General features: G+C 54.0%; 51 protein-coding genes and 1 tRNA gene (1 of these 52 only partly in view). 19 read left to right on the top strand and 33 right to left on the bottom strand.

All coding sequences use genetic code 11. The features are described from left to right. From ftsE to ACTU44_RS04375, 4 genes are all read left to right on the top strand, one after another. On the top strand, nucleotides 1–126 hold the end of the coding sequence (gene ftsE, locus ACTU44_RS04390; protein WP_114096784.1) for a cell division ATP-binding protein FtsE. It extends 552 nt beyond the left edge of the window; 126 of the gene's 678 nt are visible here — the last part of the coding sequence; its start codon lies beyond the left edge, outside the window; its stop codon occupies nucleotides 124–126. Nucleotides 127–174: 48 nt separating this feature from the next. Next, nucleotides 175–1,077 carry a cell division protein FtsX gene (locus ACTU44_RS04385; RefSeq protein ID WP_114096783.1) on the top strand — a complete coding sequence of 301 codons (903 nt, stop codon included), beginning with the start codon at nucleotides 175–177 and terminating at the stop codon, nucleotides 1,075–1,077. A gap of 118 nt (nucleotides 1,078–1,195) precedes the next feature. Further along, nucleotides 1,196–1,915: a YdcF family protein gene (locus ACTU44_RS04380; RefSeq protein ID WP_114096782.1), complete on the top strand. Its 720-nt coding sequence runs from the start codon at nucleotides 1,196–1,198 to the stop codon at nucleotides 1,913–1,915. Between the two features lie 101 nt (nucleotides 1,916–2,016). Further along, on the top strand, nucleotides 2,017–2,835 hold the full coding sequence (locus tag ACTU44_RS04375) for a lysophospholipid acyltransferase family protein (protein ID WP_114096781.1): 819 nt from the start codon (nucleotides 2,017–2,019) through the stop codon (nucleotides 2,833–2,835). Nucleotides 2,836–2,928: 93 nt separating this feature from the next. On the opposite strand, the gene ACTU44_RS04370 is transcribed toward ACTU44_RS04375, so the two are convergent. The 6 genes from ACTU44_RS04370 to ACTU44_RS04345 form a co-directional block, all read right to left on the bottom strand. Continuing rightward, complete coding sequence (locus tag ACTU44_RS04370) at nucleotides 2,929–3,882, bottom strand: DMT family transporter (protein ID WP_336080075.1); 954 nt, start codon at nucleotides 3,880–3,882, stop codon at nucleotides 2,929–2,931. Then, nucleotides 3,882–4,442: a gamma-glutamylcyclotransferase gene (locus tag ACTU44_RS04365; RefSeq protein ID WP_336080074.1), complete on the bottom strand. Its 561-nt coding sequence runs from the start codon at nucleotides 4,440–4,442 to the stop codon at nucleotides 3,882–3,884. Before ACTU44_RS04365 ends, ACTU44_RS04370 begins: the two co-directional genes overlap by 1 nt. A gap of 47 nt (nucleotides 4,443–4,489) precedes the next feature. Next, nucleotides 4,490–5,371 (bottom strand): DMT family transporter, encoded by an 882-nt coding sequence (locus tag ACTU44_RS04360; RefSeq protein ID WP_114096778.1) that lies wholly within the window; start codon nucleotides 5,369–5,371, stop codon nucleotides 4,490–4,492. Between the two features lie 86 nt (nucleotides 5,372–5,457). After that, nucleotides 5,458–6,423 carry a prephenate/arogenate dehydrogenase family protein gene (locus ACTU44_RS04355; RefSeq protein ID WP_114096777.1) on the bottom strand — a complete coding sequence of 322 codons (966 nt, stop codon included), beginning with the start codon at nucleotides 6,421–6,423 and terminating at the stop codon, nucleotides 5,458–5,460. Between the two features lies 1 nt (nucleotide 6,424). Next, the gene (gene hisC, locus ACTU44_RS04350) at nucleotides 6,425–7,522 is read right to left on the bottom strand and encodes a histidinol-phosphate transaminase (protein ID WP_114096776.1); all 1,098 of its coding nucleotides are present in this window, start codon (nucleotides 7,520–7,522) and stop codon (nucleotides 6,425–6,427) included. Between the two features lie 53 nt (nucleotides 7,523–7,575). After that, complete coding sequence (locus ACTU44_RS04345) at nucleotides 7,576–8,469, bottom strand: chorismate mutase (protein ID WP_114096775.1); 894 nt, start codon at nucleotides 8,467–8,469, stop codon at nucleotides 7,576–7,578. A gap of 185 nt (nucleotides 8,470–8,654) precedes the next feature. On the opposite strand from ACTU44_RS04345, the gene metX reads away from it, so the two are divergent. The 4 genes from metX (at nucleotide 8,655) to ACTU44_RS04325 (ending at nucleotide 11,734) form a co-directional block, all read left to right on the top strand. Continuing rightward, nucleotides 8,655–9,815: a homoserine O-acetyltransferase MetX gene (metX, locus tag ACTU44_RS04340; protein WP_114096774.1), complete on the top strand. Its 1,161-nt coding sequence runs from the start codon at nucleotides 8,655–8,657 to the stop codon at nucleotides 9,813–9,815. Nucleotides 9,816–9,817: 2 nt separating this feature from the next. Beyond that, nucleotides 9,818–10,465: a methionine biosynthesis protein MetW gene (gene metW / locus ACTU44_RS04335; protein ID WP_114096773.1), complete on the top strand. Its 648-nt coding sequence runs from the start codon at nucleotides 9,818–9,820 to the stop codon at nucleotides 10,463–10,465. 121 nt (nucleotides 10,466–10,586) lie between these two features. Continuing rightward, nucleotides 10,587–11,429, top strand: coding sequence for a hypothetical protein (locus tag ACTU44_RS04330; protein ID WP_462096768.1), 843 nt, complete (start codon nucleotides 10,587–10,589; stop codon nucleotides 11,427–11,429). Between the two features lie 17 nt (nucleotides 11,430–11,446). Then, nucleotides 11,447–11,734, top strand: a complete 288-nt coding sequence (locus ACTU44_RS04325; RefSeq protein ID WP_462096767.1) for a hypothetical protein — start codon at nucleotides 11,447–11,449, stop codon at nucleotides 11,732–11,734. 27 nt (nucleotides 11,735–11,761) lie between these two features. Here the strand turns inward: ACTU44_RS04325 and moaE are convergent, their stop codons facing one another. The 7 genes from moaE to ACTU44_RS04290 form a co-directional block, all read right to left on the bottom strand. Next, nucleotides 11,762–12,217 carry a molybdopterin synthase catalytic subunit MoaE gene (moaE, locus tag ACTU44_RS04320; protein ID WP_336080070.1) on the bottom strand — a complete coding sequence of 152 codons (456 nt, stop codon included), beginning with the start codon at nucleotides 12,215–12,217 and terminating at the stop codon, nucleotides 11,762–11,764. 24 nt (nucleotides 12,218–12,241) lie between these two features. Beyond that, nucleotides 12,242–12,793, bottom strand: a complete 552-nt coding sequence (pgsA, locus tag ACTU44_RS04315) for a CDP-diacylglycerol--glycerol-3-phosphate 3-phosphatidyltransferase (protein ID WP_114096771.1) — start codon at nucleotides 12,791–12,793, stop codon at nucleotides 12,242–12,244. A gap of 152 nt (nucleotides 12,794–12,945) precedes the next feature. Then, a complete protein-coding gene (locus ACTU44_RS04310; RefSeq protein WP_336080069.1) occupies nucleotides 12,946–14,196 on the bottom strand; it encodes a uracil-xanthine permease family protein in 1,251 nt (416 codons plus the stop codon). A gap of 155 nt (nucleotides 14,197–14,351) precedes the next feature. Beyond that, the gene (gene uvrC / locus ACTU44_RS04305) at nucleotides 14,352–16,289 is read right to left on the bottom strand and encodes an excinuclease ABC subunit UvrC (protein ID WP_443082632.1); all 1,938 of its coding nucleotides are present in this window, start codon (nucleotides 16,287–16,289) and stop codon (nucleotides 14,352–14,354) included. A 439-nt stretch (nucleotides 16,290–16,728) separates the two neighbouring features. Further along, nucleotides 16,729–17,169, bottom strand: coding sequence for a dihydroneopterin aldolase (folB, locus tag ACTU44_RS04300; RefSeq protein WP_114096768.1), 441 nt, complete (start codon nucleotides 17,167–17,169; stop codon nucleotides 16,729–16,731). Nucleotides 17,170–17,257: 88 nt separating this feature from the next. Then, nucleotides 17,258–18,028 (bottom strand): SDR family oxidoreductase, encoded by a 771-nt coding sequence (locus ACTU44_RS04295; protein ID WP_462096766.1) that lies wholly within the window; start codon nucleotides 18,026–18,028, stop codon nucleotides 17,258–17,260. Nucleotides 18,029–18,077: 49 nt separating this feature from the next. After that, nucleotides 18,078–19,040, bottom strand: coding sequence for a calcium/sodium antiporter (locus ACTU44_RS04290; protein ID WP_114096767.1), 963 nt, complete (start codon nucleotides 19,038–19,040; stop codon nucleotides 18,078–18,080). Nucleotides 19,041–19,338: 298 nt separating this feature from the next. Here ACTU44_RS04290 and ACTU44_RS04285 point away from each other — a divergent pair, with 298 nt between their 5' ends. Beyond that, the gene (locus ACTU44_RS04285) at nucleotides 19,339–21,288 is read left to right on the top strand and encodes a cation:proton antiporter domain-containing protein (RefSeq protein WP_462096765.1); all 1,950 of its coding nucleotides are present in this window, start codon (nucleotides 19,339–19,341) and stop codon (nucleotides 21,286–21,288) included. An 81-nt stretch (nucleotides 21,289–21,369) separates the two neighbouring features. Here the strand turns inward: ACTU44_RS04285 and phoB are convergent, their stop codons facing one another. The 6 genes from phoB to ACTU44_RS04255 all read right to left on the bottom strand — a co-directional run bounded on the left by phoB (nucleotide 21,370) and on the right by ACTU44_RS04255 (nucleotide 27,526). Next, entirely contained in the window at nucleotides 21,370–22,068 is a 699-nt protein-coding gene (phoB, locus tag ACTU44_RS04280; protein ID WP_101245355.1) for a phosphate regulon transcriptional regulator PhoB, read from the bottom strand. A gap of 17 nt (nucleotides 22,069–22,085) precedes the next feature. Then, nucleotides 22,086–22,808: a phosphate signaling complex protein PhoU gene (gene phoU / locus ACTU44_RS04275; protein ID WP_114096766.1), complete on the bottom strand. Its 723-nt coding sequence runs from the start codon at nucleotides 22,806–22,808 to the stop codon at nucleotides 22,086–22,088. Nucleotides 22,809–22,833: 25 nt separating this feature from the next. After that, the gene (gene pstB, locus ACTU44_RS04270) at nucleotides 22,834–23,637 is read right to left on the bottom strand and encodes a phosphate ABC transporter ATP-binding protein PstB (RefSeq protein ID WP_114096765.1); all 804 of its coding nucleotides are present in this window, start codon (nucleotides 23,635–23,637) and stop codon (nucleotides 22,834–22,836) included. Between the two features lies 1 nt (nucleotide 23,638). Beyond that, nucleotides 23,639–24,928, bottom strand: a complete 1,290-nt coding sequence (pstA, locus tag ACTU44_RS04265) for a phosphate ABC transporter permease PstA (protein WP_336080066.1) — start codon at nucleotides 24,926–24,928, stop codon at nucleotides 23,639–23,641. Between the two features lie 52 nt (nucleotides 24,929–24,980). Beyond that, nucleotides 24,981–26,360: a phosphate ABC transporter permease subunit PstC gene (pstC, locus tag ACTU44_RS04260; RefSeq protein ID WP_114096763.1), complete on the bottom strand. Its 1,380-nt coding sequence runs from the start codon at nucleotides 26,358–26,360 to the stop codon at nucleotides 24,981–24,983. 134 nt (nucleotides 26,361–26,494) lie between these two features. Further along, nucleotides 26,495–27,526: a PstS family phosphate ABC transporter substrate-binding protein gene (locus ACTU44_RS04255; protein WP_114096762.1), complete on the bottom strand. Its 1,032-nt coding sequence runs from the start codon at nucleotides 27,524–27,526 to the stop codon at nucleotides 26,495–26,497. A 416-nt stretch (nucleotides 27,527–27,942) separates the two neighbouring features. On the opposite strand from ACTU44_RS04255, the gene ACTU44_RS04250 reads away from it, so the two are divergent. Then, on the top strand, nucleotides 27,943–28,242 hold the full coding sequence (locus ACTU44_RS04250; protein ID WP_114096761.1) for a hypothetical protein: 300 nt from the start codon (nucleotides 27,943–27,945) through the stop codon (nucleotides 28,240–28,242). A 93-nt stretch (nucleotides 28,243–28,335) separates the two neighbouring features. Here the strand turns inward: ACTU44_RS04250 and glcF are convergent, their stop codons facing one another. The 4 genes from glcF to pyc form a co-directional block, all read right to left on the bottom strand. Then, nucleotides 28,336–29,661, bottom strand: coding sequence for a glycolate oxidase subunit GlcF (gene glcF, locus ACTU44_RS04245; protein WP_462096764.1), 1,326 nt, complete (start codon nucleotides 29,659–29,661; stop codon nucleotides 28,336–28,338). Continuing rightward, on the bottom strand, nucleotides 29,661–30,902 hold the full coding sequence (gene glcE, locus ACTU44_RS04240) for a glycolate oxidase subunit GlcE (RefSeq protein ID WP_462096763.1): 1,242 nt from the start codon (nucleotides 30,900–30,902) through the stop codon (nucleotides 29,661–29,663). Before glcE ends, glcF begins: the two co-directional genes overlap by 1 nt. 88 nt (nucleotides 30,903–30,990) lie before the next feature. After that, complete coding sequence (locus ACTU44_RS04235) at nucleotides 30,991–32,475, bottom strand: FAD-linked oxidase C-terminal domain-containing protein (protein WP_114096758.1); 1,485 nt, start codon at nucleotides 32,473–32,475, stop codon at nucleotides 30,991–30,993. 16 nt (nucleotides 32,476–32,491) lie between these two features. After that, nucleotides 32,492–35,959 carry a pyruvate carboxylase gene (gene pyc / locus ACTU44_RS04230; RefSeq protein ID WP_336080063.1) on the bottom strand — a complete coding sequence of 1,156 codons (3,468 nt, stop codon included), beginning with the start codon at nucleotides 35,957–35,959 and terminating at the stop codon, nucleotides 32,492–32,494. A gap of 433 nt (nucleotides 35,960–36,392) precedes the next feature. On the opposite strand from pyc, the gene ACTU44_RS04225 reads away from it, so the two are divergent. The 3 genes from ACTU44_RS04225 to ACTU44_RS04215 all read left to right on the top strand — a co-directional run bounded on the left by ACTU44_RS04225 (nucleotide 36,393) and on the right by ACTU44_RS04215 (nucleotide 39,393). Beyond that, a complete protein-coding gene (locus tag ACTU44_RS04225; protein WP_114096755.1) occupies nucleotides 36,393–37,796 on the top strand; it encodes a cache domain-containing protein in 1,404 nt (467 codons plus the stop codon). Nucleotides 37,797–37,842: 46 nt separating this feature from the next. Then, nucleotides 37,843–38,514: a response regulator transcription factor gene (locus tag ACTU44_RS04220; protein WP_462096762.1), complete on the top strand. Its 672-nt coding sequence runs from the start codon at nucleotides 37,843–37,845 to the stop codon at nucleotides 38,512–38,514. Between the two features lie 150 nt (nucleotides 38,515–38,664). After that, nucleotides 38,665–39,393 (top strand): Crp/Fnr family transcriptional regulator, encoded by a 729-nt coding sequence (locus ACTU44_RS04215; RefSeq protein WP_462096761.1) that lies wholly within the window; start codon nucleotides 38,665–38,667, stop codon nucleotides 39,391–39,393. A 12-nt stretch (nucleotides 39,394–39,405) separates the two neighbouring features. Here the strand turns inward: ACTU44_RS04215 and ACTU44_RS04210 are convergent, their stop codons facing one another. The 4 genes from ACTU44_RS04210 to ACTU44_RS04195 form a co-directional block, all read right to left on the bottom strand. Continuing rightward, nucleotides 39,406–40,053, bottom strand: coding sequence for a hypothetical protein (locus ACTU44_RS04210; RefSeq protein ID WP_462096760.1), 648 nt, complete (start codon nucleotides 40,051–40,053; stop codon nucleotides 39,406–39,408). Nucleotides 40,054–40,189: 136 nt separating this feature from the next. Beyond that, nucleotides 40,190–40,549 (bottom strand): TraR/DksA family transcriptional regulator, encoded by a 360-nt coding sequence (locus tag ACTU44_RS04205; RefSeq protein WP_336080061.1) that lies wholly within the window; start codon nucleotides 40,547–40,549, stop codon nucleotides 40,190–40,192. A 103-nt stretch (nucleotides 40,550–40,652) separates the two neighbouring features. After that, entirely contained in the window at nucleotides 40,653–41,867 is a 1,215-nt protein-coding gene (locus tag ACTU44_RS04200; protein WP_462096759.1) for a hypothetical protein, read from the bottom strand. A gap of 144 nt (nucleotides 41,868–42,011) precedes the next feature. Then, nucleotides 42,012–42,263 (bottom strand): hypothetical protein, encoded by a 252-nt coding sequence (locus ACTU44_RS04195; protein WP_258548598.1) that lies wholly within the window; start codon nucleotides 42,261–42,263, stop codon nucleotides 42,012–42,014. Nucleotides 42,264–42,798: 535 nt separating this feature from the next. Here ACTU44_RS04195 and ACTU44_RS04190 point away from each other — a divergent pair. From ACTU44_RS04190 to ACTU44_RS04175, 4 genes are all read left to right on the top strand, one after another. Next, nucleotides 42,799–44,703, top strand: coding sequence for an ABC transporter substrate-binding protein (locus ACTU44_RS04190; RefSeq protein WP_114096750.1), 1,905 nt, complete (start codon nucleotides 42,799–42,801; stop codon nucleotides 44,701–44,703). Between the two features lie 45 nt (nucleotides 44,704–44,748). Next, nucleotides 44,749–47,106: an ATP-binding protein gene (locus ACTU44_RS04185; RefSeq protein WP_462096758.1), complete on the top strand. Its 2,358-nt coding sequence runs from the start codon at nucleotides 44,749–44,751 to the stop codon at nucleotides 47,104–47,106. Nucleotides 47,107–47,412: 306 nt separating this feature from the next. Next, nucleotides 47,413–47,637: a hypothetical protein gene (locus ACTU44_RS04180; protein WP_336080058.1), complete on the top strand. Its 225-nt coding sequence runs from the start codon at nucleotides 47,413–47,415 to the stop codon at nucleotides 47,635–47,637. A 146-nt stretch (nucleotides 47,638–47,783) separates the two neighbouring features. Then, nucleotides 47,784–48,011, top strand: coding sequence for a hypothetical protein (locus ACTU44_RS04175; RefSeq protein WP_114096747.1), 228 nt, complete (start codon nucleotides 47,784–47,786; stop codon nucleotides 48,009–48,011). 190 nt (nucleotides 48,012–48,201) lie between these two features. On the opposite strand, the gene gltB is transcribed toward ACTU44_RS04175, so the two are convergent. Together gltB and ACTU44_RS04165 are read right to left on the bottom strand one after the other, a co-directional pair. Beyond that, nucleotides 48,202–52,767 carry a glutamate synthase large subunit gene (gene gltB, locus ACTU44_RS04170; protein ID WP_336080057.1) on the bottom strand — a complete coding sequence of 1,522 codons (4,566 nt, stop codon included), beginning with the start codon at nucleotides 52,765–52,767 and terminating at the stop codon, nucleotides 48,202–48,204. 29 nt (nucleotides 52,768–52,796) lie between these two features. Continuing rightward, the gene (locus ACTU44_RS04165; protein ID WP_114096745.1) at nucleotides 52,797–54,227 is read right to left on the bottom strand and encodes an NAD(P)-dependent oxidoreductase; all 1,431 of its coding nucleotides are present in this window, start codon (nucleotides 54,225–54,227) and stop codon (nucleotides 52,797–52,799) included. A gap of 265 nt (nucleotides 54,228–54,492) precedes the next feature. Between ACTU44_RS04165 and ACTU44_RS04160 the strand changes: the two genes are divergently transcribed. Beyond that, complete coding sequence (locus tag ACTU44_RS04160) at nucleotides 54,493–55,323, top strand: undecaprenyl-diphosphate phosphatase (RefSeq protein ID WP_114096744.1); 831 nt, start codon at nucleotides 54,493–54,495, stop codon at nucleotides 55,321–55,323. A 41-nt stretch (nucleotides 55,324–55,364) separates the two neighbouring features. Here the strand turns inward: ACTU44_RS04160 and ACTU44_RS04155 are convergent, their stop codons facing one another. From ACTU44_RS04155 to ACTU44_RS04145, 3 genes are all read right to left on the bottom strand, one after another. Then, a complete protein-coding gene (locus tag ACTU44_RS04155; RefSeq protein ID WP_462096757.1) occupies nucleotides 55,365–55,640 on the bottom strand; it encodes a DUF3572 domain-containing protein in 276 nt (91 codons plus the stop codon). 18 nt (nucleotides 55,641–55,658) lie between these two features. Next, nucleotides 55,659–56,045: a hypothetical protein gene (locus ACTU44_RS04150; protein ID WP_258548597.1), complete on the bottom strand. Its 387-nt coding sequence runs from the start codon at nucleotides 56,043–56,045 to the stop codon at nucleotides 55,659–55,661. Between the two features lie 78 nt (nucleotides 56,046–56,123). Beyond that, nucleotides 56,124–56,300 carry a hypothetical protein gene (locus ACTU44_RS04145; protein WP_462096756.1) on the bottom strand — a complete coding sequence of 59 codons (177 nt, stop codon included), beginning with the start codon at nucleotides 56,298–56,300 and terminating at the stop codon, nucleotides 56,124–56,126. A gap of 84 nt (nucleotides 56,301–56,384) precedes the next feature. On the opposite strand from ACTU44_RS04145, the gene ACTU44_RS04140 reads away from it, so the two are divergent. Further along, entirely contained in the window at nucleotides 56,385–57,122 is a 738-nt protein-coding gene (locus tag ACTU44_RS04140; RefSeq protein WP_462096755.1) for a substrate-binding periplasmic protein, read from the top strand. A gap of 275 nt (nucleotides 57,123–57,397) precedes the next feature. Here the strand turns inward: ACTU44_RS04140 and ACTU44_RS04135 are convergent. Next, a tRNA-Leu gene (locus ACTU44_RS04135) sits at nucleotides 57,398–57,485 on the bottom strand. Nucleotides 57,486–57,671: the final 186 nt, after the last annotated feature.

Below are 57,671 nucleotides of genomic sequence, written 5' to 3'. Positions count from 1 at the left end.
GAACTCAACAAACTGGGCACCACCGTCCTGATCGCCACCCATAACCGCCAACTGGTCAGACGTTTCGGTCATACGCAATGGTTGCTCGAAGGCGGTACACTGCATGACGTAACGCATAGCGGCTGACCACCATCACGACAAGATCAACCAGATCAACAGGACCAAACCACGATCATGGCATTTCGCGCACCCCCATCGCATCTTCCACTTGAAAGCGACTCTTCCTCGCGCTTTTTGCCGAGCATCGTCGCTTTGATGGTTGCGCTGCTGACCTTTTCGATTGTGGGCCTGGCAGCCCTGCATGACAGTGTCGGTCAATGGTCCGGCCAGATCGAAGGCAGCCTGTCCATTCAGGTTCCCCCGACCGAACTTGCAAACCGGACACCGGAAGAACGCGAAGAAGCGCTTCAGAAAACTGTTGATGCCATCATCGACGATGTCTCCAACCTTCCCGGCATTGCCCGGATCGAGGAGCTGAGCCCCGACACCATGGCGGCCCTCCTTGAACCATGGCTTGGCCCCGATGAAGTGGTTAGCGAACTTCCCATTCCGCGTATTATCGAAATCACTCCGGAAACCGGTTTCAACTACGATGCGCTTGAAATGCGTTTGGGGGAAATCGCCCCCGAAGCTGTGCTTGATGATCACCGCATATGGATCGAAAGAATTGCCGACGTCGCCTTTTCGGTCGAACTGGCCCTGTCGCTTCTGATCGTGGTGCTGTTTGGCGCGACCATGCTTTCGGTTGTATTTGCGACCCGTTCGGGCCTTTCGATCCATCATCGCATCATCGAATTGCTGCATCTGATCGGGGCCCAGGATAGCTATATCGCCAAACAGTTCGGTCGCCACAATCAGCGACTGGCATTTTTCGGTGCGCTGATCGGCTTGTTGATAGCGCTTCCTGTTTCTGCATTGATTGCCTGGCTTGGATTGCGTGCAGGCTGGCCAATCCCGTCACTTGTCCTGAGCCCGATCTTTATCGCCCTGATCGTGGCCATTCCGTTTATTGTTGCGATGATCGCCGGGATCACCGCAACCCGCACCGTTTTGCGTGTTTTACACCGGATGTTGTAACGGATCACAAGGCTCCGTATAGTCCGGTGACTGACCTGCTTCTTGTTTGAGATCATGGCCTTGGCCATCTCAGGAGATCCGAATACATGCCCGCGCATCGCTACCGAGGCACCCATTGATGAGCAAGCCCCCGCTTAGTGTGCAGCACCGTCGCCGTTTTCGACGGTTTCGCTTTTTGCTTTCGACGCTGATCTTGTGCGGGCTTGTCTGGGCCGCAGGATTTGTCTGGTATGTCAATTCGATCCCGGTTTCTGTTGAAAATCCAAATCAGCGTACCGACGCAATTGTCGTTCTGACCGGTGGCAGTGAACGCCTTTCCGAAGGACGCCGGTTACTGACCCATGGCCTGGCAGAAAAACTGTTCATTTCCGGGGTCTATCGCGGGGTCGAGGTAGACGAGCTTTTATCCGTCGGCAAATCCGATCCGCGCCTGATTGCCTGCTGTGTGGTTTTGGGGCATGTCGCCGAAAACACGCGGGGAAATGCGATTGAAACCGCTGTGTGGGTCTATGAGGAAGGCTTTAAAAGCCTTCGGATCGTTACCGCCAACTATCACATGCCACGATCACTTCTGGAATTCAGAAGCCTGATGCCGGACGTGGATATCATCCCCCATCCGGTCTTCCCCGATAACGTCAAAATTGAAAACTGGTGGCGTTTCCCGGGCAGCACAGCGTTGATCGCCAGTGAATTCAACAAATACATGTTTGCAAGCCTCAGGAACTCGTTACTGCATTGGCTGCCTGATGGTGACCGGCCGTCTTTGCGCAACCTTGAAGGTGATCCCCCCGGACCGCAGGAATACTCTGCTTCGAATGCTTCGGGCAAAAACGGTTGAACAATCGGCATTTTCCAATTGCAATATAGCTGTTACAAAACAGCACATATCAAGATCATGTGAGTGGGTTTAAGCCCAAGGCGTATGAAGGACTTTTCTGAATGAGAACCCTCCGCGCGTTATTGTTTAACGTGTTGTTTTTCGGCGGCACCGCGATTTTATGCCTCAGCCTGATTCCGCTGATGCTGTTTGGGCGCAAAGCCAACCAGTTTGTCGGCCATGCATGGTGCCGACTGGTGCAGTTCATGCTGCGCTATTCCGTTGGCATGCGCAAACGCATCACCGGGCTTGAAAATCTGCCGGAAGGGCCCTGTATCCTGGTCGCCAAGCATCAATCGGCTTGGGAAACCCTGACGTTCCATACTGTGGTGACGGACCCGGCCTATATTCTGAAAAAAGAACTGACCCGGATTCCGGTTTTCGGCCAGTTTCTGACCCTTTCAGGTCAGATTGCCGTTGATCGCTCGGCAGGTGGTTCAGCCCTTAAGGACATGATCAAGGGGGCTGAGAAGGCACTTAAAGAAAACCGTCAGGTCGTGATTTTCCCGGAAGGCACGCGAACCCCACCCGGTTCAAGTCGCCCTTATCATCCGGGCATCTATGCCCTTTATAAAGCCTTCCCCGAGACCAAGGTCATTCCGGTCGCACTGAATTCCGGCATGTTCTGGGGGCGACACAGCTTTATGAAATATGGCGGTCTGGTCACGATGGAATTCATGAAACCGATTGAGCCCGATCTTGATCGCAAGACCTTCATGAAGGAAATCAAAACCCGCATCGACACCCGCACGCGCGAGCTTGAAACCGAGGCACAGCGGGAATTCAATCTGCCAATGCTGACATCCGACGATATCGCCGCCGAGGAAGCAGAACAGCAAGCAGCCATTCAGAAAGAAGCTGATCCGGACAAGGTTTCCTGACAGCTGTTCTGTTTAGAAAGCGGATATCAAAATTCAAAAAGGCCGGTGATGCATTGAGCATCCCGGCCTTTTTATTACTCAGATGACAGGCTCCTAAGTGCGCTTTTTGCGCGTCGCCTGCCAGATACCGAAGGCAATCAGAACAATCCCGCCCAGATGATACATATGCAATTCTTCACCAAGGAAGATGATTGCAAGCACGCTGGCAAAGACCGGCATCAAATACAGGAACACGCCGGCATTGGCCGGGCCAACAACGGAAACGCCCTTGTTCCAGAACAGATAGCCAAGGAATGCAGGACCGGCACCGATATAGAAGATCTTGAGCATATCAGGCCATGCCGGATCAAGATGGGTAAAGAACGGTTCACCATCAACCACAAGCGACCAGACATAAAGCGGGGTCAGGAAACACAAACCGATCAGTGCAGAGATGAAAACAAGGCTGAGCGGATGCACCCCCTTGGGTGCGCGTTTGAGCAACATCGAATAGGCCGCCCATACCATGGCCGAAATCATTGCAAAGACATCGCCCGAGACAAAGTCCATCCGCGCAAAAACCGACAGATCGCCCTTGGCAATAATGGTTGCTGTCCCGGCCCCGGCGACAAGCACACCGACCCACTGCCCCAATTTGGGTTTGTCTGCACTCAGCACGGATGCAAATAGCAACACCCATACCGGTGTTGTCGCGTTCAGAAGACCGGTATTAACCGCCGTCGTATTATAGGCCGCCAGATAAATCACGACCGAAAACAGGAATACGCCCGTAAAGCCGATCAGGAACATAGACATCTTGTGCTGTGCCATCAGTCTGAGGTCACGGCCAAGATATTTGTAGCACACCGGAAACAGCATGACCGCCGCCACCACCCAGCGCCAGAATGAAAGTGCCTCGAACGGGACTGTTGCGTTCACGCCACGCGCAACAACATGGTTTGACCCCCACATCATTGCGCATGCAATCAGCATCAGATAGGCGACTGTCATCGGCGTCTGGTCACCGGCAGAGCCGGTTGTTACCGTCGTTGCATTACCCTGTGCCATCAGATACCTGCACCCATATTGATTTCGCCATATTCGCGGCGAACAAGATCCATCAGGTCATGCAGGGGTGGATCAACAATCCCCATTTCATCAAGATGCTGCACGGTATTTTCCAGATATTCAAGGTTGGGGCCAACTCTTCCATGTGCCGCCACAATGATCTCGACCGCTGTACGCACCGGAAGGTTCCCGGCATATTGCTGATGGGTCGGATCGGCTACATAGGTATGAGCAATCACTGTGCGACCGTCTTGGAGTTCGACTTCGACATCGGCCGGAATATAGGTGTTGGTGACAAGCTCGCGCTCATCAAGATAGGCCTTCACCGCATTCCAGTTGTCCGGCGCAATACAAAATGCATTGCCAACACATTCCCCACCGGAATTCAGCCCAAGAACAAGCCCCGGATTTTCCGGTGTGCCACGATAATGGTGGGAATAAATACAGAATGACCGGTGATAACCGCGCAGAAGCGCGCGCGAGCGTTCCGTGAAGTCAAATCCCGGTCGCCATAACAATGATCCGTATCCAAACACCCATTTTTCGGTGGCGTCGCTCACCTTTTCCTCCGGTCGCGTTTCTTTGTGGTTTCTCGGGCTACGTGAAACTAGCGCTTCATGATCACCAATGCCACCCCAAGTGCCGCAATTCCAAACCCGGTAAAGCCAAGCATGCCAAGATGCTCGTCAAACAGAACCCAGGCAAAGAAAGCAGCGGTTGGCGGCACCAGATAAAACATGCTGGCAACCCGGGTTGCTTCGCCCTGCTTGATCAGAACCATCAGCAACATGATCGCACCAATCGACAGAACAAGCACAAGCCATGCCATCGCCAGAATGAAATTCATGCTCCATTCAACGGTCAGATCATCCTTGAACAGGGCAACAACACCAACGAACGAGGCGGCAGCCATATACTGGATGACAGTGCCACTCATCAAATCCATGCCGGTGCAGAAACGCTTCTGATAAAGCGTCCCCGCCGTCATCCCGAACAGGGCCAGAACGGCAAGACCGATGCCCAGTGGCGTAATGCCGATCCCGTCGCCGATCTTGGGCAACAGAACAAGTGCAACACCGATCAGACCAAGAACAAGACCGCCCCACTGGCGCGCTGAAACCCGTTCGCCCAGAAGACTGCCGACAACCGATGCGGTTACAACCGGCTGCAGCCCGACAATCAGGGCCGCAAGGCCGGATGGTAAACCGGTATCAATTGCCCAGAACACACCACCAAGATAAATGCCGTGCACCAGCATGCCCGCGGTTGCAATGTGGGATGCCTCGCGCAGCGATTTTGGCCATTTGGCCTTCATCAGCATGACAACCGGCACCATCAGCACAATGACAATGGCAAATCGGACGAAAAGGAAAACAAACGGGTCAGCGTAAGGAAGGCCGAATTTCGCACCGACGAATCCCGTGCTCCAGAGAAACACAAAGACAAACGGCATGATCCGGCCGAACGCCGGATGATTGGTGGCAGACATGACTATCCCCTTTAACCGGCAGGCGGTGCTATTTGGGGCGCATCACCAACCGAATGACAGTCTGCGGGCCGCGGACCGTCGGTATCTTATTCTGTGGTCTTTTTCTTGCCCTTCTCATCGCTTTGGCGGCTTTCGCCCTCGGCAGAGAAGTTGGTGAAATACTGACCGGCATCAACGATCCCGCGGCGAATTTCGCGCGTCCGGGTAAACAGATCAAACAGCTTCTCGCCTTCGCCCCAGCGAATGGCGCGTTGCAACGCCATCAGGTCTTCCTGAAAACGGCCAAGCACTTCAAGAACGGCTTCACGGTTGTTCAGAAACACGTCACGCCACATGGTCGGATCGGATGCCGCAATACGGGTGAAGTCACGGAAACCGGTTGCCGAAAACTTGATGACTTCCTGACGCAGGGCATCTTCAAGATCGGTCGCAGTCCCGACAATGGTATAGGCAATCAGGTGCGGCAAATGTGACGTAATGCCAAGAATGCGGTCATGATGGTCTGCATCCATGCATTCGACATACATGCCACATGCTTCCCAAAGGGCTTTGACCTTTTCTTTGGCAGCGTCACTTTCTCCCGGGATCGGGGTCAGGATGCACCAGCGTTCTTCGAACAGCTCCGGAAAACCCGAGTCCGGACCGGAATGCTCGGTCCCTGCAAGGGGATGTCCCGGAACGAAATGGACACCCTCGTCAAGATGCGGAGCGATGTCACGAATGACTGATTGCTTGACGGATCCGACATCAGAAACAATCGCGCCCTTTTTCAATGCACCGGTAAGCTGTGCGCCAATGGTCTCGTTTGCACCAACCGGCGCACAGATCATCACCAGATCCGCATCACCAACCGCGTCCTTGATGTCGCAATAGGCCTCGTCGGCAATGCCAAGTTCAAGAACCCGGTCGCGGGTCGCCTCAGAGCGGACCGCACAGGTAATCTTGTTGGCAAGGCCGTCACGCTTGATGCGACGGGCCATGGACGAACCGATAAGGCCCATGCCGATAAAAGCGACAGTTTCAAACAACGGTTGGGATGCAGTTTTGGTCATTTTACTGGTTCACAAAGTCTTTGATGGTCTGAAGGCAGATTTCCATTTCTTCCTTCGTGCCAATGGAGACACGAAGCATCTGCGACAAACCATAGGCACCGATTTTGCGCGGGATCACGCCACGGGCCATCATGAAATCATTTGCGGCATCGGCATCCTTGCCTTCAACCGTCGGGAATTCGATCATCACGAAGTTGCCGTAGCTCGGATGGGCCTTAAGACCGCTGATCGCATTGATTTCATCACGGAACCACGCAAGCGTTTCCGCGTTGTGACGGACGCACTCATTAACGAAATCATCGTCCTCAAGCGCCGCGACACCGGCTTCCTGGGTCGGAAGCGGTACGTTGAACGGGTTGCGCAAACGCTGAAGGACATCGGCGATTGCCGGCGGTGCATAGCACCAGCCAAGGCGAATGCCACCAAGACCATAAATCTTGGAGAATGTCCGGGTCATGACGGTGTTATTGCCAGCTTTTACAAGCTCTTCACCCGCGCTGTAATCTTCCTGACCGGTCATGAATTCGGCATAGGCCGCATCAACCACCAGAACGATGTCTTCGCGAAGACCGTCACGCAGACGCTTCATCTCGGCATCGGTGATATAGGTTCCGGTCGGGTTGTTCGGGTTGGCAACAAACACGATCTTGGTCTTGTCGGTTACCGCTGCCAGCAAGGCATCAACATCGGTGGTCATGTTGGTTTCCGGTGCCGTTACCGGCGTTGCGCCAACACCCATGGCGGCAATCGGATACATCAGGAAACCGTGCTGCGAATACAATACTTCATCACCCGGACCGGCATAGGCACGGATCAGAAGGGTCAGCAATTCATCAGAACCCGCACCACAGACGAGCTGGTCAAACTCAAGACCGTATTTCTCTGCCAGCTTATGACGCAGCAGATCACAGCCACCATCCGGATAGCGATGCAGACGGCTTGCCGTGTTGCGCAGGGCTTCCATTGCTTTGGGGCTTGGGCCAAGGGCACCTTCGTTAGACGACAGCTTGATCACGCGCTGATCACTGTCAGCACTGGATTTGCCGCCCTTGTAAGGCGCAATATCAAGAATACCGGGGCGTGGGGTGGGCGCAGACATAACGTTTATTCTCCCAGAGGAAGCAGCAGCCATGATCGGCCTGCCAAAAATTGTTAACTCAGTGCGTCTTCTGATATCGGCACCGCATAGGCGCCAACCACATGCAGACTTTCGGGTGCAAGTCCCCGTTCATCCAGTGTGGTCTGAAACGCATCAGCGCGATTACAAAAGAATCCCGGCACATCAACAAGAACAAAACGCCGATCTGCAATCGTATCGTCAGAAAAGCCAAGGATTGTCGCCCCGTCGATGCCATCCGCAATTTTTTTGCGCACTGTATCCATCGAGATTTCCTTGGACAGGCTGACCACGAACAGAGTCCGGTCATCACCGCTGTCCTCAAGATCGATTGCCGCCAGAACAAAGCCCTCGGTCTGTTCGCCACGCCCGACAGGACGTCCGCCAAAGGGCAGTTTCGAAACAACCTTGACGGCGGTTTCGTCCGTCAGAAGCGTCCACCATGGCATCGGCTCGCCAAATTCGGGCTTCGGGAACACACCGACAGCTGCCCGTCCGTCTTCAAGCGCACCAAATGCTTCGCGCGGGGTGTCATATTCAATGATCTCGTTCAGGCAACCGAAATTCAGACGTGCAAGTTCCCAGCAATCCTGTCCATCTGCATTGCGACACAGGGCCACCGTATAAGGCGCTTCAAGACGCGTACCCGCAGCAATCATTTCACGCCATATCTGTATCAGTGCCGTTTTGGGAAACGCACCATCGTGACGATCAACCAGCGTACGCATGATCCGGGCTTCACGGGCCGGACGATAAGGCACTTTGACTTTGCCACCGGCAGCAATCACCCGATCCTTATAGGCCCCGACAGCCTGGACAACTTTGGTGCGCCGAATGATCAGGGATTGCAGGGCCTGATCGATCTCGTCGATCTCGCCACGCAACCCGTCAAGGTCAAGATTTGCCAAATTTTCGTCGTTACACGCCATGATTCACTCTTTTGTAAAACGGCGCACAGTATTAGGACAGGGCCGCAGAAATGCAAAGAAAAGATTGACTAAACCGGGCCCGCTTCATAGCTAGAACAGGCGAATTTTCCGCAAACCGGGCAACAAATGCAAAAACACCAACCCGATTATGCGAAAAATCATGATTTAAAGGGAAACCAACGTCCATGAGCACCGCCGCCAACAAAGACAAGCGCCCGCCGCTTCCCGGCCACCACATGGTTCTGGGCGAGACGGACAAGCTGCGCCTTGATAGCGGCATTGAATTTGGTCCCTTTACACTGGCCTATCAAACCTATGGCGCATTGAATGCCGACAAATCGAACGCGATTCTGGTCTGCCATGCCCTGACGGGTGACCAGTATGTTGCCGATGACGTCCACCCGATCACGGGCAAGGAAGGCTGGTGGCGCGAGATTGTCGGCCCCGGCAAGATCATCGACACAGACAAGTATTTCGTCATCTGCAGCAACGTCATTGGCGGTTGCCTTGGCAGTACCGGCCCCAAGGACATCAATCCGGAAACCGGCAAACCCTGGGGGCTTGATTTCCCGGTGATTACGATTGCCGATATGGTGCGTGCCCAGACCATGCTGATTGATGCGCTTGGCATCGACACGCTGTTTGCTGTGATTGGCGGGTCGATGGGCGGCATGCAGGTTCTGGAATGGTGCAAAAGCTATCCGGAGCGCGTTTTTGCCGCAGCGCCGATTGCCACATCGTTCCGCCATTCGGCACAGAATATCGCCTTCCACGAAGTCGGGCGTCAGGCTGTCATGGCCGATCCGGACTGGTGCGGGGGCAATTACCTGCTGGAAGGCAAGAAACCGGCGCGTGGTTTGGCAGTTGCGCGCATGACAGCACATATCACCTATCTGTCCCAACCTGCCCTGCATCGCAAATTTGGTCGCAAGCTTCAAAATCGCGGTGCGATAACCTATAGCTTTGATCATGATTTTCAGGTCGAAAGCTATTTGCGTCATCAGGGCAAAAGCTTTGTCGACCGGTTTGATGCCAACAGCTATCTCTATATCACGCGTGCGATGGACTATTTCGACCTGTCAATTGAACATGACGGACGATTGGCTGATGCTTTTACCGGCTGCAAGACGCGCTTTTGTATCATCTCGTTCTCAAGCGACTGGTGCTTTACCACCGCCGAAAGCAGAACCCTTGCCCATGCATTGAATGCGGCATCCTGTAATGTCAGTTGTGTCGAAATTGAAAGCGACAAGGGTCATGACGCCTTCCTGCTTGATGAACCCGATTTCCACATGGTTCTTGCCGGCTTCATCGAAGGTGCCGCCGAAAGCCGGGGGCTGAAATAATCATGAACCACACCGTATCAAACGCCAACGCTGCCACAACGCATAACGATCGCATTCGCGTTGACCTGCAATTGATTGCCGACATGGTTGAACCGGGAACCCGCGTTCTTGATATCGGGTGCAGCGATGGTGAACTGCTTGGCTATCTGACCCGGACAAAGAATGTCGATGGTCGCGGGTTGGAAATTTCAAACGAGGGCGTGCGCAATTGCGTTGCCCAGGGACTTCCCGTGATGCAGGGCGATGCCGACCGTGATCTTGGCGATTATCCGGACGGGGCATTTGACTATGCTATCCTCAGCCAGACATTGCAGGCGACCCATCGCCCCAAAGAAGTCCTGTCCGAACTTCTGCGCATCGGCAACAAGGCAATTGTGTCTTTCCCGAATTTCGGCCACTGGCGGGCACGGTTTGATCTGATGTTCCGTGGAAGAATGCCGCAGAACCCGAACCTTCCGATCATGTGGTATGAAACACCCAACATCCATTTTTGCACCGTGCGCGACTTTGTCGCCCTGTGTGCGGAAATGAATCTGAAGATCGAAAGATCGATGGTTCTCAATGAGAGCGGATCACGCGTTTCAATGGACAGCCATTCGGGCTTTGCCAATTTCTTTGGCAATCAGGCCCTGTTCATGCTGAGCAAGTGATGCTTGCCCGGTAGCCACGCCAATCAACGCCGTGACGCAGGTTGCGGCGTTTTCTTTTGCCATCACAATCGCCGCCCATCCCCGTCTGATGATGATCACGCTTCATCAATGGGGACAGAAGATGTTTTGCACATTCAAACGCGTCATTCGGAACGGTGCCCTTATCACCGTGATCGGCCTGCTTGCCGCCTGCAGCCAAAAGGCCGAAACACTGAAACTTTCGGTCACTCAATTTGGAACTGCGACCGAAGCCGCCTTTGAGGAATATGATGCGGCCTATAGCACGCAGTTTGCAGCCTTCCCGAAATCCGAAAACGCACAGCGCAGCGAATTCGTGAGCAATATGGCGGCCTTCACCGGGCAAGTCACGCCAGCCAATATCGATACGCTGCTTGACCCTGATGCAGTGAAAATCTCCCCGACCATTCAGGATGAATGGAACGCAACGCTTCGCCAACTGCGATCCCAGTATCAGCAATTCGTCGCCATTTTCGATAATATCGAGGCCGGTTCAGCGCTTGGTGCATCGGCCGTTACCCAATCAGGTCCCATACTGGAAAAGCTGCGCGCGCAACTGGCAACCATCACCGGCGATTTCGCCCGTAATCCGCCGAAATTCCTGACACGACGCAGTACCCTGATTGCCGAACTTAATACAATCCGCAAGGACGACGTGAACGAGCCCGAGGCACAAAACCTGTATTACCAGATTTGGTGGCAGAAATGGCGCGACCTGATCGCAGCCGAGAAAATCATGCAAACAGAAACCCTGCGCGAGTTTCTGACCGCCACCAAACTTGGCAACAGTTTGCAAGTCCAGATCGACAATTACGCAAAGCTTGACGTCGCAGCCCTTCTTGGTGCTGTCGAACAGGGCATCACCCTTGCCGATCATATTCACAAGTTAAGCCCGCAAGAACTGATCGCCGAGGGCACGGGTCTTGTCGAAACCGCAACACAGTGAAACCGGGGGAACAACAAATGACAGATAATATCAGCACACTGATCACCACAGCCGAGCAGGCCTGTCAGCAGGCACTGATCACCTATCAATCAGCAAGCATAGATCAGAAGGTCGCGACCAAGCCAAAGCTTGATCAGGCAGCCGAACTGATCGTGACGCTGCAAGCCAAGCAGTTGCAGGGTGCAATTGTCGTGAGTGATCAGGATGTCGCAGACATGCAGGAGCTTCGCGAGAAGGTCAATGATGCCGCAACGCTTCAAACGGCACTCTCGTCATTGGTGTCGCTGCTGTTGAAATTTGTCTAGGCATTCAGCGCAAACAGGTACGAAAGATCAGTTCCACCGATCCGCATCGGCATCGTCAGATGCCTTGGCCTCAACCCATTTATCATCGCCGTCCGGCGTTTCTTCACGCTTCCAGAACGGCGCACGGGTTTTCAGAAAATCCATGATGAAGTCACAGGCTTCAAACGCCGCCCGACGATGCGCCGATAAAACAATCACCAGCACAATGCGTTCACCGGGCATCATTTTTCCGAACCGGTGGACAATGCGAATACCATCAAGCGGCCAGCGACGGGCGGCCTCGTCGGCGATCTTTTCAAGTTCGCGCTCGGTCATGCCCGGATAGTGATCCAGCGTCAGGCTTGATACCTGATCCCCGCCATGAATATCGCGCACCAGACCAACAAAGCTGACAGCAGCCCCGATATCGGTCCGGCCATCCGTCAGCGCAGAAAGTTCCGCGCCCGGATCGAAATCATGTTGTTGAACAGACACGCGTGACATGGCCATGGCCCTGATTTGCGAAGATTAATCGAGATGCTTGAGCCCGGTACGCAGATAGATATAGCCGGTCTGAACCGTCACAATCCCGGCGATCCACAGCAGCACATCACCAATCATGATCGACGGGATCATGTCAGGCGATGCATCCCCGACCAGAAGGAAACCGATCGCCAGAATCTGGGCGGTTGTTTTCCATTTCGCAAGCACCGTGACCGGAAGCGGCACTTTGAGTTCGGCCAGATGTTCGCGCAAACCCGAGACCATGATCTCGCGGCACATGATCACAACAGCTGGCAAAACAGCCAGACCGGCAATCCGTTCGAACGACACCATCATCATCAGGGCTGCGGCAACCAGAAGCTTGTCGGCAATCGGATCAAGAAAACGACCGAGAGGCGAAACCACATTCATGCTGCGCGCAAGATAACCGTCAAAGAAGTCCGTCACACCGGCAAAGGCAAACAGCACAAAGCCGATCCAGTTCCCGACCGGGCCGTCGATGTAAAAAGATGCCACCAATGCCGGGATCACAATGATGCGCGACAAAGTCAGCAGATTGGGAATCTGGGTTTTCATGGACGGGCCTGTTTGCGGGTATATGGTCGACAATTTCCACTAAGGGGTCTGTTTCAACCCCAAAGCCGCGCAATTATTAAAGCCTTGGGTCCGGAACGACAAGGGCCGTGTTCAATTGCCATAAAACTGAGACACGGCCCCTGGTCGATCACCTAGTCGGTGATCGCATCTTTGTTTTCACGTCCGATGCTCAGGACCTGATACAGAATGATCGCCGCCAATGTTGCCGTTCCAATCCCGCCAATGGCAAACCCGCCAAAGGTCACCGTAAAGTCGCCACCACCGAAAATCAGGGTAATGCCAACCGTAAAGAGATTGCGCGGATCAGAAAAATCAACCTGGTTATCGACCCAGAGACGCACCATTGCCGCAGCAATCAATCCGAAGACCGCAACACCGAGCCCCCCCAGGACCGGTCCCGGAATAGTGTGCAAAAGGGCCCCGAATTTGGGTGAGAAACCAAGCAGAATGGCGATTGCCGCGGCAATGACAAAAATCAGGGTCGAGAAAACACGCGTGACAGCCATAACCCCCATATTTTCAACATAGGTGGTCACACCTGTTCCACCGCCCGACCCGGCCAGCATGGTTGCCAGACCATCGCCAACAAAACCGCGACCGATATAACGATCCATATTCTGTTTGGTCATGCCCCCGATTGCCTTGATATGACCAAGGTTTTCCGCAACCAGAATGAAGGCCACCGGCGCAATCATGACCATGGCCGAACTTTCAAAACGCGGCGCAACAAAATCTGGCATGCCAAACCACGGGGCCTGTGACAGTTCGCTGAAATCGACTGCTGGCATCAGTCCGAGGCCATTCCCCAGAACCAGAACAAGCCCGTATCCGGCCAAAATACCGACCAGAATCGAAATGCGGCGCAAGGCAATCGGTGCATAGACCGAAACAAGCGCCACGGACAACAGGGTCAGAAGTGCGACCAGCATATGCATATTGTCGCCCGTGATGCCTTTAATCCCGACCGGTGCAAGGTTAAGGCCGATGGCCGCCCCGACTGCCCCTGTGACCGCAGGTGGCATCAGTCTTTCAACCCAGCCTGTTCCGGTTGCCATGACGATCAGGCCGATGACAACATAAAGCGCACCGGCTGCAATGATCCCGCCCAAAGCCCCGCCAATATCAGGGTTGGGCCCGGTTCCGGCATAGCCGGTCGCAGCAATTACCACTGCGATAAAAGCAAAGGACGAACCCAGATAACTCGGCACACGACCCGCAGTGCAGATAAAGAAAATCAGGGTTCCGATACCGGAAAACAGGATCGCCAGATTTGGATCAAACCCCATCAGAAGCGGACCGAGAATTGTCGCACCCGACATGGCAACAAGGTGCTGCAAGCCCATCGGGAACATCGCCCCCCACGGCAGGCGTTCATCAGGCATGACTGTAGAAGACCGGGTCAAAGACCAGGAAGGAAAGTATCGCATCTGTTTCCTTAATCTGAGATCGTTAATCGCACGAAGCGTGCTGTCGATGTGGCAATATGCACGCGGTATTACCCGGCTGCTGCCAAAAAGCAATATCTCCGCAGCAGGTTTTATTTATTTTCGTGGAAATGATCGTAAATCTTTCGCGCCAAAGCCGCACTGATGCCTTCGACCGCTTCCAGATCCGAAAGCCCGGCATCGGCAACACCGCGCGCTGATCCGAAATGATGCAACAGTGCCTTCTTGCGCGCACCCCCGACGCCCGGCACAGAATCCAGAACGCTTTTGCCAATCTGCTTGGCGCGCTTGGCGCGATGGGTGCCAATCGCCCAGCGATGCGCCTCGTCGCGCAGGCGCTGAATGAAATAAAGCACCGGGTCTTTCATATCGAGACGTACGGGGGCCTTGCCCGGAATATGCAGGACTTCCTTGCCGGCATTGCGATCAACGCCCTTGGCAACACCGACCAGCATGACATCTTCGATGCCAAGGTCTTCAAGCACCTCGCGTGCGACACCAAGCTGCCCAATCCCCCCGTCAATCAGGCACAAGTCCGGCCAGGTGCCGTTTTCGCGATCCGGGTCCTCTTTCTGGGCACGGGCAAAGCGTCGGGTCAGAACTTCGCGCATCATGGCAAAGTCATCGCCCGGTGCGATATCGCCCTTGATGTTGAATTTGCGATAGGCGTTTTTCATAAACCCTTCGGGTCCGGCGACAATCATGCCCCCGACCATATTGGTGCCCTGGGTGTGGGAGTTATCGTAAACCTCGATCCGCTCGGGCGTGCTTTCAAGATCAAGCTTGTCAGCAAGATCTTCAAGCAGCTTGCGCTGGGTCGCACTTTCGGCCATGCGACGACCCAAGGCGTCCTTGGCATTGGTCATGGCGTGTTCGACCAGTTTGCGCTTGCCGCCCCGCTTGGGCACAAGAAGCTCGATCTTGCGGTTGTTATTAATGCCCAGCGCATTTTCGACCAGTTCCTGCCCTTCGATTTCGTGGGACAGGAAAATCTGTTTCGGGGCCGGTTTGTCGGCATAGAACTGCCCGACAAAGGCCGACAGGATTTCCGGGATTTCGGCGGACTGTTCATGACGCGGAAAATAGGACCGGTTGCCATAGTTCGATCCCGAGCGGAAGAAGAAGACCTGCACACAGCTTTGCCCGCCTTCCTGATGCAAGGCGATGACATCTGCCTCTTCAACCCCTTCGAGATTGATGTCCTGATGGGACCGGATCTGGCTAAGCGCGCGGATACGGTCGCGATACATCGCTGCCTGCTCGAACTCCATACGTTCGGAGGCCGCCATCATGTCGGCTTCAAGCTGCTTGAGAATTTTCTGACTGCGACCGGTCAGAAAATCGCGGCAGATATCAACAAGGCCGTCATATTCCGGCTTCGAGATACGATCAACGCACGGGGCCGCGCAGCGTTTGATTTGATACAGCAAACAGGGGCGCGAGCGGTTTGAAAAAACCGCGTCCGTACAGGACCGCAAAAGAAACGCGCGCTGCAGATGGTTGATCGTATTGTTTACCGCCCAGGCCGACGCAAAGGGACCAAAACAGCTGCCATCCTTGGCACGTGCGCCACGATGTTTAACGATGCGCGGGTAATCGTGATCCTCGGTGATCAGGATATAGGGAAAGCTTTTGTCATCGCGCAAAAGGATGTTGTAGCGCGGCTTGAGCTTTTTGATCAGGTTGGATTCAAGAAGAAGGGCTTCGGCCTCGGTATGGGTGGTGATGATTTCCATCCGGACCGTCTGGGCGACCATGCGCGCAATCCGGATAGGCAATTGCATGATCCGGGTATAGGCCACCACCCGTTTCTTGAGGTTCTTGGCCTTGCCGACATAAAGGACGCGATCCTTGTCATCAAGCATCCGGTATACGCCCGGGGCACCCGGCATGGTTTTAAGCGCATATTTGATTGCATCAACGCCGCGCGCCGCCCCGCCCTGGATTTTGTCGCCATCAAGGGACAAACCGATTTCCCGTTTCGGGGTCTCGTCCCCGGTCGGGTTTTCGGAGGGAACTGGTGGCTTCATAAAGGCACTCCGCAATCACACAAATACATCCAAAGTTGTGACGGTCGTCACAATCAGGCCGGGCCTTGGAACATACCCCAAAAGATTAACATCGCAACAGCGCGACAGGGAATCGCCCCGGAAAAAAGATGTCCACCAAGACTGTGGATAACTATGTGGGTAATAGGGGGGCTACTTCCTGCACCCCTTGAGAGTCTTAACGTTCTATGAAGTGCCCAAATATTGAGCAAAACAACTAAGTTATTGATTTATTTCACTAAAATTACTGTCAACCTGAAATCATTCGGTAATAGAGTCGTAAAAATCGAATATTTTCCTTTGAATCCCGCTCCCCAGATGCTTGTGCATAAGGACAGATGCGATTCGCCCCAAGGGAATCACAGAGTCCCTTGTCCTTACCGTCTGAAAAAGTAAATTTTTTGCTGGAAATCGGCGTTAATTAGCGCGCGATATTGTGCCGTTCGATTTCGACCCCGACAGCCGCGACGTCTTCAAAAACATCGAGCTTTTCAACCCGAACGATCACCTTGCGCACCCGTGGATCAGCAAGACACATATCCGCAAGTTTTTCCCCAAGAGTTTCCACAAGGTTCACATGGCCATCCTGACAAATACGTCGGGTGCCAACCACCAGATCCTCGTAACTCAGTACGGTTGTAATATCGTCATTCTGAACGCCGTCGCCTTCAAGCACGGCCAGATCAAGATTGATCCGCACGCGTTGCGGGGCTTCCTTTTCGTGATCATAAACCCCGATCGAGGTATGGATCACCATATCGCGGACAAAGACACGGCGCAGGTTGCCTGCCCGGTCTGCATGGGGCAGATCGGCAAATGGCAATGTCGTAATCTTGGCATCCTGTTTCAGGCCTGCGGTCATATTCCGGTCTTCCTTGTGCTGCTTTCGGGCATGGAAACTGTGTCCACTCCCTGCCCGTCCGGCCGATATCGGGCATCCACACCAGATATCATTCTATTGGCTTGTCATCTTTGCCACTGGGCGCCCAATCAAGATGCTGCCCGCCGTCAAGGGCTAACATTTGCCCGGTGATGGCGGGCGCGGCAAGGAAAAATCGAACCGCATCGCAAATCTCTTGCGGGTTTGTCCCGACTTGAAGGGGGGTTTTCGCGCATTGCTGATCGAAAACTTCCTGTGTTTGCCGACGACTAGGCAATGCCGGACCCGGTCCGATGCCATTAACACGAATTTTTGGCGCAAGTGCCAGTGCAAGCGTCTGGGTCAAGGTCCAAAGCCCGGCCTTGGACAGTGTATAGGTCATGAAATGCGGGTTCAGGTTCCAGACCCGTTGATCAAGAATATTGATGATCGCGCCCTGTGCATCGTCGGGAAGACGCCTGGCAAATTCCTGCGACAGCACAAATGGCGCACGCAGGTTGGCCTCCATATGAAGGTCCCAGCTTTCACGGGTCGCACTGTGCACGTCATCATATTCAAAGGTTGATGCATTATTGATCAGGACACCAACCGAACCGAGTGACGCCTGTGCTTCACGGACAACGCGATGGGTATCTTCCTCGCGGCCAAGATCAGCAGAGATGACACAGGCACGTTGACCAAGGGCACGAATTTCATCGGCAAGGGTTTCGGCATCCTTGCGCGAGTGGTGACAATGCAGCGCCACATCATACCCGTCTTTGGCAAGATCAAGCGTCAGCGCACGCCCGATCCGTTTTGCCGCCCCCGTAATCAAAACCGTTTTGGGCATCTGTGCGCTCATGGCTGTGCTGATCCCTTTATCGTCCCGTCATATTGTTCAAACTGGTGACCTATGCCGCGACAAGCTGGAAGACATAGACCAGATAGGCAATCACAAATGCAACGCCGGTGATGCGCGAAATCTTGCGAAACGCATATGCAATCCCGATCAAACCAACCGTCACCGCCAGCATGATCCAGATATCGGAATTCAAGATTTGCTCGGGAACCGGGATTGGCGCAATCAGAGACACGCCGCCAATAATCACCAGAAGGTTCAAAAGGTTGGACCCCAGCACGTTACCAAGCGCCACATCCGAATGCCCGCGGAATGCCGCCACAACCGATGCCGCAAATTCGGGCAGAGACGTTCCGAATGCAACAAGCGTCAGGCCGATCACGGCTTCGGAAACGCCGAACTGACGCGCGACGGACACACCACCGTCGACAAGCCATTCCGCCCCGAACATCAGGGCAACAATACCGACAACCGTCGCAATGATCGGTTTGAGCCAACCAGTTGGAACCTCTCCGACTTCGTCAACTTCTTCTTCGTGCAGCTGGCTGGCATCGCTTGGCATGTTCTTGTCATGCTTGTAGGTGAAGTACCAGATCGCCACCAGAACGCAGAGCATCAAAGCCCCCGCCCAGCGATCAATGGCGCCAAACATGCAAAGACCAATAAACAGAACAGTCCCAAGCAGCATCGCCCCGCCATCGCGGACCACGGTTACCCGGCTTGCCGCCACGGGCTTGAGAACTGCCACCGCACCAAGAATGAGCAATATATTGGCAATATTGGACCCGACCACGTTGCCCATCGCAATGTCGGCCGTTCCCTTAAGCGACGCATTCAGTGACACGACAAATTCCGGTGCGGACGTTCCGGCTGCAACGATTGTCAGCCCCACAATCACTTTTGACACGCCCAGCAACAGGGCAAGACCAACCGCACCACGAACGATAAACTCACCGCCAACGGTCAGAAGGACAAGACCCGCAATGATCTGAATGTAGGGAATGAACTGTTCCAAGATACGTTTGCTCTTATTGACTGTCGTTTACATTGGCCCGGATCAGGCCCGCGGAACATGGCATTTGACATCACGAATAGCAAGTGATCTGGCCATGACAATTGTCACACAATTTACTCGCCCGGCCCGGCGCGCCCTAGAGAAAACCAGTCACTGCTGCCTTGAAGCAGATCAATCCGGTACGGGTTAATTGCCATTGAACCGGCAAATTTCCACAGGACTGTGTGTGCTATTTCAGTTATCCTGTTAATCTCGTTATTTTCAAATATTTATCTGCTTTGCCGGATTGATTCTGACCATGCATCACAGCGTCCTGTTCGAGCTGTTTCTGATCCTGACTGCGGCTGTGGTTGCCGTGCCTATTGCGCACCGCCTGCGCGCCAATTCGATCATCGGATTTCTGATTGGCGGCTTTTGTATCGGGCCGTTCGGTTTGGGTCTGATTACCGAACGCGAAGACATTTCGACCGTTGCCGAACTTGGTGTCGTGTTCCTGCTCTTCATGATCGGGCTTGAACTCTCACGCGAACGGTTGCGGGTCATTGGTGGCAGGTTTGCTGCCCTTGGCCTTTTTCAGATTCTGGTATCGATGGCAGCCATCATGGCTGTGCTGGCCCTGATTGATTTGCCGCTGGCTGCATCGCTTGTGATTGCAGGTGCGCTGGCTTTGTCCTCAACGGCAATCATCCTCAAACAGCTTTCTGATGACCGGCAATTAAATACGCGTTTTGGACGCGCAGCCCTGGCAATCCTTCTGGTACAGGATGTTGCGGTTGGTCCGTTCCTGATCATGGTTCAGGCGGCCGGTGATGCCGGAACAGAAACCAGCCCCTGGATCAGTATCCTTTCAGGCTTTGGCTCTGTCGCCTTGCTGCTGGTTGTCGGGCGGTATCTGTTGCCACGCCTCTTTCGCTATATCGCGTCTCTCAAGAACCCGGAACTGTTTGCGATTGGGACCCTGTTTGTCGTTCTCGCCGCCAGTACCCTGACCGAGCTTTCCGGGCTTTCAATGGCACTTGGTGCCTTTATCGCGGGCGTGATGCTCGCCGAAACGGAATTCCGTCATCAGATCGAAGCCGACATCGCGCCGTTTCGCGGTGTGTTCCTGTCGCTGTTTTTCATGTCGGTCGGCATGTCGGTCAATGCCAATGTCGTCTATGAGCAGTTTGGCAGCGTCATTTTGTGGCTGATCGGGCTGCTGATCATCAAGACGGCCGTTCTGTTTGTCCTGTCCCTTGCCATTCGGTTTGAACGCGGATCCGCACTTCGTGTTGCCATGAGCCTGGCGGCTGGTGGCGAGTTTGCCTTTGTGATGTTCTCTCTTGCAGCGCAAAACGGTGCGATCCCGCGTGATTTGGCGGCCATATTGATCCCGGTGGTCGCGATTTCCATGGCGCTTACCCCGACTTTGATTAACCTCGGGCACCGGATTGAAGAAAAGCTTCATCCCAAGGAAGACGACCAGCTTGGTCCGATTTCGGATGAAACAGACGGAATTCATCAACATGTTCTGGTGATTGGCAGCGGCCGTGTTGGTCGCGTTCTGGCGCGCCTTCTTAAAACCCGGAACATTCCCTTTATCGTTCTTGATAGCGACGCCCAACAGGTCTCACGGGGTCGTGCCGAGGGACTACCTGTCTTCTTTGCCGATGGATCACGCCCGGAAACATTCAGGGCAGCCCACACCGACGAGGCCCGCATAGCCGTTGTTGCCATGGGTAATCCGCATGCGACTGAAAAGACCGTTGCGCTTTTGCGGCAACATTATCCGCATCTGAAAATCTTTGCCCGTGCCCAGGACATCACCCATATCGGCCCCCTGTCACGTAGCGGTGCGGATGCGGCCATCCCGGAAGTACTTGAAACCGGCCTTCGGCTTTCGGATCACGTCTTGTCGGCCTGTGATGTACCACAGGAAGATATCGACGCCGAAATCGCCAAGTTCCGCCGTGCCGACATGCTGTTGATGAACGAACTGGCCCCACGGACCCAGCGGAAAAAGGTTCCTGAGGCCCCCGCGGCAGCAGAACCGGCATCAGTTGCGGAAACCAGCCCCAAAGCAGATGCCAGGTCGGAAAACAAACCCGAAACGGCATCACAGCCCCCGGCAAAGAAAACGGGAACGCGCAGGGTTGCCGCCAAGAAGACCCCGACGCGTAAAACACCGGTAAAGTCCGCAACGGCCAAGAAAACAACCTCGACAAGTTCAGGTCGGGTACGCAAGACAAAGCCCGAAAACGATCATTAAAGGCAAAACCCCCGCTGCCATTGGCAACGGGGGTTTTGTTTTTTCTGAAACCGGATAGATGATCTTTGCTGAGATCAGAGATCAGGCTGCGGTTTCTGAATCCAGCGCATAACCGGCGGCACGAACCGTACGAATGATATCGCGGGTGCCTTTGACATCATTGAGCGCCTTGCGCAGACGACGGATATGAACGTCAACCGTGCGGGTTTCAACATAAATATTCGGTCCCCAAACAGCATTCAAAAGCTGCTCGCGGGAGAACACACGCCCCGGATGCTCAAGGAAATAGCGCAGAAGACGGAACTCGGTCGGGCCAAGATGGATGGCCTTGCCGTTGCGGCTGACACGGTGTGCTGCGAGATCCATTTCGATATCGGAATAGACCAACTGCCCTTGTGGTTGCGCCGGACCGGACCGACGCAGCAGCGCACGAATACGGGCAAGCAACTCGCCAATTGCGAACGGCTTGGTGACATAGTCGTCAGCACCGGTATCAAGACCACGGATACGATCGCCTTCTTCGCCACGTGCGGTCACCATGATGACCGGCAAATCGCGGCTTTCGGGCTTGCGACGGATCTGGCGGCAGACTTCAATCCCCGACATCACCGGCAACATCCAGTCCAGAAGGACAAGATCGACATGCGTTTCCGCAAGGATTTTCAACGCTTCGTCACCGTCACCGGCTTCGACTACCTGCATCCCCTCACGTTCGAGGTTGTAGCGCAACATGGTTACGATTGCAGCTTCGTCCTCGACGATAAGAACCGTTGGGTCCATCTTCCTATGCTCCAGTGTCACTCATTCGGTTCGACGACAGCAAAGTTCGCTGCATCATTTTTTGGCCGGTCAATTGCCGGCAGGTCTTCGCCTTTGATCCGGTAATAGATCGTCTCGGCGATATTGGTTGCATGATCGCCAATACGTTCGATGTTCTTGGCGATGAAAAGCATGTGGGTCGATGCCGTGATGTTGCGCGGATCTTCCATCATGTAGGTCAGCAATTCGCGGAACAGCGAATTGTACATATCGTCGACTTCCTGATCGCGGGCCCAGACACGCTCGGCCTTTTCGGCATCGCCTTCGATATAGGCGTCCAGAACGTCCTTGATGATTTCCTGCGCCAGCTTGCCCATGTTCGGGATCACCTGAACCGGACGGATCGGCGGAATCTGGTTAAGAACCTGCGCGCGTTTGGCGATGTTTTTCGCCAGATCACCGATACGCTCCAGATCGTTTGACAGCTTGAGTGCGGTCACGACCTGACGCAGGTCATCTGCCATCGGCTGGCGCAAGGCCAGAAGACGCACGGCGAAATCCTGAACTTCCTGTTCGAGAATATCGATACGGTGATCCGACAGAATGACTTTTTCAGCCAGTTCGGAATCCCGTTTGACAATCGAACGGATCGCAGAGATCAGCTGACTTTCTGCAAGCCCGCCCATCTGCGAGATGATGTTGTTCAGACGGGTCAGTTCCTCGTCGAACGAACTTACGATATGTGTTTTGTCGTCAGCCATTTATGCGTGCTCCTCGTGTCGCTGCTTAACCGAAGCGACCGGTAATGTAACCCTTGGTGCGTTCGTCTTTCGGGTTGGTGAATATCTGATCTGTTTCACCAACCTCGACCAGCTTGCCAAGGTGGAAGAATGCGGTCCGCTGCGATACACGTGCAGCCTGCTGCATGGAGTGTGTCACGATCACGATGGTGTAGTTCGAACGCAGCTCGTCAATCAGCTCTTCGACCTTTGCCGTAGCAATCGGATCAAGTGCCGAGCACGGCTCATCCATCAGGATGACTTCCGGGCTGACCGCAACCGCACGCGCGATGCAAAGGCGTTGCTGCTGACCACCGGAAAGGCCGGTTGCCGGTGACTGCAGACGATCCTTGACTTCCTTGAGCAGACCCGCACGTTCAAGCGAGGTCATGACGATTTCGTCAAGTTCGTCACGCGAATTGACCAGACCATGGATACGCGGTCCATAAGCCACGTTGTCATAGATCGATTTCGGGAACGGGTTCGGCTTCTGGAACACCATCCCGATACGTGCACGCAGCTGAACAACGTCGATGCGCTTGTCATAGATGTCACGACCATCAAGGGTCACTTCACCATTGATGGTGACACCATCAATGGTGTCATTCATGCGGTTCATGCACCGCAGGAAGGTTGACTTGCCACAGCCCGACGGACCGATCAGCGCGGTGACCTGGCGTTCAACGATATCAAGATTGACGTCAAACAGGGCCTGGTTATCGCTATAGAAAAGATTAAGGTCACGTGCCGTCATTTTCGGGCTTGAGACCGACGGCTCTGCCGTCATTGCGCTCTGGGATACAGCAGCCATTTTACCACTTCCGTTCAAATTTTTTGCGCAGATACACAGCCAATCCATTCATCAGGATCAGGAAGGCCAGCAAAACCATAATCGCAGCCGAGGTTTTCTCGACAAAGGCACGTTCCGGGCTGTCTGCCCACAGATAGATCTGGACCGGCAGAACCGTCGCCGGATCAAGTGCACCACCCGGAATGTCGACGATAAACGCCACCATACCAATCATCAGAAGCGGTGCCGTTTCACCAAGTGCCTGTGCCATACCAATGATGGTACCGGTCAGGATGCCGGGCATTGCCAGCGGCAGGACATGGTGGGTAACGGTCTGAACCGGTGATGCACCAAGACCAAGGGCCGCCTGACGGATCGATGGCGGAACCGCCTTGATCGCCGCACGCGATGCAATGATGATCGTTGGCAAGGTCATCAGGGCCAGCGTCAGACCACCAACAACCGGTGCCGAACGCGGCAGATGCATGACGTTAAGATAAACCTCAAGCCCCAGCAGACCGAACACGATCGACGGAACAGCTGCAAGGTTGTTGATATTGACCTCGACAATTGTCGTGAAGCGGTTTTTCGGTGCGAATTCTTCAAGATAAACCGCTGCAAGAACCCCGATCGGGAACGACAGGGCAAGCGTGACAAGCAACGTATAGAACGAACCGACCGCAGCCCCCCAGATACCGGCAAGTTCCGGTTCACGGGAATCCCCGCTGGTAAAGAAGCGGGCATGGAACTGCTTTTCAACAGCACCGGATGAAACCAGTGTGTTGTACCAGCTGATTTCCTTGTCATTCAGGCGACGGCTGCCTTCATCAACATCGGCATCAATATAACCTTTGTTGAGCATGTCGAAATCATCGCCCGAAATCAGCCAGACCTTGCGCGTCTGACCAATCAGGTTCGGATTTGCCAGAACCCGTTCACGCAGATCATAGGATGCGCCACCCGAAACGACGTCATACAGGTCGCGCTTGTCGCGACGGCTGGTGACTTCCGGGAAGCGGTCACGCAATGCCTGTTTGATCAGACCATCGAAGTTGGCCTTGCCGATCACTGCGGGATCGCCGGTACCTTGCGGATCGATTTCAGCCGGATCGAAATGAATTTCAAGCTGAACATAGGTCTGGAAGAACGCACTATAGCCCTTCGAGCCAATAGAGAACCCCAGAACGAACAGGGCCAGAAGCGCAATACCGATTGCGCTTAGTCCATAAATCTTGAAACGGCGTTCAGCTGCGTAACGCTTTTTGATGTTCCGCGCGATCTTCGGACTATCCCAGTCAACGGGCTTGTGCATTTTATCCGAAATCACCTTTGCAGCGGCTCTGTCTTCCATGAGGGATGCCATATCAGTCATATTTCTCGCGATACTTCTGAACTACCTTAAGGGCAAATACGTTCAGGCCCAAGGTGACAAGGAAAAGAACCAGCCCCAACGCAAAGGCCGAGAGGGTTTTTGCACTGTCAAATTCCTGGTCACCGACCAGAAGCGTGACAATCTGGACAGTCACAGTGGTCACAGCCTGAAGCGGGTTCACAGTCATGTTCGCGGCAAGACCGGCTGCCATCACAACAATCATGGTTTCACCAATCGCACGCGAAACCGCCAGAAGAACCGCCCCGACAATCCCCGGCAACGCTGCCGGGAAAATGACATGACGGATGGTTTCAGATTTGGTTGCGCCCAAACCATAAGACCCGTCACGCAAGGATTGCGGCACCTGTGACATCACATCATCAGACAGCGACGATACGAACGGAATGATCATGACACCCATGACAAGGCCCGCTGCCAAGGCACTTTCCGAGCTGACATCAAGACCAAGGATCGCACCGTTATTGCGAAGGAACGGCGCAACGGTCAGGGCAGCAAAGAAGCCATAAACAACCGTCGGAACACCCGCAAGAATTTCAAGCGCCGGCTTGGCAACCGCACGGAATTTCGACGATGCATATTCGCCCATATAAATGGCAGAGAACAAACCGACCGGCACCGCAACGCACATGGCGATGATCGTGATCAGGAGTGTGCCGACAAAAAGCGGGATCGCGCCGAACGCACCGTCGGATGCAACCTGATCTGCACGGATCGCCGTTTGCGGGCTCCATTCCAGACCAAACAGGAAGTCAACCGGGTTGATCTTGCTAAAGAAGTGCAGGGCTTCGAACAGCAACGAGAAAACGATACCGACCGTCGACAGGATCGCAATCGCCGAGCAGGCAATCATCACCCAGCGGGAAATGCGTTCGACATTGTTACGTGCCCGCAAATCCGGCGAGATTTTACGATAGGAAAGCGACACCCCGATCGACGCACCGGTCAGCATAACAACAACCAGTGCCGCATTTGCAATCGACTGCAGATTTGCCAGACGATGCCCGGCATCGATGACTTCGGGTGAGACAGTCAGATGCTGGCCATTATCCGCTGCGATCAGTGAAATACTGTTCAGGGCAAGCGACAGCTGTCCGGAGTCCCCGGTAATTTCAGAAGGCAGTTCGGCAATGATCATCGCTTCGATGATCGATCCCTGGAAGATATGCCAGACAAGCAGCAGCAACAATGCAGGCAGGCCGCACCACAGGGCCACATAGGTCCCGTAATGAGCCGGAAGAGAATGAAGATTGCTGTACCGTCCGCCCGAAAGGGCCACGGCCCGCTGGCGTCCGAAATAGAAGGACAATGCACAAAGTGCAGCAACCGCGAGCAACAGGAAAGACAGGGACATTACGTTAAATCCGTTTGCCAGATGAACCTGTAGGAATCAGATGAGAGGCCAATAGGACAAAAACAATAAATTAATCAAGCGCGGAAACAAAGAAACCGATGGCAGCATTAGCCGCCATCGGTTGAAAGATCACGTTACATGCTCAGCGGCGAAAGGTTCGTCGCAGCATTACGGACAGCTTCACGCTCGCTCGCGGCCATCGGGATCAGGCCACGGTCAGCAAGGTAACCTTCGTCACCGAATGCTTTTTCCGAGGTGAATTCAGCCAGATATTCTTTGATGCCCGGGATGGTGCCGACATGTGCGTTCTTTACGTAGAAGTAAAGCGAACGCGATACCGGATAGTCACCAGCCGAGATTGCTTCGAAGGTCGGTGCAACACCAGCAATCAGGGAACCCTGAAGCTTGTCGCCGTTCTGGTCAAGGAACGAGAAACCGAAGATGCCAAGTGCATCATGGTTTGCTTCGAGCTTCTGAACGATCAGGTTGTCGTTCTCACCAGCTTCGACATAGGCACCGTCTTCACGCACACCAGCGCAAACTGCTTTGTGCTGATCTTTGTTGGATTTCTTGAGGTCGGCAATAACAGCGAACTCGTCGCAAGCTTCTTCAAGTACCAGCTCGGTGAAGGCATCACGGGTACCGGAGGTCGGCGGCGGGCCGAGAACTTCGATTTTCACGTTCGGAAGGCTCGGATCAATTTCCGACCAGGTGCTGTAGAAGTTATCAACCAGCGACTTGCCGTCTTTGGAAGGAACGGTTTTAGCCAGAGCCAGGAAGATCTGTTCTTTGGTCAGATCCAGCAGCGGAGCTTCGTTCGAGTTCGACAGAACGATACCGTCGAAGCCGACTTTGACTTCGGTAACTTCAGAAATGCCGTTCTTGGCGCAAGTTTCAACTTCGGACTTCTTGATGCGACGCGAAGCGTTGGTGATGTCCGGATGCTGTTCGCCAACACCTGCACAGAAAAGCTTCAGACCACCGCCAGAACCGGTCGATTCAATAACCGGGGTTTTGAACGAGGTGGTTTTACCGAATTCTTCTGCAACTGCGGTTGCAAACGGGAAAACGGTGGACGAACCAACGATACGAATCTGGTCGCGTGCCTGGGCAGCGCCAGCAAAGGCAACGCTCATCAGCGCCGCAACAGCAAGAGTCTTCTTCATGGTATATTCCCCAATGGTTGTTCCACTTCGGAACGGTGCAACGATCTGCGAGGCGGACTCTAACGCTGGGTGCTTACGGTATTGTGTCGCTTTTGTTAACGTTATGTGACAACGTATCAACGCGGTCAAAATTCGACACATAATATATATAAAACAATAACTTGTATGATCTCGCCCGACACCCCGACACACCGGTTTCTTGACCTTCCCCGGCTCTTTTCTGTTGTTTTACGACAGACTGTAACAAAAACTGTCACAATCGCTCATCCCGAGGTCGGCCTGCCCGGTCGCTGCTGCCGCGCGATGGATAAAATCCCGCCAGCCTCTTTACATGTCCGCCATTCCAAGCAACTGTGCATTCAGGGACAACAAATACGTCGTGCCCGTTTCTGGTGCGGCCATAACAGGAGAACGACATGAGCAATGCCTCGATTGACGAGATTCAGGAACTGATCCAGAAACTGTCCGGCGAACTCGGCGAAATGTCCGAAGCGGCTTCTCGGCATATCGATGATCTGCATGTCGCTGTAAATAATGTGGCATCCCACGTTCTTGCGATTGAGGCGATCCTCGCCCTTGTCGCCAAGAAAGTCGAAATTGATGATGCTGCCGCCATCGAGTGGATTCGCGAAAAGACCGCAGCCTATGCCGAAGACAGCAGCGAAGGTTCCGCGGCCGAGGGCATCGCGCAAAGCCTGTTGGGCAAAGACGTCTAGGCACGTTGCGCCACAAGAAATACCGGCGAAAATAAAAAGACGACAGGTTGGCCTGTCGTCTTTTCTGTTTTTGGACCCGAATACCGCCGGTCTTTATAATGCCGGTGTAACTTCCGCAAAACGGTCCTGAAGTTTTGCAGGAACCGGCCCACCTGCTGCCCAGTCAAGAAGCTGGACGGTGTGAATGACTTTCAGATCGTCTGTTTCGATCTGAACCATACATCCGATATTACCGGTCGCGACCAGATCAGGTCGGGTTGCACGGATATTGCCGCGCTTGCGTTCCTGAAGCTTGCCCGCGATTTCAGGCTGCAACAGGTTGTAAACACCAGCAGAACCGCAGCAAAGATGGCCTTCGGCAATCTCGACCACATCATATCCGGCCTTTTTCAAAAGATCGCGCGGCGGACGCGTGATCTTTTGGCCATGTTGCATCGAACAGGCCGAATGATAGGCCACCCGCGGACTTCCATGCGATGCCTTGGCAAACACAGCACCATCAACATCAAGCTCTGCCAGATATTCGGTGATGTCCTTGGCCAGTTCCGACACCTTGGCCGCCTTGGCTGCATAGGCCTTATCAAGGCGCAGCATATGACCGTAATCCTTGACTGTCGTGCCACAGCCCGAAGCCGTAATCACAATTGCATCAAGGCCTTCGCCTGCGATTTCCGCACTCCAGGCATCAATATTGCCCTTGGCCTGATGATGCGATTTCTCTTCCTTGCCCATATGATGCACAAGCGACCCGCAGCATCCGGCACCCTTGGCAACAACGACTTCGATTCCGAGGCGCGTCAATAGACGAACTGTCGATTCGTTGATCTCGGTTTCAAGGACCTGCTGTGCACATCCCGTCAGGATTGCGACCCGGCCCTTGCGCGTTCCAATGGCCGGGATGATCTGTGGCTTGTCGACCCAGCTTGGCGGCGGCATATGTCGCGCCCCCATTTTCACCATGCCCTTGAGACGTCCGGGCATGAGGCCCGCAAACGGTGCCGCAAGCTTCGCCCCGATCATTGAAAGACGGAACAGGGTCGGGTTTGGCACAACAAGCGCAAGCAACTTGCGCAGCAACCGGTCCCCAAGGGGACGCTGATAGTTTTCTTCGATATGGGCCCGCGCATTATCGATCAGATGCATGTAATCGACACCGGACGGACAGGTGCTGGTGCAGGAAAGACAGGACAGGCAACGATCAAGATGTTTGACCACCCGATCTGTTGCCGGTTTGTCATTTTCCAGCATATCCTTGATCAGATAGATCCGCCCGCGCGGACTATCGAGTTCATCCCCAAGGGTAACAAAGGTCGGGCATGTTGCCGTACAGAACCCGCAATGCACACATTTGCGCAGGATCTGCTCGCTTTCGGCAATCATCGGGTCCGCAAGACGGGCGGCGCTAAAATTGGTCTGCATTATACCTGCCCCCCTTCCGTAATATTAAGGTGCATCCGCCCCGGATTAAGGATACCGACGGGATCGAAATTATCCCGAATTTTGCGGTTAATCCGCGCCAGTGCCGGGTCTTCGGGATGGAAAACCGGCACCTCTGCACGCAGATCGGCAGTTGCGCGAACAAGAACAGCCTGACCGCTTTCCGATTGGGCAATCTGGCGCACCGTACCTGCCATCGCATCCGATCCGTCCAGACGCAGCCATATTTGCGCCCCCGCCCAGTCCATCATCACCTTGCCGCCGGTCCGGGCGGCAAGCTTTGCGGCAAGAACACCACCGGATGCTGGCGGGCCTGATACGCGCCACAGCATACCTGACGAACCGCTATAGGGTGCAACATCCGCAACCGCCTTCCAGAACGTTGCGCTATTTGTCGTATGCAACTCTTCGCTGGCACCAAATTCGGCCAACAGTTTGCGCAGGGCTTCGCAGCGCCAGGCAACAGACGGCGCCGGTCCCTCGACCCGAAGTGCAACAAGGCCGGTGCCCATTGCAGACGCGACATCAATGCCGAACCTCGCCACATCTTCGGCCGCAACCCATGCCGCCGCCGAGACTTCGTTTTCACTGCCCATTGCACGGTTCATTGCCATTCCGGCACGCTCAGGATCATTGCAGGCAATCAGAACAGTCCGGGCTTTCTCGTCGCACGGCATCACCTTCATGGTGATGGTATGCATCACACCAAGTGTCCCGAACGATCCCGACATAAGTTTTGAAAGATCAAAACCGGTGACGTTTTTCATCACCCGTCCGCCGGATTTGAAATCCTCCCCGCGACCACTGACGGCCTCAAACCCCAACAGGTGATCGCGTGCGGCCCCGACCTTGATCCGGCGCGGTCCCGACAGATTGGTTGCGATCAGACCGCCAATCGTCCCGGCATTCTGTGCGACATCATCGGCAAGGAGAGCTGGAAAATTTCCGGTCTCAAAGTGGAATTGCTGGTTCTTTTCGCGCAGGGTCGCCTGAATTTCGGCAAGCGACGTTCCTGCACGGACAGAAAGCACCAGTTCTTCGGGCTCGTAAAACAGGACACCGGTCAATTTTGACAGATCCAGAACATGGTCGGCAGCAACCGCATGCCCATATGCCCGTTTGCTACCCGATCCGATCACTTCCAGCGACTTTTTGGCATCAACAGCCCAACCAATGGCATCACGCAGCTGTTCTGGCGTGGTGGGGGATATGACTTCCGTCATTGTGGTTCTCTCTCTTCCTCTCTTGATCCTTGCCGACCGGACTGCGGGAACCGGTGACAGGATTTTTCTTGTTGTTTATCGGCCGGGCCTAGAAGCGCGGAATATCCGGGAACTTGTTTGCAACTTCACGCGCATGCAGGGTTTTGAGCTCGCCACAACCATGCAGGGTCGGGAATACCTTGCCGGGGTTCAGAAGCTCATCCTCATCAAACGCCAGTTTCAGACGTTCCTGATGCTTCATGTCATCTTCAGTGAACATTTCGGGCATCAGATCGCGCTTCTCGACACCAATGCCGTGCTCGCCAGACAAAACGCCCCCCACTTCAACGCAAAGCTTCAGGATATCTGCGCCGAATTCTTCGGCACGTTCCAGTTCACCGGGCTGATTGGCATCAAACATGATCAGCGGATGCAAATTGCCGTCACCTGCATGGAAAACATTGGCAACGCGCAGGCCGTGGCGCTGCGACAGGACCTGCATACCGGTCAGCACTTCGGCAAGGCGGGCACGCGGGATGGTGCCGTCCATGCACATATAATCGGGCGAAATACGGCCAATCGCGGGAAAGGCGTTCTTGCGGCCTGACCAGAACAGAAGGCGTTCTTCCTCGCTTTCGGAAATACGCGAATAGACAGCACCGCAATCCCTGGCGATCGCGCCGACCTTTTCGATCAGGTAATCGACTTCGACTTTTGGTCCGTCAAGTTCAACAAGCAGCAATGCCTCGACATCAAGCGGGTAACCCGCATGAACAAAGTCCTCGGTCGCCTTGATCGCCGGGGCATCCATCATTTCAAGACCGCCAGGAATGATGCCATCCGCAATGATCTTGGCAACGCAATTGCCCCCGGCCTCACTGCTGTTAAAGCCCAGAAGCAATGCACGCGCGGTTTCCGGTTTGCGCAAGATGCGTACCGTCACTTCGGTCACGATCCCCAAAAGACCTTCGGAACCGGTGATGATCCCCAAAAGGTCATATCCGCTCTGATCAAGGCCCTTGCCACCGATGCGAAGGATTTCACCTTCGATCGTGACCATCTCAAGACCAAGGACATTATTGGTCGTAAGGCCGTATTTCAGGGAATGCACACCACCTGAATTCTCGGCAATATTTCCGCCAATCGAACAGGCAATCTGGCTGGACGGATCGGGTGCGTAATAGAACCCTTTATGTTCAACTGCACGCGTGATGCCAAGGTTGGTCACGCCGGGCTGCACCACAGCCGCGCGGTTATCCCAGTCGATCTCGAGCACGCGATTGAATTTCATCATACTAATGGTAATCGCATCCGCCATCGGCAATGCCCCACCAGACAAACCGGTACCGGCACCCCGCGGAACAACGCGAATTTTATTTGTATGACAATATTTCAGAATGGCTGCGACCTGCCCGGTATTCTCGGGCAGGACCACAATCATGGGCAACTGGCGATAGGCCATCAACCCGTCACATTCATAGGGCCTGAGCTGATCCTCATCGACGATCACGCCACCAGTTGCCGGAACAATTTCGCGCATGGCGGCAATAATGTCCTTGCGTCGCGCAAGTGTGTTCGGGTTCGGCTCAGGCATCCTAAGCATCGGTCGTTTACTCCTTCAATTCGACCAGCAAGTCCTTGCTGTCGACCTGTGTACCGGCCGGTGCGTGGATTTTTGCCACCACACCGTCCTTTTCCGCATGAACTGCGGTTTCCATTTTCATGGCTTCAAGCGAGCACATCACATCCCCGGCCTTGACCTTCTGGCCTTCGGCAACATGCACCTCGACCACAAGGCCCGGCATCGGGGCCGCGATGTGAAGTTTGTTGCCATCTTCTGCCTTTGGTCGCGCCTTGCCGGACGCAGCCAGTGTCTTGTCGGCAACCTTGACCGTCCGCGGCTGGCCGTTCAGCTCGAAGAACACCGTACGATGGCCTTCCTCGTCACCGAATTCCGACGTCGCCAGATAACGGATCACAAGGGTTTTGCCCTTTTCCAGATCAACCGAAATTTCCTGATTCTGGGTCATCCCGTAGAAAAAGACCGGGGTCGGCAGAATGGAAACGTCGGCGTGGTGGCTTCGGTATTCGGCATAGTCAAGGAACACCTTGGGATACATCACATAGGATGCAACCTCGGCATCGCTGATATTGCGGTGTGTTTTCTTTTCGACTTCCTTGCGGGTCGCTTCGAAGTCGATCGGCGGCAATGACTTGCCCGGGCGATCCGTCAGGGCCTCGGCACCTTTAAGAACCTTGCGCTGCAGGGCGGGCGGGAAACCACCAACCGGCTGACCAATTTCACCGCGGAAGAAGGAAATCACGCTATCGGGGAAGGCAATGTCCTTTTTAGGATCAAGAACGTCTTCCTCGGACAAACCGGACGTCACCATCATCAGCGCCATATCGCCAACAACCTTGGAGCTGGGCGTGACCTTGACGACATCGCCGAACATCTTGTTGACTGCGGCATAGGCCTTCGACACTTCGGGCCAGCGATCCTCGATCCCCAATGCACGGGCCTGCTGACGCAGGTTGGTATATTGACCACCGGGCATTTCATGGACATAGACGTCCGAAGTACCGCTGCGGATATCGCTTTCAAAGCCGGCATAGTAACGACGAACCTGTTCCCAGTAGGTGGAAACTTCCTTGAGCGCCTCGGTCTTGAGGCCCGGATCGCGTGGCTGACCGATATAGTTATTGGCAATCGAACCAAGGCTGGGCTGTGATGTCAGACCCGACATGGAATCCATCGCCGCATCCACCGCATCAACGCCTGCATCAATCGCGGCAATCACGGTTGCAGCCGAAATACCACTGGTGTCATGGGTGTGGAAATGGATCGGGATATTGACCGTGTCCTTAAGTGCCTTGATCAGTTCGGTCGCCGCCGCTGGGCGCAAGACCCCGGCCATATCCTTAAGACCCAGAATATGCGCACCTGATTTTTCAAGCTCGCGCGCCATATTCACATAGTAATCAAGATTATATTTCGGGCGGTTCTTGTCATAGATATCGCCCGTATAACAGATGGTCGCTTCGCACAGCTTGTCGGTTTTCAGAACCGATTCCATGGCGACTTTCATGTTCTCGACCCAGTTCAAGCTGTCAAAGACACGGAAGACATCCATGCCATGTTCAGCCGCCTGCTTGACGAAATAATCAACCGCATTGTCGGGATAGTTCGTATAGCCAACCGCGTTTGATGCGCGCAGCAACATCTGGGTCAGGATGTTTGGAACCCGTTCACGCAGCTTGACCAAGCGATCCCACGGGTCTTCCTTCAGGAAGCGCATGGCAACATCAAACGTCGCCCCGCCCCAGCATTCCAGCGAAAACAGTTCCGGCAGACCATGCGCATAATAGGGCGCAATTTCGAGCATGTCGTAAGTACGCATACGCGTAGCAAGTAGTGACTGATGCGCATCACGCATGGTGGTATCGGTAATCAGGACACGTTCCTGATCCTTCATCCAGCGCGAGAACCCCTCTGCCCCCAGCTGATCAAGCTTTTGCTTGGTACCGGGCCGGATTTCGCCAAGATCGATGGATTTCGGCATCACCGGATCATGCAGATTGGTCGGAACAATACGGCCTTCAACTTCCGGGTTGCCGTTCACAGCAACTTCACCGATGAAACGCAGAAGTCGGGTCGCACGGTCACGACGGCGCACGAACTTGAACAGGTCGGGCGTTTCGTCAATGAAGCGCGTGGTATATTCACCCGCACGGAATTTCGGGTGATTGATCAGGTTTTCAAGGAAGGCAAGGTTGGTGGCCACACCGCGAATACGGAATTCACGAAGGGCACGGTCCATGCGATCCACGGCCTCACGCGGGGTGCTGCCCCAGGCGGTGACCTTTTCGAGCATGCTGTCATAGAACGGTGTGATCACAGCACCGGAATAAGCCGTACCGCCATCAAGACGAATACCAAAACCGTTGGCCCCGCGATAAACCTTGATGATCCCGTAATCGGGAACAAAGTTGTTTTCCGGGTTTTCGGTGGTGATACGACACTGAAGCGCATGGTCACGCAGCTTGATCTTGTCCTGCCAGGGAATGCCGGTTTCCGACGGGAAACCAATGCGTCCGCCCTGCGCAATCAGGATCTGCGCCTTGACCAGATCAAAACCGGTTACGCATTCGGTCACAGTATGTTCGACCTGAATACGCGGATTGACCTCGATGAAATAGAATTTGGATGTATCAACATCCATCAGGAATTCGACGGTCCCGGCATTCACGTAATTGGCAGCCGTCCCCAACCGGATGGCTGCATCACAGATTTCCTGACGCTGTTCATCATTGAGGTATGGCGCGGGTGCGCGTTCAACAACCTTCTGGTTACGGCGCTGAACCGAGCAATCACGTTCATACAGATGAACAAGGGTTCCATGCGTATCGCCCAGAAGCTGAACTTCAACATGGCGGGCGCGACGGATCAGCTTTTCAAAATAGACCTCGCCATTGCCAAAGGCGGCTTCGGCTTCGCGCCGCGCGGCAAGGACCTGATTGGAAAGATCCTTGCCATTTTCGATGACGCGCATGCCACGGCCACCACCGCCCCAGCTTGCCTTAAGCATCAGCGGATAGCCGATTTTTTCGGCAATCCGGGTTACTTCCTTCATGTCTTCGGGCAAGGCGCTTGATGCCGGCATGACCGGAACACCCGCACTTTCGGCCAGATTACGCGCAGAAACCTTGTTACCAAGGACACGCATCACATCGGAATCAGGGCCGATAAACTGAATCCCGGCCTCGGCACAGGCATCGGCGAATTCCGGGTTTTCCGACAGGAAGCCGTATCCGGGATGGATCGCATCCACATCGGCGTCACGTGCAACCCGAAGAATGTCTTCGATATCGAGATAGGCGCGAATGGGTTTGTTACCCTTGCCCACCGCATAGCTTTCATCAGCCTTGAAACGGTGAAGGGCAAAACGGTCTTCGTCCGAGAAGATCGCAACGGTGCGAATGCCAAGCTCGTTGGCAGCTCGCAAAACACGAATCGCTATCTCGCCACGGTTGGCGACCAGAAGTTTACGGATACGCTTAGGTGCAGAACGCGTCATTGACACCGGGCTCCTACCACATTTTCCTGGCAGGAACGTGCCTGTGCGCGCCTGCCAAAACCAAGTGAAACGCCACGATATGGTCCCGGAATGCGCTGCGGTGCGGGATGCCTGCAACGCCATACCTTTTGTGGCGGAACAAGATGCCTGCACGTTGAGATCTTGTGCAATGCATCCAGAGCTTTTGGCGCCCGGTGGGCAGGCGTCGGTTCTGGTATATGCGCATTGCCCTCTCCCTGTCAAAGCATGATCTCTGAAATTGGTAATACCAATTGAACAAAAACAAGACCAGTCGCTTTTCACCATGTGGAACGAAAAACACTGCCACAACACTCATGCGGCCTGAAAAACCGTGATCTTTCGGGGACTTTTGTGACAGATATGCTATTGTCCGCCCCACGAAAAAGACCCCAACCCTGAAACGGTTACGCCCATGCCGAAGCTGAATCTTCGACTAAAGTTCCTGCTGCTTTCCATTTTGCCGCTGGTGCTTGCTGCATCCGCCATCTCATGGCTGGTCTTTGCGCAGGCCGAAAGACTGGCAGAAGCAGAAATCAGAACCTTTGAACGCAATATCCTTGAAGCCCGCAAGGAAGAGCTCAAAAGTTATCTCGAACTGGCGATGGCATCGATTGACCACATCTATTCGGTGGCAAGCCCGCTTGATGCGGTTTCCAAGGAACGGGTCAAGGCCATCATCGAAGACCTGTCCTATGGCAAGGATGGTTATTTCTTTATTTATGACCGTGATGGAACGGCACTTGTCGAACCGCCCCAACCCTGGCGGGTTGGCCGGACCTATTGGAATTTGCGCGACATTAACGGCAACAGCGTCATTCAGGGTTTGATTTTCAACGCTGAAAAGGGTGGCGATTTCATGCGCCATGTCTGGGAAAAACCATCGACTGGTGAACCCACCGAAAAGATCACCTATTCCCTGATGCTCGACAAATGGGACTGGATGATCGGCACAGGCATCTATATCGATGACATTGCCGAACAGGTCACCGAGATCGAGACCGAAGTTTCCACCCATATTCGTGAAACCACGATTTCGATCATTGGCGTGACAATCCTTGCCGTCCTTCTGGTTGGCATATCAGGCACGGTTGTGACCCTTTCGGAACGCAAACTTGCTGATGCCAAGCTCAAGGAACTGACCCATCGCGTGGTTGATGTTCAGGAACAGGAACGCCTTCGGGTATCACGTGAACTGCATGACGGCATCAGCCAGATACTGGTATCGGTCAAATATTCAGTCGAAACCGCCATCGCACGCATTGGGCAAGCACGTGAAAACGCGGTCGAACCGATGGAAAAAGCCGCCAAACGATTGCAGGACGCCATTCACGAAGTCCGGCGAATTTCGCGCGACCTGCGTCCGGCGGTTCTTGACGATCTTGGTCTGAAACCGGCCATCGAAAGCATGTGCGCAGAGCTTCAGGATCGATCCGGTATCCTGATGGAAGTTAAAATCGACAATATCGACAACCAGCTTGATATCGCCAAGAAGACCACCCTTTACCGTGTATTGCAGGAAACCCTGACCAATATCGAACGTCATGCCGACGCAACCGTGATCAAAATATCGATCAAACGCGAAGGCCCCAGCGTGGTGATGCGCATTACCGATAACGGCGTCGGCTTTGAAACCAATCGCTATATCCGTAACCGTGATCCGCGCGCCGGGATCGGCTTGCGCAACATGCGCGAACGCATGGAATTCCATGGCGGCGGGCTTTCGGTACGCTCTGAACCCGATGACGGAACCAAAATCACTGCATTTATTCCGGCATCCAGCCAGAATGGTCTACCCGAGAGATCAATCACCGGTTAATCTGGCCTTGCAATCACCGTTACGCGACAGGACCAAGTTTCGATCAATGAACAGTGCCAATCAAATCTATTCCCCGGATCGCCCATTACGCATTCTGCTATGCGATGATCATGCCCTTGTGATGGACGGAATTCGTTCGCGACTGGAATGTTTTGACCATATCAATATCATTGGCGAAGCCAGCAACGGTGTTGAAGCCTTGTCACTCGCGGCCGAACTTCGTCCTGATATCGTGCTTATGGATATTTCCATGCCGGTAATGAACGGCCTCGAAGCGGCCGAGAAATTCCGTGAAACCCTGCCCGATGCCAAGGTCGTCATTCTTTCGATGCACGAAAACCCCGAATATCTGCGTACGGCCCAGCAGGCAGGTGCCAAGGGCTTTATCCTGAAAGACGTATCGTCAAATGACATGGTCCGGGCGATTGAAACCATCGCCAATGGCGGCGAAGCCTATAGCTCGACCTTTGACGGCATCAGTGCGGGCGAAGGAAGCAGCAATGACGGTGTGTCGCTGACAACACGCGAACGAACGGTTCTGCGCCTTCTTGCCAAGGGAGCGAGCAACAAGCATGTTGCGCGCGAACTTGATATCAGTGTCCGCACTGTCGAAACACATCGCAGGAACATCAAGCGCAAGCTTGATATCGACAGCTCTGCCGGTCTTGTGCGCTATGCCATCGAAAAAGGTCTGGTGACGCTCGATACCAATCCCTGAGTCCTTGACTTTACAGGCACAATTGGACGCTGGTCGAATTTAGATTGATTTCACAACGAGATACGGTACATTTAAGACTGGTTTTGATTGATTATATTTTTCAATCATCAACCAGTCCGAGTACAGACCCCGTTTAAAAGGGTGGTGTTTGTGAACCATACAGCAAACCATGTTTTCCGACCCGACCTTGCCCGTTGTCGCGACTGCGGTGTGCGCAAATTTGCCCTGTTCAACAATCTGACAGACGAGGATTTCAAGCTCGTCCACATGCCTGTTGAAGATATCGCCCTTGCCAAACGTGACATCCTATACAACGCAGGGGATCTGGCACAGTCGATCTACACACTGCGTAGCGGGTTGATCAAACTGGTCCATTATCTGCCCGACGGAAATCAAAGGGTGGTGCGACTTGTCCGTCCGGGGGGCACCATCGGCCTTGAGGCCATTGTCAGTGAATGCTTCACTCATCATGCCGAAGCCATTCAGGACAGCCGTCTTTGTCGTATTCCGATCGCTGTTATTGAAAAACTCAATAGTGAAAGCCCGAGACTGCATAAACAGGTCCTTAACCGCTGGCATCAGGCTGTCATGGATTCAGACAACTGGCTCACCCAGATGTCGACCGGTACGGCGCGCGAACGTGTTGCGCGCCTTTGCCTGTTTTTAAATGATTCGGAAACCGGTAACTGCCAATTGCCCGGACGCGAAGATATCGGCGCGATGCTTGGCATCACCACCGAAACAGCCAGCCGGATCATTGCTGATTTCCGGCGCATTGAGCTGCTCGACTTCCAGGCGCGCAACATCTTCCATCTTGATGTGGACGGGCTAAGAGATGTTGCAGGAATGGATGAAGACGGCTCTGCAAATCAGGTTTGATCATCCATCAGATCACCGAACAGCCTGCTGCAATACCGTCTGAAATGCCGAATTCGGGCCACAGGACAATGAAAGTCTTTGATATTCTTCCGGGGTATCGATCCGGCGTTGCTCTTCGCGACGACGGCGGTCAATGTCGCGTAACCGGCGTTTGAAATCCCGACCATATTCCGACAGAAGCCGCCTGATCGCCGATTGTACGTTTTCGGAAGGCATCGGGAACATCGCGCCCACCTTGCCGACAACATCATTCACCAGATCATCAAGCGCAGCACGGATGTCAGCCTCCATACCGCGATTGACTTTTACATGCTCGCCCTCGTGGGCGTAGACGGCATTATATTCGCATGATCCGCGTTCAAGTTCCGATGCGATATAAACCAGATGCTTGACGACATTGACCTTCGGGTTGACCCGCACCGGATCAAGACAATAGCGCCCCAACCCGACCTCACGCGGTTCAATGCGCATATCAAAAGATGCCTGCATTTCATATTCCGTCAGCCCCGCGACAACATATTTAGAACCACCTCCGGCACGACTGTTTAGCCATCGCACCGACCGGTGCCGGTCGAGCATCGGGTCCTTGTGGTTAAACTCAAGTGTCGCCTGTGGTGCGCGGACAGGCGCACAAGATCCTTGCGCCCCTGCCGATGACATGCTTGCCCATATGGTCAAACATACAATCAGCCCCCAAACTGGCCAATAAAGGCTCTTTTGACAGCAAACCGTCAAACAGCATCCCCGTTTTCAAACAAAATGACGGTCATCGCAAACTCGGCCATGTCGCGTGATATCAGACATGACTGACACGGTCGGCACAACCCACGCAAAGCGGCGTGGTCGGATCAAATTCCAGGCGTTTCTTCTCGATATCTTCGCCGCAATTATGACAATGACCATATTTGTCATCATCCATCCGCTTAAGAGTCTTTTCAATCCGGTCCAGTTCCGCAGCGCGGCGACGTTCCTGTTCCAGATGCATTTGCTGGTTTTGAAGCGCATCCATTCGCGACAGCCGCCCGACCGCCTGTTGATCAAGTTCAACCGGCTTTCGGTAATCTTCGGAATGGGTTGAATGCGCCAGAATATCTGCGCGCCTTTCTTCAAGACGCGCACGCAACGCAGCCAGATCAATATCTTTACGGTCCGTCATGCGAAACCTCGTGAACTGTTGTTGTTCTTCTTTTGATATATGGGGATCGCCGGGGCTGTTTCGCCATTCCCATATGCAGAATTGCCCCGTTATCCAACCAGCCTCAGGTGCAATTCCCGCACGCATCGACCAGTTTTTCCATGGCGGCCTTTGCTTCGTCATCATCAAGCCCTTCGGCCTTGATGTTTTTCTGGATTTTACAACAAAGAGCCGGGCCGCCCGGAAACGGTTTGTCTATCCAGAACGGTGCTGTGGTGCCAAAATATCCCGCCTGATCGAGGAAGGAGACACCATAATAATAGGCAGCCCCGACCGAGTTATAGAAGGTCGGATCATCAATGAAACCGCCATCGGGTGTCATGGATTTCGTAAGGCACCAGTCCAGAACCAGACCGATATCGGCAGAGGCGGCTTTTTGAGTATCGGCATCAACACTCGACCAGCCCAGATCGAAAATTTTGGTCACATCGTAATTGTTGTGATTGTTGAAATCGCCATTGTGTTTCCAGCCAAAAGGATAGGCATCATCGCGGATCGCAAGGGTGGTCTGGAAAATCTCTGTCCACAAATCCACCTTGCCGTGCTGATAGGAAATATTATGGAAGGTCAGGCTAAGGTCGCTGCTTTTCAGGACACCCTGATCAACGGTGTCAAACCATCCCCCCCAATATCCGCTTTCTCTGTCCTGCCAGTCATCGAGCCACTTTTTATAGGTATCGATATATTCCTGTGTCAGATCAAAGCCCTTCACATTGCTTTGAAAATAGTCACGAATTTCGCTTTTGAAACACATCTGCGACAAGGCGGCAGTAACAGCGCCAAGCGCATCACGCCGGTCCAGACCATCGGCATAGATCTTTGACGTCTTCTGACCTTCAAGCCACGCCACCATCTTGGACGGCGTTCCAATGGGTGCCAAAAATGTCAAAGGATATTCGGGGGCCTGTCCGGCATCGGCCAGTGTATTGACCGCATCAATCATCGCATCGACCTTAAGGAACCACTGATCGTAACAGGGACCCCAGGAACCATCACTTGCGACCTGTTGCTCTGCCCAATCCTGATCCGGATTTTCAAGGGATTGCGCAAAGGTATCTATCTTGGTTGAAAGCGTTTCCCAGTCGGCGGTGTACATCAGATACCATTTGCACTCGATCATCTGCTGATCAGATGCCGCCATGCTGTTACCAGTCTGCTGAATTTCGATCAGCTTGTCCTGCAACGGCGCAAGCTTTGTCGCAAAGGCTTCTTGCTGCGCGAGATAATCCGGATCGAACGCACAGAATTGTTCTTCGATCAGTTTGGTAAAATCGGTCATGGTTTTTTTGCGCCTCCCCTTTACGCATCGAGCCCTCAGCATGACAAAAAATCACTCAATGCCAAGGAATTATACCAGCCCTGCGACAAGGAAGGTTCTTTGGCCTGACTGATTTTGATCTTGAGAGACGCACCGAGCGCATCATCATTCTTGAAGGAGCCAGTTTCGAATGATGCGCAATGCCTGATCGGGATCCGTATCGACAATCTTTGCCGCAACATTTGCCTTCTTACGATCAATCATCCCCTCGATCCCGGCAACATTGATGCCATCGGCATCAATATCGACCGGAGCAAAAGAAGACGTTGCAGATGTTGAATTCAGACGGTCACGCAAAGCGTCATCTGATCCCGGCTCATATCGCGGGATGGGAGCCAGGGGCTTGGGCCCTTTCATAAAAGATGCCCCATGATCCTGCTGATTTTTTTTGTCACTTTGTGCCATGGCACATCTTTTACCAGATCAGTTCAAACTGCCTTACATCAGATATATGGCGACTCGCTTAAGGAATTAAGCCGTTCATTCTCGAAATTTCACGGCGCAAACGCCAGATACCTAATTTAGATGTAATTAAACTTTGGTAGAATATGTATGTTTCAGACAAGACAACAGCGCTTACAGGCTCAACCACAGGCACCAAAGAAACCGACCCTCTGGTTTTTTCGATTTCGCATGAAAACCTCTCAAACCTGCGGCATTTCGGACCAAGGGAACTTCCCGGGATCGATACAACCCATTGCAAGAAATAAAAAGAACCAATCAAACTTGTAAATTGTCTTCATAGGGGAATGTTCAGATTCTGTCATTTTGGGGTTTATCAAGCGCATTGGTGTATTTACCTTCTTATCCACTCAGGGTATTCACCACCTTTGAATAGCTTTATCGATACCTTTGATCAAAGGCAGGCAACGCCACGGGGGCTAAGGGTTTTTTGAAACAGTTTACGTACATTTTGATCGCTGCACTGGGAGCTTTGTTCATCAATCTCCCCGAAACGCGCGCTGTCGAATTTGGCGAGTCCCCTACCCTTGCAAAGCGGGTTGCCGAGGGCAAGCTTCCCCCCGTTAATGATCGTCTGCCAACCACTCCGATGATTGTCACCCCGAATGACAAAATTGGCGTCTATGGCGGCACTTGGCAAATGGCCCAGCGAAGCCAGCGCGATCAGGCACTTCTGATCCGCAATATCGGATATGAGCCCCTTCTGCGCTGGACACCGCAATGGACTTCGACCATTCCGAATGTTGCTCTCTCATTCCAGCCAAGCAGTGATGCGACTGAATTCTTTTTCCGTCTGCGTCCGGGTATGCGCTGGTCTGATGGTGCCCCCTTCACTGCCAAAGACATTATTTTCTGGTATGAAGATATCCTGCTGAATCCGGCCTTTCCGAACGCCGTGCCCGAGTGGCTGACAGCCGGTGGAAACGCCGTGAAAATTGACGAAGTTGACGAAAACACCGTCGCATTTCGTTTCAGTACCCCTTATGGCCTGTTTCCGACAGCCCTTGCGCGCCCCGAAGGGGTGGAGCCGGTAAGCTATCCGGCCCATTTTCTCAAACCGCTTTTGCCAAAATACAATCAGAACGCAGACGCGGAAGCGCGCGCACTTGGCTTTGACGGATGGAAAGAACGCTTTGTCAGTGTGTTTGGTAATCCGGGCACGATTGACGATCCGTCTCGCTGGCTCAATCCGGATGTCCCCACATTAAATGCCTGGGTCCTGACGGGCGTGTACGGAACGGATGATCCCCTGATCGCCAAGCGCAATCCCTACTACTGGAAAATTGATCCTACCGGTCGTCAGCTCCCCTATATCGACGAGGTATCATTTACACTTGTTCCGTCAAAAAGTGCCGCAGGAGACGCGGCAATTGCGGGTAAAGTAAATATGCAGGAACGCCATGTCAGCACGCGTGCAGACGAGGTGCTTTCTGCCAATGAGAACCTGCAGCCTTTCACGCTGATTGAAAGCGATATGAACACCCTGACCTTGTCTTTGAACCTCAATGACAAGGACCCGGTATTACGCAATATCTTCCAGGACAAGAATTTCCGGATTGCGCTTTCGCATGCCATTGACCGCGACGACATCATTGCGCGCTTTGTGCCCGAGGCGCTGCCTCATCAGGCGGCACCACGCCCGGAAAGCCCGCTTTATCACACAGTTCTGGCACGTCAGTATATTCACTATGACCCGGCCCTTGCTGCGGACTACATCGCACGAACAGGTTTGCGCCACAAAGATGAGGACGGCTTCCTGCTGCGACCGGATGGCAAGCGTCTGTCATTTACCATCGACACCGAGGGGGCTGACCGTTTTGCAATCCTTGATGCAGTGATCCAGTATTGGCGTGAACTTGGTATAGATGTGAGGGCGCGCAACCTTCCGCGTGAAGAGTTTGTGTCTCTGCGCGAACTCAATGATCATCAGGCAAGCGCCTGGGGTGGCGATGGTGGTCTGGATGCGATGGTGATCCCCATTAACTATCTGCCGATGTCCCCGGATTCTTCCTGGTTCGCAACCGGCTGGGCCAACTGGTACGTCAATCCGGAAAGCCCTGATGCCATCACGCCCCCCGAGACCGTTCAAAGGCAACTTGCACTCTATAATCAACTCAAAGAAACCGCGAACGCTCAAAAACAAACTCAACTGATGCGTGACATCCTCGACATCAGCGTAGATCAGTTTTACGTTATGGGAATTGCTCTTCCGCCGAACCGGAAAGGCGTGGTTGCAAAAAACTTCCACAACGTTCCCAAAGTCATTCCGGCGGCCTGGAGCTATGCGACGCCGGCACCGACCAACCCGAGCCAATATTATATTGAGCCAAACTAACGGGATGCGCGGGGCCGGGTTCTCGGTCAGGGGAGACGACTACGCGTGAAGAAGCTGTTAGACCGACTGATCGGCAGCCTGGTATTCAAGATCGCACTCGCGATCGTCATCGTGGAAACCATTCTGCTCGGATTGTTCGGTGGCTATTATATCCAGTATTTCGGCGCCGAGATTGATCGCCGCATCGCGGAACAAATCAGTACGCCCGGCCGCCTGATTCAGGATGAACAGCTTAAGGTCTCGATCCTGAGTGATGCCAGTCAGATGAAGCTTCTTCTGGGTGATCACTTGCTGCAGGCCATGGCGGTCGGCTTTGACGGCACGATTTATCATGCCATTGATCCCTTTGTGATTGGCAGTTCCATTTCGACTATTCCGGGATTTCCGGCAGAACAACTGCGCGCCGATATGTCGAAGCCGGCATTGTTCACAACCGATGACAGAGACGGTCACAGCATCGTCTCAATCACACCGCTTTTCAGTCTGAACGCCAATCAGCCCTTTATGTATGTCTATCTCAAGGTCTCGACCAAGGGGCTTGAGGCAAGCCAGCGACAGATGCAATCCGTGCTTCTGATCGGTTCGGCGCTGTGCATTTTGCTGACCTCGGCTTTGATCTTTCTGTTTACGCAACAAACCGTTCTGCGACGTCTGATTACGGCTGCACAATTCGTCAACAAGATCCAGCTGGGTAAGCTGAGCTCACGCCTGACACCGATGGGCCGTGACGAAATCGGTACGCTTGAACGTGGCCTGAATGCCATGGCCGAAAGTCTTGAACGCCGTACCCAGCAACATCAGATTGCACAGGATGCACTGCGCGACAGCGAAGAACGCTTCCGTGACTTCACCCTGTCTTCGGCAGACTGGTATTGGGAAATGGGTGCGGACCTCAAGATCGCATTTGCATCCTACAAGTTTTATCAGCTGATCGAAGAAATCAACGGGTCCCCGCAAGGGCAGTCATTTGACCGGCTTGGCCTGACATCCGAACACCCGGAAGGCTGGCATTACCTGCAACGCAGACTTAATGCCCATATGGCATTCCAGAATGTCGAATTTTCATGGACCTCGCGCAAAGGCGAAAAGCACTATGGACGCATCAACGGCGTTCCGGTCTTTTCGCTTGATGGACGTTTCAATGGCTATCGCGGCACAGGCAGCAACATCACAGCCCAGCATCGCGCGAGTGAAGAACAGCAAGCCCTTCAGCGCCAGCTCGCAACGTCCCAGAAGCTTGAAGCTGTGGGTCAGATGGCTGGCGGGGTTGCCCATGAATTCAACAACTGCCTTGCCGGCATCCTGAGCTTTGCCGAAGTTGCCCGCGCAAAAATCGATGACAAGGAACGGGTGAAAGAATATCTCGATCACGTGATTTCACTGGGCGAACGTGCAACCAGTGTCGCTGATCAGCTTTTGATGTTTTCACGCCGCCGGATTGATCAGCCGACAAATATTCGGGTCCAAAACATCTTCTCGGAAATGGAGAAGTTGCTTCTTACCCTGCTCGAACACCGGATCGAATTGCAGATCTGGACGGACAAACCGGACCTTTATACCCGTGTCGATCCGACTCAGCTTTCTGCCTGTATCCTCAACCTTGCGATCAATGCCCGTGATGCAATGCCAGATGGTGGCACATTGCAGATCTCATCGCGCAGTGTTGATATCCCGCCCTTTGCCGAACGCAATCCCGACGAGGACGAGGACAGCTATCCCGAAGACGTCGCAGGCGAATTTGTTGTCATAACGGTTCAGGATACCGGGACCGGCATTCCCGATGACATTATCGGCAATATCTTTGAGCCCTTCTTCTCGACCAAGGAGCCCGGCAAGGGCACGGGACTTGGGCTTTCGATTGTTCATAGCTGGGTCGAAGAATCCCACGGCTTCATCAATGTCGAAAGCGTCGAGGGCGAAGGTACGACCTTCTCTGTTTATCTGCCACGCTCTGAACCGGGGGTCGAGACAACCCTTCTGGTCGATGATGCTGCCGGTATGCCCGGCAACGGGGAGCGCATCCTGATCGTTGATGACGAACAGGCACTTCGGACAACCGCACGCATCATTCTTGAAGATGCAGGTTTCAGAACTGAAACGGCAAAAAGCACGGAAGAGGCGCTTGAAGTTCTCGGCAAGGCCGAACAGGACGATCCGTTTGACGTTATTCTGACCGATGTTGTCATGTCTGGTCGCTCCGGTCCCCAGCTGATTATGGAAGCCCTGCGCACGAATCCCAGATACAGCGTTGTCTTCATGTCGGGCTATCCCGCACGGTCTCGCAAGGAACTCGACAATCTGCTGGGCAACTACATCTTTATCAAAAAGCCATTCCGCCCGACCCAGTTGCAAAAAGCCATTCATGACGCCATTGCGCTGCGTTCTGAACGCCAGCGTAGCTAGACGTCCAGTCGCCCGGGATATGTTCCGATATCCCGGCATTCGGGATGGCATGCCCGAGTCCACAACCGACAGACACCTGAAGACACCCCGATCATCACCCGAAGGTTAAAAAAATCTTTACGGGGATATTCGATCTAAACACTTGCATTACATACGGTTACAGGTGCCCGGGACAGCCTGCACCTTGGTGCTGTGACAACCGTCACTTTTCCGGACGCAATTAATCCCTACCTTTAGATCAGACAGAATTAATGATGTTCTCTTCGATGGGCGATCTGCCCTTTTGGAAAGGATGACGAGGTCAAGATGATCGGTTCGGTACAAGGTTCAGGGCTCGGCGCAGCCGCACAGGCCGTCAATGATGCCATCACCCCCAATGGCGGAGCCGATCCGTCGTTGCCATTTGCCGCCGCCGAAGGCGCGATCAACAAGGCAACCGGTCTGGCCAAGGTTATCGGTTCCATCGTCACAGAACATCAGCCGCTTCAGACCAGTGGTCATCGCGGCACCAGAGTTAATATCCTAACGTGATTTTTCCCTCTCGTTAGCTTCCTCCAGGGGTGGTCAAAAGCCACCCCTTTTTGTGCCTGCACCTCCTGAGCCCCCAACTCTCGCAAACATGACAAATCCTGTACTGCATGCTAATGTCATGACCGGCTTTAGATTTGGACGGTACAATGGTCGCCAACAGAATTGGTACTGGCTCTTCCCAAACGGGACTTCATGATGCGCGTGCCCGCCCTCAGGGCGCTCCGGGTGTCGGTGGTCGTGTGTCGGCAAATGCAGAACAGCCATCGTCTGAAAGCTTCATCGCATCCCAGCTTGCCCGCCTGCGCAACCTGATCGCCACAGACCAGATTGACCATAATGCGCGGCGTGGCACATATCTGAACATCCTGCTCTAAACTTGCCGGGAAACGCGGCAACCACGTGATCCTTGATGAACAAATTTAAAAGGCGGACCAGATGGCCCGCCTTTTTTGCTGCTCGTATGTCGTAACACCGACAAAGAAAAGTGCCCCGTACCGAAGTACGGGGCCAGTTCAATTGTCCAGGTGTGTTGGACAAGGGAGCTTGCGCAAAAGCGTGATCAGATCACGCAGTTGCCTGGTTTTCGCTCTCGGAGCGAATAGGATGTTCCAGCTTGTCGACGATCTCTTTCGGCACGATCTGCCAGAAATGGCCGCGTTCACGATCCCAGTTATCAAGGATCGTACGTGCATAACCGCTTTCGGTTTCTGCAACATGCTCTTCGATGAGCGAACGGCACTGTTCGTCCCAATACTGGGTTTCAATGCGCTGGTAGAGGATGGAACCATCATTGACGACATCGGCAAAGGTACCATTGACGTCATAGATGAAGGCCATGCCACCGGTCATACCGGCACCAAAGTTTTCACCAACCGAACCCAGGATGACTGCGGTACCACCGGTCATGTATTCACAACCGTTCGAACCACACCCTTCGACCACAACGGTCGCACCGGAGTTACGGACACAGAAACGTTCACCAGCCTGACCCGCAGCAAACAGCTTGCCGGCAGTCGCACCATAAAGAATGGTGTTCCCGATGATGGTGTTTTCGTTGGTCTTGAGCGGGCTGGAAGGACGCGGACGCAGAACAATCGTCCCGCCCGACAGACCCTTGCCAACATAGTCGTTGGCATCGCCCTGAACTTCGATCTTCAGACCCTGAACTGCAAAGGCACCAAGCGACTGACCAGCCGAACCACGCAGACGTACATGCAGATGGCCCGGTTTCAGACCGGTCATGCCGTATTTCTGCGTGATCAGTGACGACATCCGGGTCCCGATCGCACGCTGGGTGTTCTGGATGTTGTACTGAAGCTGCATCTTCTCGCCGTCCTCAAGAAGCGGACGGGCATCCTTGATCATCTGTGCATCAAGGGTATCCGGCACTTCATTGCGACCTTCGATGGTGCAGAAGCGTGCATGATCACCGGCATCTGCCTGTGCAAGCAGCGGGTTGAGGTCAAGGTCAACAAGGTCTTTCGCGCCACGGTGAACCTGCTGAAGCAGGTCCGAGCGACCAATCACGTCTTCAAGCTTGTCATAGCCAAGCTCGGCCAGAACGTCTTTGACTTCCTCGGCCATGAAGGTGAACAGGTTGACCAGCTTGTCTGCCGTACCAACGAACTTGGCACGCAGTGCCGGATCCTGGGTACAGACACCAACCGGACAGGTGTTGGAATGACACTGACGGACCATGATGCAACCAAGTGCGATCAAGGACGCGGTCCCGATACCGAATTCCTCGGCACCAAGCATCGCACCAATCACAACGTCACGACCGGTTTTGAAACCACCGTCAACGCGGAGTTTGACCTTGTCACGCAGGTTGTTGAGCGTCAGGACCTGGTTGACTTCCGACAGGCCCATTTCCCACGGAACGCCTGCATATTTGATCGAGGTCTGCGGACTTGCACCCGTACCACCGTCATAGCCGGAAATCAGGATCACGTCAGCTTTTGCCTTGGCAACACCGGCAGCAATCGTACCAACACCCGAACGCGACACCAGTTTCACGCAAACACGGCAACGCGGGTTGATCTGTTTAAGGTCATAGATCAGCTGTGCGAGATCTTCGATCGAATAGATGTCGTGGTGCGGCGGCGGCGAAATCAGGGTCACACCCGGCGTCGCATGACGCAGCTGTGCGATTTCAACCGTAACCTTGAAGCCCGGAAGCTGACCACCTTCGCCCGGCTTTGCCCCCTGTGCGACCTTGATCTGAATTTCTTCGCAGTTATTCAGATATTCAGCCGTCACACCAAAGCGACCGGACGCAACCTGCTTGATCGAGGAACGCGCATTGTCGCCGTTCGCACGCGGACGGAAACGTTCACGCGATTCACCACCTTCACCGGAGTTCGACTTTGCGCCGATACGGTTCATGGCAATCGCCAGTGCTTCGTGGGCTTCGGTCGAAAGTGCACCATGGGACATGCCCGGGGTCACGAAACGCTTGCGGATTTCGGTAATGCTTTCGACCTTGTCCTGATGAAGCGGATTACGGTCACTGCGGAAATCCAGAAGATCGCGGAGATGCAGCGGTTCACGCGAACGCAGACCTTCCGAGAACTTGCGGAACGTGTTGTAGCTGCCCGTAGTCACAGAGGACTGCAACGTATGGATCAGCGGACCGGTCCAGACGTGGCGCTCGCCACTGCGACGGTATTTGTAAAGGCCACCAACCGGAAGGGTAACGACATTGCCGTTAAACGCTTCCTTGTGCTGGGCAATCGTACGACGCTGGATACCCTGAAGACCGATACCCGAAATACGCGACGGCATGCCCGGGAAGAATTCAGCCACCAGCGAACGCGACAGGCCGATACTTTCAAAGTTATAGCCACCGCGATAGGAACTGATGATCGAGATACCCATCTTTGACATGATCTTGAGAAGACCCGCATCGATTGCGGCCTTGAAGCGCTGCATGACTTCGGCAGTGCTGACCACATTCGGGAACAGACCGCGTGCATAACGGTCAAGCAGACCTTCCTGCGCCAGATAGGCGTTAACCGTCGTCGCGCCGACACCGATCAGAACGGCAAAGTAATGCACGTCCATGCATTCTGCCGAACGAACGTTCAGCGAGATATAGGTGCGCAGCGACGTCTTCACGAGATGGCTGTGAACGCCACCGGTCGCAAGGATCATCGGAATGGCAGCACGCTCTTCGGAAATCGCTTCATCGGTCAGGATGATATGCAGTGCGCCACCACGAACGGCTTCTTCTGCTTCACGCTGGATCCGCGAAATCGCATCACGCAGGGCAGACTGGCCACCGGTAATATCAAAGGTGGTATCAATCTCGACTGCCGTATCACCCATATATCCGCGCATCGCCTCATATTCGGCGTTGGTCAGAACCGGGCTTTCAAGCTGAAGCAGATCGCACTGGCTTTCGTCTTCTTCCAGAACGTTGCCAAGGTTGCCCAGACGGGTTTTCAGGCTCATGACGCGCGCTTCACGAAGGGAATCGATCGGCGGGTTGGTCACCTGCGAGAAGTTCTGGCGGAAGAAGTGATGCAGCCCGCGATAACGATCCGACAGGATCGCAAGCGGAGTGTCATCGCCCATCGAACCGATGGCTTCCTTGCCGTCTTCGCCCATCGGATGAAGGATCAGTTCAAGATCTTCATGGGTCAGACCCATCGCCTTTTGCAAACGCAGCAGACGTTCCTTGTCGATATGGGACGGTTCGGTTTTTTCCGGTGAAATCAGGTCATCAAGCACCTTGGTGCGACCAACCCATTTCGACCAGTCACGGCGATTTGCCAGTTTGTCCTTAAGCTCGCCATCGTGATACAGTTTGCCTTCGGCAAGGTTCACCGCAATCATCTGCCCCGGGCCGAGGCGGCCTTTTTCGACACAGCTTTCTTCGTCGATATGAACCATACCGGCTTCGGAACCCGCAATCAGAAGACCATTGCCGGTAACAGCATAACGCAGCGGACGCAGACCGTTACGGTCCGTACCACCCATAAGCCACTCACCACCATATGCCGCAAGTGCAGCCGGGCCGTCCCACGGCTCCATGACCGCGTTGCAATAGGCATAAAGGTTTTTATAGCTGTCTGGCGTAGATGCCTTTTTCGACCATGCTTCCGGAACCATCATGGTTTTCACCATCGGAAGGTCACGGCCCGCACGGATCATCAGCTCGAACACGGCATCAAGGGCTGCCGAGTCAGACGAACCGGGCTGAATAACCGGTTTCAGGTCATCGATGCTGTCGGCAAACACTTCGTGCGCCATACGTGCTTCGTGACTTTTCATCCAGTTGACGTTACCGCGCAGCGTGTTGATCTCGCCGTTATGGGCAAGAACACGGAACGGCTGTGCCAGCGGCCAGCTCGGGAAAGTGTTGGTCGAATAACGCTGATGATAGACGCAGAAGCTTGAAATAAAGCGTTCGTCACGAAGATCCGGATAGAAGGTATCAACGTCTTCTGCAAGGAACATGCCCTTGTAGATGATCGAACGGCAGGACATCGAACAGATATAGAAGTCCTTGATCGCTTCGGACAGCACGGCCTTTTCGATACGGCGGCGGATCGCATACAGGTCGATCTCGAACTTTTCTTCATCGACGTCATCACGAACACCGATCAGGACCTGTTCGATTTCCGGACGGGTCTGGTTTGCCTTTTCACCGATGACCGACACATCAACCGGGACCTGACGCCAGCCAAGAATGCCGTAACCCTGTTTGAGGATTTCGGTTTCAACGATTGCACGGCAACGTTCCTGGGCCGACATGTCGATACGCGGCAGGAAGACCTGACCAACGGCAATCAGGCTTTCCGGGGCTTCCTGGTTGATCACCTTAAGGTAAGCCTTGAAGAAATCCTGCGGAATCTGAAGATGGATGCCTGCGCCATCGCCGGTCTTGCCATCAGCATCAACAGCACCACGGTGCCAGATTGCCTTCAGGGCTTCGATACCGGCTTCGACGACCTCGCGGCGCGGTTTGCCGTCAATAGCACCGACAAGACCCACACCACAGTTGGCATGTTCTTCGGCCGGGTCATACATGCCACTAGCTTCGAGATGGGCCGCGTTTTTCTCAAAACGGGCGATATCTGCGGCACCGCGGCTCTGAACCATTTTGTCCTGAACGATCTTGTTCATAACTTCTCTCTCCTAATGCGGCAGCGGGCTTAAGCAGCAGCTTCTTTGCGCGCCAGCAAATACTCATCAATCCGGTCAGCCGCATCACGGCCATCGCGGATAGCCCAGACCACAAGCGAAGCACCACGGGCGATATCGCCAGCAGCAAATACGCCATCAAGATTGGTCATCATGGTGCGGAAGTCGATTTTGACTGTCCCCCAACGCGACACACCGAGTTCCGGTGCATCAAACAATGTTGGCAGATCTTCCGGTTCAAAGCCGAGCGCAAGGATGACCATATCGGCATCCATGGTGTAGCTCGAACCTTCGATGATTTCCGGGCTCTGACGGCCACCGGCATCGGGTGCACCAAGACGCATCTTCACTGCGCGAACACCGGTAACGGTATCATCACCGACAAAGGCTTCCGGGTTGGTCAACCAGACAAACTCGACACCTTCTTCCTCGGCATTGGCAACTTCACGCTGGGAACCGGGCATGTTGGCGCGGTCACGGCGATAGAGACATTTAACCGATTTGGCACCTTGACGGATCGCGGTACGAACACAATCCATCGCGGTATCGCCGCCGCCAATCACAACAACATTCTTGTCCTTGGCATTAAGCGTGCCGTCTTCATAAGCCGGAACCGTGTCGCCAAGACCATGACGGTTGGACGTGGTCAGATATTCAAGTGCGGGATAGACATTGCCCAGACCGGCGCCTGGCAGCTTGAGTTCGCGGGCCTTGTAAACACCGGTCGCGATCAGAACGCTGTCATGTTTCTTGCGCAGGTCATCAAGGGTCGCATCACGGCCAACCTCGAATTCGGTGTGCATGATAACACCACCTTCTTCAAGAAGCTTGACCCGGCGTTCAACGACGTCCTTTTCCAGTTTGAAGCCCGGAATACCATAAACCAGCAACCCGCCCATGCGGTCATAGCGATCATAGATATGGACTTCATATCCCTTGAGACGCAGCTGCTCGGCTGCAGCCATGCCACCTGGACCACCACCGATGATGCCGACCGACATACCGTTTTCCTTGGCCGGTTTCGGGGCTTTGACCCAACCGTTCGCAAAGGCGGTATCGGTAATGTATTTCTCGACCGAACCGATCGTCACCGCGCCATGGGTTGACTGCTCAATTACGCAATTGCCTTCACACAGACGATCCTGCGGACAGATGCGGCCCGTAACTTCCGGCATGTTGTTGGTTGCCGACGAGATAGCGTAAGCCTCTTCAAGGCGACCTTCGGTGGTCAGGCGCAACCAGTCAGGGATGTTGTTATAAAGCGGGCAGTGGGCCTGGCAGAACGGCACACCGCATTGGGAACAACGCGACGCCTGATCGGCGGCATTGGTATCCTCGAATGCTTCATAAATTTCGTTGAAGTCTGTCCGACGTTCGGACGCCTCTCTTTTGTGCGGATATTTTTGCTCAAGATGAACAAACTTCAGCATCTTTTCTGTCATGACGGCCCTCTGGAAGGGTTTTATGTTGCGGGTTTCGGACTGTATACGTGCCAAACACGCAAGAATCTAGCACAAAATGCATCATAGGTCAGTTTTACTGACATAAATATCCGTACATTTTTTCGGGTCTTCCAGAATTCGCCACCGGAATGCCCTGAAATAAAGTTTCAATAGTACCGAAATGGTACTATTTATGCATTTCGCCGAATCAGGCTAAACTGCTATAAGCGATCAGTTTTTGAAGCGAACAGGCACAGAGGCCGGCGTGACCCTACAGCACATTATTCTTCTGGCAGTCGTTCAGGGGATCACCGAATTTCTTCCCATCAGCTCATCAGGTCATCTTATTCTGGCACCGGCCCTGACCGGCAGCCCGGATCAGGGTTTGTTGGTAGATGTGGCTGTCCATGTCGGCACCCTGGCAGCCGTTTTGATGTATTTCTGGCGCGATGTCTTTGCCATGCTCGGCGGATTCGTTCGGCTGTTTACCGGGCGGATCAATGCCGGTGCGCGCCTTGCAATCCACATTGTGCTCGCCACCATCCCGGTTGTCGCTGTCGGCTTTTATCTCAAGGTCTCCGGCATCGAGGAACAGTTGCGTTCGGTCGAAATCATTGCCTGGACCACGCTTGGCTTCGGGATTTTGCTCTGGATTGCCGACAAGGTCGGCATGACGATCAATCGTCTTGAACATATGCGCTGGGGCGGTGCGTTATTTATCGGTCTCGCACAGGTTCTTGCGCTGATTCCGGGTACCAGCCGTTCCGGCATCACCATGACAGCCGCACGTTTCATGGGGTATGAGCGCTCAGACGCTGCACAGTTTTCGATGCTGATGTCGATACCTGTGATTTTGGGTGCCGGACTTCTGGCCGGGATTGACCTTCAGCAAGCAGGTAATATCGCCCTCAATGAAGACATCCTTCTGGCCGCCGGTCTTTCGTTCCTGACAGCTCTTATCGCGATTGCCGTTTTGATGAACTGGCTCAAGCGGTCAAGCTTCACACCCTTTGCAATCTACCGCGTCCTGCTTGGGGGCGGTCTGCTGGTCTGGATTTACCTTTATAACGGCGCACCGTTGCCATTCATCGGCTGACGGTAAAATCCGGCATTGTCAGATCATCCCGTCTGGCTTGATCAGTCTTGCCAGACAGGACCACCTGACAGGACGATCTGCGCACGTGCCGGGTCTTCTGGTGCGTAGTCACTATCGTCAACAAAGCGCATCAGGAACGGTTCGTGGGATAACAGGAATTCAAGCGCGCCAAGCTGAACCTCGTTTGAGGCGATACCTGCGCGCAGATCATCAAGCCCCATGCCGGTTTGGGCAACAAGCCCCTGAAGCAGTTCATCATCGCCCGCAATATGGGCAATGGCGCGAATGGCCAGTGTTTCAGCAGCTTCCTTGTTCATTTTGTTCAGGCCCGATAACTATTTAAACCATTTTGCCTTGGCCATTGCCCGCCAGACCACCAGTCCGGCCACAACAATCACGCCAGCAGCAATTCCGCCAAGACCGTTTCCGGCCACCAAAACCAGCCCCCAAAATCCGACCGTGCCAAATCCGATGGCAAGGCTGAGAAATGCTGATTTGGTCAAGGTGTCCTGACTCTTCTGGGCGGCTTCTGCGCGTTTGATTTCATCAACGATTTCATACCAGGCAAGTTGTTGCCAGCGGGAATATTTCAATCCCTTCCGCGGCCCTTTGCGCAGGAATTCGTCGAGCTGCTTGACGATATTGGCAGCACGCTCTTCGGGGGCAACATATTTGCCGATCCGTTCTTTTTTGCGCGGGGCATCGTCTTCATTCTCGATCATATTCACTGCTTCTCTTCCGTCCTGATCTGCGAAACCGCACCATGCCCAAAGGCAAAACCTATCCTTAACCGATTTAAATCAGGTAAACCCCGTTTCCCCTGTGGCGACCGTCACATCGGTCTTCACTTTCGGGCGATAAAAGCAGCGGAAACCATATTGATCGCCGCAGCCCGAAGCTGGCAGCAAATTTCTGCGTATCGATATCCGGATCAACTGACGTGATATCAACAACTTCGCAAACATCGGATCGAACATCCCGCACTTCCGGACAGGCAAACCCTGTAAACAGGCGGGCACCCTTCACACATAAAAGATTACTCATGTAAACTGGACAAACAGATGCTGCGAAAGCTTGTGATTGGCGGATGCCTGCTTGTGATGTTTTCGATCCCGCCCTCAGCCGGATTTACGGCTGGTGATCGCGGTGTGGAAATCGTTGCATCCTGCAGTTCGTGGCCTCCTTATGTTGTGGAAGGCACACGCCCCGGCGGGATTCTGGTCGAATATGTCGAGGATTTGCTGGGTTCGTTCGGTTATAGCCCGAAAATCGAGGTATATCCCTGGAAACGGGCGATTGACGCCGCCCGGAGCGGCAAGGTTGATGTCATATTCTGCGCCGAGGCCGGTCAGGCCAAGAATTATGAACTGGAATATGAATTTCCGATCCTGATCAGCGACACGGTTTTACTTTCTCACCGCGACTACCCGCTTGAAGCCGGTCAGCTTTGGGATCACCGTATCGCGGTTGGCGCAGGGTACTGGTATGGCGACGTATTTGAAAGTCGCCGTCAGGATGTTTACGCCATCGAAGTCGTCGATGATCTGTCGATCCTTCGCATGGTTGCAAACAAACGCGCCGATGGCGGACTGATGGAAAAGGCCGTCGCCGATACGCTCATGCATACCTATCCGGAAATCGGGGAACTGCTTGAAATCAGTTCCCGGCCGGTTGCGACCCAGACCTTTTATTTTGCGATATCACCGGCCACAAAAATAGACACACGTCTCCTGCGTCGCCATCTGGCAATCACGAAACCGCGACCCATCCTGCAACAGATTAAAACAGATACGAATTAGGATCAGGACCATCCGGCTATGCAAGCAGAATGGTTAGGCACATGGCACTCAGGCAACGACCAGTGCAGTAACGGCAATAATGCCAAATGCGATCAGATGGATCATTTTCAATCTCCTGAATTTGCGTAGCGCAAATATCGCCCAAACAGGGCTTTAAGCCCTTCAAAGGACGGCGAGCATCGGGTTTACAACCCAAAACAGGTTATTTGATGGGACAATCAAGTCCGTTTGATGCCCAACAGCCAGTCTTCGCAGTGCTATTTCATTCCGGGAGATGGTGCGGGCGGCCGGACTTGAACCGGCAAAGCCTTTAGGGCCGGCGGATTTTAAGTCCGCTGCGTTTACCAATTTCGCCACGCCCGCAAAGCGTGTCGCATCCGGTTTGCAACCGGTGAAACAGGGTTCTAGCGCGGCTTTTGAAATGGTGCAACATCCTATTACCGCTTTCTCTGACACCCGCCGATTTACCTACGGTGCGCTCTGTTCATGCAAGGAATAGGGCAGGATTGCCCGTCTTGCTCCTTATTCCTTGCACTTTTGCAGCGCATC

It is taken from the genome of Thalassospira sp. SM2505, assembly GCF_054901115.1.
Note: the sequence above shows the minus strand (reverse complement) of the source record. Positions and strands in the feature narration are given on the sequence as shown.

Bases quoted from the DNA above. Each gene is read 5' to 3' on its own strand.
- ACTU44_RS04385 (WP_114096783.1), top strand. From the start codon at position 175: ATGGCATTTCGCGCACCCCCATCGCATCTTCCACTTGAAAGCGACTCT.
- ACTU44_RS04380 (WP_114096782.1), top strand. From the start codon at position 1,196: ATGAGCAAGCCCCCGCTTAGTGTGCAGCACCGTCGCCGTTTTCGACGG.
- ACTU44_RS04375 (WP_114096781.1), top strand. From the start codon at position 2,017: ATGAGAACCCTCCGCGCGTTATTGTTTAACGTGTTGTTTTTCGGCGGC.
- ACTU44_RS04370 (WP_336080075.1), bottom strand. From the start codon at position 3,882: ATGGCACAGGGTAATGCAACGACGGTAACAACCGGCTCTGCCGGTGAC.
- ACTU44_RS04360 (WP_114096778.1), bottom strand. From the start codon at position 5,371: ATGTCTGCCACCAATCATCCGGCGTTCGGCCGGATCATGCCGTTTGTC.
- ACTU44_RS04355 (WP_114096777.1), bottom strand. From the start codon at position 6,423: ATGACCAAAACTGCATCCCAACCGTTGTTTGAAACTGTCGCTTTTATC.
- hisC (WP_114096776.1), bottom strand. From the start codon at position 7,522: ATGTCTGCGCCCACCCCACGCCCCGGTATTCTTGATATTGCGCCTTAC.
- ACTU44_RS04345 (WP_114096775.1), bottom strand. From the start codon at position 8,469: ATGGCGTGTAACGACGAAAATTTGGCAAATCTTGACCTTGACGGGTTG.
- metX (WP_114096774.1), top strand. From the start codon at position 8,655: ATGAGCACCGCCGCCAACAAAGACAAGCGCCCGCCGCTTCCCGGCCAC.
- metW (WP_114096773.1), top strand. From the start codon at position 9,818: ATGAACCACACCGTATCAAACGCCAACGCTGCCACAACGCATAACGAT.
- ACTU44_RS04330 (WP_462096768.1), top strand. From the start codon at position 10,587: ATGTTTTGCACATTCAAACGCGTCATTCGGAACGGTGCCCTTATCACC.
- ACTU44_RS04325 (WP_462096767.1), top strand. From the start codon at position 11,447: ATGACAGATAATATCAGCACACTGATCACCACAGCCGAGCAGGCCTGT.
- moaE (WP_336080070.1), bottom strand. From the start codon at position 12,217: ATGTCACGCGTGTCTGTTCAACAACATGATTTCGATCCGGGCGCGGAA.
- pgsA (WP_114096771.1), bottom strand. From the start codon at position 12,793: ATGAAAACCCAGATTCCCAATCTGCTGACTTTGTCGCGCATCATTGTG.
- ACTU44_RS04310 (WP_336080069.1), bottom strand. From the start codon at position 14,196: ATGCCTGATGAACGCCTGCCGTGGGGGGCGATGTTCCCGATGGGCTTG.
- uvrC (WP_443082632.1), bottom strand. From the start codon at position 16,289: ATGAAGCCACCAGTTCCCTCCGAAAACCCGACCGGGGACGAGACCCCG.
- folB (WP_114096768.1), bottom strand. From the start codon at position 17,169: ATGACCGCAGGCCTGAAACAGGATGCCAAGATTACGACATTGCCATTT.
- ACTU44_RS04295 (WP_462096766.1), bottom strand. From the start codon at position 18,028: ATGAGCGCACAGATGCCCAAAACGGTTTTGATTACGGGGGCGGCAAAA.
- ACTU44_RS04285 (WP_462096765.1), top strand. From the start codon at position 19,339: ATGCATCACAGCGTCCTGTTCGAGCTGTTTCTGATCCTGACTGCGGCT.
- phoB (WP_101245355.1), bottom strand. From the start codon at position 22,068: ATGGACCCAACGGTTCTTATCGTCGAGGACGAAGCTGCAATCGTAACC.
- phoU (WP_114096766.1), bottom strand. From the start codon at position 22,808: ATGGCTGACGACAAAACACATATCGTAAGTTCGTTCGACGAGGAACTG.
- pstB (WP_114096765.1), bottom strand. From the start codon at position 23,637: ATGGCTGCTGTATCCCAGAGCGCAATGACGGCAGAGCCGTCGGTCTCA.
- pstA (WP_336080066.1), bottom strand. From the start codon at position 24,928: ATGCACAAGCCCGTTGACTGGGATAGTCCGAAGATCGCGCGGAACATC.
- pstC (WP_114096763.1), bottom strand. From the start codon at position 26,360: ATGTCCCTGTCTTTCCTGTTGCTCGCGGTTGCTGCACTTTGTGCATTG.
- ACTU44_RS04255 (WP_114096762.1), bottom strand. From the start codon at position 27,526: ATGAAGAAGACTCTTGCTGTTGCGGCGCTGATGAGCGTTGCCTTTGCT.
- ACTU44_RS04250 (WP_114096761.1), top strand. From the start codon at position 27,943: ATGAGCAATGCCTCGATTGACGAGATTCAGGAACTGATCCAGAAACTG.
- glcF (WP_462096764.1), bottom strand. From the start codon at position 29,661: ATGCAGACCAATTTTAGCGCCGCCCGTCTTGCGGACCCGATGATTGCC.
- glcE (WP_462096763.1), bottom strand. From the start codon at position 30,902: ATGACGGAAGTCATATCCCCCACCACGCCAGAACAGCTGCGTGATGCC.
- ACTU44_RS04235 (WP_114096758.1), bottom strand. From the start codon at position 32,475: ATGCCTGAGCCGAACCCGAACACACTTGCGCGACGCAAGGACATTATT.
- pyc (WP_336080063.1), bottom strand. From the start codon at position 35,959: ATGACGCGTTCTGCACCTAAGCGTATCCGTAAACTTCTGGTCGCCAAC.
- ACTU44_RS04225 (WP_114096755.1), top strand. From the start codon at position 36,393: ATGCCGAAGCTGAATCTTCGACTAAAGTTCCTGCTGCTTTCCATTTTG.
- ACTU44_RS04220 (WP_462096762.1), top strand. From the start codon at position 37,843: ATGAACAGTGCCAATCAAATCTATTCCCCGGATCGCCCATTACGCATT.
- ACTU44_RS04210 (WP_462096760.1), bottom strand. From the start codon at position 40,053: ATGTCATCGGCAGGGGCGCAAGGATCTTGTGCGCCTGTCCGCGCACCA.
- ACTU44_RS04205 (WP_336080061.1), bottom strand. From the start codon at position 40,549: ATGACGGACCGTAAAGATATTGATCTGGCTGCGTTGCGTGCGCGTCTT.
- ACTU44_RS04200 (WP_462096759.1), bottom strand. From the start codon at position 41,867: ATGACCGATTTTACCAAACTGATCGAAGAACAATTCTGTGCGTTCGAT.
- ACTU44_RS04195 (WP_258548598.1), bottom strand. From the start codon at position 42,263: ATGAAAGGGCCCAAGCCCCTGGCTCCCATCCCGCGATATGAGCCGGGA.
- ACTU44_RS04180 (WP_336080058.1), top strand. From the start codon at position 47,413: ATGATCGGTTCGGTACAAGGTTCAGGGCTCGGCGCAGCCGCACAGGCC.
- ACTU44_RS04175 (WP_114096747.1), top strand. From the start codon at position 47,784: ATGGTCGCCAACAGAATTGGTACTGGCTCTTCCCAAACGGGACTTCAT.
- gltB (WP_336080057.1), bottom strand. From the start codon at position 52,767: ATGAACAAGATCGTTCAGGACAAAATGGTTCAGAGCCGCGGTGCCGCA.
- ACTU44_RS04165 (WP_114096745.1), bottom strand. From the start codon at position 54,227: ATGACAGAAAAGATGCTGAAGTTTGTTCATCTTGAGCAAAAATATCCG.
- ACTU44_RS04155 (WP_462096757.1), bottom strand. From the start codon at position 55,640: ATGAACAAGGAAGCTGCTGAAACACTGGCCATTCGCGCCATTGCCCAT.
- ACTU44_RS04150 (WP_258548597.1), bottom strand. From the start codon at position 56,045: ATGATCGAGAATGAAGACGATGCCCCGCGCAAAAAAGAACGGATCGGC.
- ACTU44_RS04145 (WP_462096756.1), bottom strand. From the start codon at position 56,300: ATGTTCGATCCGATGTTTGCGAAGTTGTTGATATCACGTCAGTTGATC.
- ACTU44_RS04140 (WP_462096755.1), top strand. From the start codon at position 56,385: ATGCTGCGAAAGCTTGTGATTGGCGGATGCCTGCTTGTGATGTTTTCG.